We start from the raw sequence: 57,671 nt of genomic DNA, 5'->3' as shown, positions 1-57,671 counted from the left end.
AGCAGGTTCAAATCGGGATTTGTTGCTTTTGATGCTATGATTTTATCTGTTTCAGGATTTGTTCCTATAATGTGAACCAGTGATTTCATGTTTTTTAGAAAATCGTCGCTATTGTGATCCCGATTGCTCATTTTTGTATAGGTAATGGCTTTGCTGTCTGGTGTAAAATCAAAATTAAATTCGCTCCAAACCGGTGTTAAATTGTCGGTTAGAAATGTTTTTGATTTTACATCAAGAATTTTAAGATCGGAGACCTCCGCACCATTTTCTGATAGTGCAATAGCAATCATTTTTTGATCGGGGCTTACTCGAAAATTAGTAATAGTAGCATCTTTTTTGAAAGCTGCAGGATCAAAGATCAAAGTTTCAGTTCCGTTTAGTCCTGCTTTGAAATAAAGTTTTTCTATGTTTTCCTGTTTTTTATTTTTGGTGTAATAGTAATTATTTCCGTGTTGTTTAATCACAAGATACTCATCTCCTCCCAAACCCTGAATTTCTTTCATACGATTAAATAAAAGATCACGACCCGGAATTTGTTTGATCACGGAATTACTAAAATCACCTTGCTCTTTAAACCATTTTTGTACTTCAGCGCTTTTCATGTCTTCCAGCCAGCGATAAGAATCAGTAATTTTTGTTCCAAAATAATCATCGGTTACAGGACGTTCCGGTGTTGCAGGATATTTGTATTGCGCTTGCGAAATTTGTCCCGCTGTAAGAAGTAAAAGAGCGAGAAGTTTTTTTAGGTTCATTTTTTATGGTTTATTGTTAGTTGGTTAATCGGTTAATTGTTTAATTGTTGAACTGTTTAATCGTTAAATTGTTTAATCGTGTAATTGTTTTTTCTGTGTCCAAAGCCCAATGCGCAAAGCAATAGGCCTACAGCTTAAAGCCTAAAGCCTACAGCCTATTAAGAGTTAATTTGAAAATTTTTGTTTCCAGCAATTCTGTATCGTTGTCTTCGCAAAGCAAAAATTCAATTTTGTCATTTGATTTTTGATAAAGCGTTAAACCTTCAAATTTATTGGTAGAAGTGATTTTTTGTGTAAAATCGATTTTCATGGTTTTCAGATCGATTCTGCCAATAAAACTTCCGAGGATTTCGCCATCGTCGTAGGTAGATTTGGTGTCTTCGGCAGTGGAAAGAAAATAGATTTTGTCTTCGACTAAAATCGCATCGGTAAAACTGGAACGAACGCCTTTTATTTTTGGAAGCTTATAATTGGTGGCTACCAGAGCAAATTCTTCTCCCAGACTTTTGGCGTGAATAGTAAAAATGGTGTTTTTGTTGGAAATGCCATTGCCACGATTGAATAAATACCAGTTTTCGCCATCGAAAATAGCGCCTTCGAGATTGAAATCTTCCGGCTTTATAGAGCCGAAACTTTGCATGACAGCATATAGATCGACCAGATTGTTTTTCTGTAAAATGGTTTTGTTTTTAAGGTCGAACGCAATCATTTTGTTTCGGTTTTCGGTTGAACCGGAACCAAAAACATATAAAGTGTCATTGTGATGTGTAAGTGATTCGAAATCAGGCTTAAGGTTTTTAGCAATGTTTTGCGTAGGATTGTCGATTAATGCATGTTGACTCAATTGCTTATGCTGCATGCTGTATTCGTAAAGATAACCGCTGTTGTCACCAATTACATAAAGTGAATCGTTGTTCAAAAATAATCCCGATGCTGAACCAATGCCGATAATTTGAAATAATATTTCTAATGTAAATTTTTCCATGAATGTTGTTTTGAAAACTAAAGGTAGCCCTGATAGCAATGAAAATACTTTGAAAAGAAATTGCCATTTTTACTGACACGATAAAGCGACCAAAGGAAGCTCTTATTGTGGCTTGTAAAAAGCAATTTATTGAGAAAGTATTGCAATGAATAGCAGGAATATGCTTCGTAAAAATAGTATATTTACTAGTATAAAAAAACTCAACGTTGTGAAATGACGGACAAAAAAATGTTTTGTTACAGTTAATTTCAATGAGAAGTGTTGAGGAAGAAGCGTATAAAAACTAAAAAAGCAGCGATATGAAGTCAATAGATCCGAATGATTTTAAGGTAACAGAAAAAATAAGTTTAGAAAAAATTCCAACTTTATTAAAAACGAAAGCTGATGATGATGAAAAAGTAGCCAAACTCGATGAGGTGCAGGCTAAACTAAGCGATTTGCAGGACGTAATGTATGCGCATAACAAGTACAGCGTTTTGATTTGTTTTCAGGGAATGGATACTTCGGGAAAGGATAGTTTGATTCGGGAAGTTTTTAAAGAATTTAATCCGCGTGGGGTGGTGGTGCATAGTTTTAAGACTCCAAATTCGAGTGAACTGGAACACGATTATTTGTGGAGGCATTATATCGCTTTGCCGGAAAAAGGGAAGTTTGCGATTTTTAACAGAACGCATTACGAAAATGTATTGGTAACGCGAGTGCATCCGGAATATGTTTTGAATGAGAATTTACCGGACATTAACAGCGTTGAGGATATTAAACCGAAATTTTGGAAAAAGAGAATTGAGCAGATTAATAATTTCGAAAAGCATGTTGCCGAAAATGGTACGATTATCTTCAAGTTTTATCTTCATTTAAGTAAAGATGAACAGCGTGACCGTTTGCTGCGACGTTTAGAAAAAGGAAAACACAATTGGAAGTTTTCTCCGGGAGATTTGAAGGAACGTGAGCATTGGGATGAATACCAGAAATATTACCAACAGGCGATTAATAAAACATCGACTTCGCATGCGCCGTGGTATATTGTTCCCGCTGATGATAAGGAAATGTCGCGCTATATTGTGGCTAAAATTATCTGGGAAGAAATGAAAAAATATACGGATATAAAAGAACCGGAACTGGATGAGAAGATAAAAGCTAATTTTGACGTTTATAAAAAAGAATTAGAGAAAAGTTAGGGTAAAATTCTGAACTTAAGTGTTTTAAGCGGTGTTTTATTGTAAGATATTATGTCTTATTTTGGTATTGTTTTGAGTTTCTATTTTATAGGTTTGTAAGAAATTATAAGCACGTAAAAATAGAATAGTATGTATACAAGCAGATTAAAACCAGAATTAGATTTAAAAAAAAGTTTAACTCCTTCTGAATACACCAATTTATTCGGCGATCCTTTTTGGACACTGCCCGGAAACTCAAAGGCAAAGAGCATCTATTGGCAAATGGACGATAAACAAAAAGCCGAGATGCTCAAAGCCAATTACATTAAGATGATTGAAAAAGGACGGCAAAGAAATTGGAACCATGCCGCCGACAACTTACAGTGGTGGCTCGATGGTTCGGGATTTACAAAAATTATTGATTTTAAATGGCTGAGAAGTCAGAGGGAAGTTCTTGTGGCGGAAAATTTTAATATTGAACGCTTTGAGGAAAGACTAAATGATAAAAAATTAGATCAATTATTGAAGAATGAAGGGGATTATATAGATTATGAAAATGAATTACAGCGTCAATTTACTGCAGGTATATTTGGAGAACTTTATTATATGAGTGGTACAAGTGTAATAACTTCAGCTAGTAATCTTAAAATTACTAGGAGAAAAGACAGTTTTGTTTTATCTGGAACAATCATTCATACTTGGTGGGATAGATACGACTGGCATAAAGGAGCTCACGCTTACATTTTTGGTTTTGGATATGTTGGAGATTCAGACGCTTTATTAGTCGAAAAGTATTGTGGAGCAAAACCATTTGATATGAGAAGTACTTGGAAACAAAATTTTAATGTAACCTTCCAAAAAGAATCATCAGGGAATTTAAATATTAAATTAAGATAGATATGATAAAGAAAATATTTATAGTATTAGCAATTTTGATTGTATCGTTTTCTTTTTACTATTATTGGCAAAACAGATATGTTGAACTTCGACCAGTTTTAAGTAAGGAATATACACGTCCTATAATAGTTTTTCAGAATGATTATTATAGAATTGCGGAACGAAATGAGACTCCACCAAATTTTTATGAGAATATTAGATATGTATTGGGTAGAGAAAATCAAGATTATATTGAAAAAGATGGAATTATTTACATTAAATATAAATACATGAATGATTTAGAAATGATTTGGAATCATACTCTTAAAACTAATAATTTAAAGTGGTATAAAACCCAAAGAAGAATGGATAGTATTAATGGTGATGATTACAAAAAGTATAAATTTCACCAATAAAAATGAAGAAAAAGATTTATTCAGGATTAGGAGTGTTAGTTATTTTAGTTTCAGTTTATTGTTATTGGCAAAATAGGTATGTAGAACTTCGTCCTGTCATTCTTAAAGAATACGAGCAACCTATAATATTTTTTGATAATCAGTTGTATAAGTCTGCTGAACCTAATGAAGTTCCAGCTAATTATTATAAAAATATAGATTACGTTATAGATCGTTCCGTAGAAGACTATATTAAAAGAGATGGTAAGATTTATGTTAGGTATAAATTGATGAATGATTTAAATCTTATTTGGAATTATACTTTATGAAGTACCGATCCCGAGTGGTTTAAGATGAAAAGAGAAATGGATAGTTTAAATGGAGATGATTATAAAAAGGTTATATATTACAGATAGTGTTAAGAGTAGGATTTATGCAGGATTAGCGATTTTGATTATTTTATTTTCTATGTATTATTGGCAAAATAGGTATGTAGAGATTCATGCTGTAATTGTAAATGAAGCTGTAAATAGACCAATTTTTTTTGATAACGATATGTATAAAGTTTTAGAGCGCGAGGAAGCACCTGAATGTTTTTATGAAAATATAGAGTTTGTGTTAGATCACATGTCTCGAGATTATATTATAGACGATGGTAAAGTTTTTATACGTTACAAGCTTATGAAGGATTTAGATATGGTTATGAATTTTACTTATAGAACAAGTGATTCTATCTGGCTGATGGAAGAAGTAAAGGAGGAGAGGTTGAAGTTAGATCTAATTGAAAAATCTACAGGAATAAAAATGAAAAACAGATATATCCAACCTTGATAAAGAATAAAGTATAATGTAATTACGTCTTGCTATAAAACAACTAAACCCGGCAGATATGAGGATCTGCCGGGTTTATACCAAAAACAAAAGAATAAAAATGAACGTATTTTATAAATTAAAACCGTAAGCCAGACGTAATGCTACTTGATTGGTTTTGAATTTGTTGTAATCTTCGTAACGTACACTAACGTCGATATATTTGTTAGCGTATCCAATTCCTGGAGACCATAAAAAGGTAGTGTCGTTGTAACCGTTTGTTACTGCGAAACCAGCACCAACTTCACCTAAAAGATAAAATTGATCTTCCCAAATAAAAGCCTTAAAACCTGCTTTGGCCGGAATAAAACCAAGGTCTTTTGCATTTTCTTCTGATACAAATAAGTTAGTAAAACCTGTAGTTAAAGTTAATGACGTTTTTTTTGTTAAATCGTACTGTAAGCGTACATCTCCACCTAATGCCCAATCGTAATCACCATCTGTTGGTACACCTCCGTTTACACCAAATCCTAATCTAAAACCCTGATCATAATTTTTAGTTTGACTGTCTTGAGCGAAAGTTGTATTAGCGTATAGTAAAGCAAAAGTGGCTAGGCAGAACATTTTTAGATTTCTTAATTTCATCATGGCGCATATTTTAATTATTAATAATGTAAAAGTAGTTTCGAGGTCGTGAGAGTTTGTTATATAATTTTTTAAAATTGTTATATAATGTTTAGATTCATTCTAAAAAAATGAATGTTTGTTCATAAGTCTAATAGTAAAAAGCTTTGACTCTTAGTAAAAAAACTTTGCGACTCTGCGACTTTGCGAGATTAAATAATAAAACTTACTCTCAACAGAGAAATTTGCTCGCGAAGGCACAAAGTCTTTTAAGTAGCTTCTTTTTAAGTTAGAGAATCATGAGGATCTGATTATCTTTGCACACAAAAAAAATATAAGCCGTGAGTTTAAAACAATACACAAGAGAGTTTTCGTATAATTTGAGATTGGCCTATCCTATAATATTAGGAATGGTTGGACATACTTTAATAGGTATTGTCGACAATATAATGGTAGGTAAATTAGGAAGCACAGAGCTTGCTGCCGTTTCGTTAGGAAACAGTATGATTTTTATTGCTTTGTCACTAGGGATTGGTTTCTCGACGGCAATTACGCCAATCGTAGCCGAAGCCGATGCAGAGAAAGATTCGTTTAAAATACGCTCTACTTTTCATCATGGACTATTTTTATGTACCATTCTGGGCGTAATGCTCTTTTTACTAATAGTTCTGGCAATGCCTTTGATGGAACTGCTTCACCAACCTGCAGATGTTATCGTATTGGCCAAACCATATTTGGCGTGGGTAGCCTTTTCGCTGGTTCCGCTTATAATGTATCAGGGTTACAAACAATTTGCAGACGGACTTTCGATGACTAAATATTCAATGTATGCTATTATAATGGCAAATGTTGTTCATGTTGGAATCAACTACATGCTGATTTACGGTGTTTGGATTTTTCCTAAAATGGGTATTGTAGGTGCTGCATTAGGAACTGTGATTTCCAGAATCATGATGGTTTTGTTTATGCATATTATTTTATCGAGAAGAGAGCAGCTAAAAACCTATTTTCAGAATTTTAGTTTTAATCAAATTAAAAAAGAAACCGTCAAAAAAATTGTCAGCTTAGGATTGCCATCCGCTATGCAAATGCTTTTTGAGGTAGTGCTTTTTGCTACTTCGATCTGGTTGTGCGGTAACATTGGTAAAACGAGTCAGGCAGCGAATCAAATTGCGTTGAGCCTTTCGTCCATGACCTTTATGTTTGCAATGGGATTAAGCATTGTCATGATGATTCGTGTCAGCAATCAAAAAGGATTAATGGATTTTAAAAAGCTAATTATAGTAGCCCGTTCCATCTTTTTACTTTCCCTAATTCTCGAAATTGTTTTTGCAGCCGTATTTGTCGCTTTTCATAGTATCTTGCCATATATCTTCCTTAATATGGAAAACACAGCACAGTTAGTTGATAATGAAGAGGTAATCGCAATTGCATCGAAGCTAGTGTTAATTGCAGCCGTTTTTCAGATTTCTGACGGGATTCAGGTTGTGGTTTTAGGAGCGCTTCGTGGTCTGCAGGATGTAAAAGTACCAATGTATATCACCTTTGTGGCATACTGGCTGATCGGATTTCCTGTTTCGTATTACTTATCAGAATATACGACGTTGAAGGCAGAAGGAGTCTGGATCGGACTTTTGGCAGGTCTTACAGCAGCAGCGATATTTTTGTATCTTCGCTTTCATTATTTAACCAAACGATTAGTCAATAATTCACTTTCAAATAACTAAATTTGAACCCAATAAAAAATAAATTAAATGGAACTACCTAAATTTTTACTCGGAGACAATACTGATTTTCCAGATGATATTTTTATCATTCACCTTGATTATCCAAGATTTATCATCAATTTAAAAGATGATGAGGTTGAATTTATGGAAGAAGCGGAGGATCTTGATGAAGCGGAGCTTAATGCAGAAATGGAAGGTCTTATTGTTCTGGCCAATGAGTTTTATGACAGAGAAATAAACCGCTACGAAGAATAAAAAATAAATAATTATGCTAAGGCAAGAATTTTATTTTTGAATTTTAGCATAAATATTCAACAAAAGCTGAGCAGCTGCAAAAGGTGATATTTCATCATTTTGCACTGCTTTTTTGTTTTGTTCCAGTTGAGAAATGATTTCAGGCTGAGTAAAAAAGTTTAGTTTAAGTTGCTCATTAATAGTCTCCATCATCCAAAAATGATTTTGTTCTTTTCGTTTTTCCTGAAAATAACCAGATGCAGTCATAGTGTCAACGTAACTTGAAATAGTCTCCCAAATGGCTGAAATACCTTCTCCGGTAATGGCGCTGCAGGTTGTAACTTTAGGCTGCCAATTTGATTTTTTTTGAGGAAACAAATGCAAGGCTCTGTTAAATTCCAGTTTTGCCTGATTGGCTTTTTTGATATTATCACCATCGGCTTTGTTAATGACGATAGCATCTGCCATTTCCATTATACCGCGTTTAATACCTTGAAGTTCATCGCCCGCTCCTGATATTTTTAACAATAAGAAAAAATCGACCATGCTGTGAACAGCGGTTTCACTTTGTCCTACACCAACCGTTTCAATAATAATAGTGTCAAAACCTGCCGCTTCACATAAAATGATTGCTTCGCGTGTTTTGCGGGCTACACCGCCCAAGGTGTCACCGGAAGCGCTGGGTCTGATAAAAGCATTTTCATCTTTTACCAATTCTTCCATACGGGTTTTGTCGCCTAAAATACTGCCATGCGAAAGCGAACTGCTGGGATCAACTGCCAAAACCGCTACCTTTTTGCCGAGTTGTGTTAAAAACGTTCCAAAAGCTTCAATAAAAGTACTTTTTCCAACTCCGGGAACTCCTGTGATTCCAATTCTAATTGATTTATTAGCATGAGGTAAACAACCCGTAATGACTTCATTTGCTTTTTCGGCATGTTCCGGATTGGTGCTTTCAGCTAAAGTAATGGCGCGGCTTAAGGCCGTTCGGTTTCCTGCTAAAATTCCAGTGATCAATTCAGCAGAAGAGGGTTGTTGTCTTCTGTTTTTTTTAATTTGATTGATTGCAGCAACATTGGTGATTTCAGGTTGCGAAATCCCGGGTTTTTCCTGTAAACTGCCTGACTGTTTTTTTGAGCTTGACAAAATGTAATTTTATAGAATGTAAAAGTACAGAAAACAAAAACAGTTTCAAAAAAGGATTTTTCTTGAAACTGTTTTGTTGATTGAACACGAATTTCACGAATTAGCATTAATTCTAAAAACTCAAACGTTTTACTTCGTGCAAATTTGTGAAATTCATGTTATAGTTTTACCAGCAATACAATAGCAAAATGAAAACATTTTACTTCATGTAAATCTGTGAAATTAGTATTATCGTTTCACCAGTAATACAATAGCAAAATCTAAGACATTTTATTTCATGTAGATCTGTGAAATTAGTGTTACAGTTTCACCAGCAATACACCATCAAAATCAAAATATTTTACTTCGTGTAAATCTGTGAAATTCGTGTTATAGTTTCACCAGCAATAAATAGCAAAATCTAAGACATTTTATTTCATGTAGATCTGTGAAATTAGTGTTACAGTTTCACCAGCAATACACCATCAAAATATTTTACTTCGTGTAAATCTGTGAAATTCGTGTTATAGTTTCACCAGCAATAAATAGCAAAATGAAAACATTTTACTTCATGTAAATCTGTGAAATTAGTGTTATAGTTTCATCAGCAATACAATAGCAAAATCTAAAACATTTTACTTCTTGTAAATCTGTGAAATTCGTGTTTTAATAACCAGCAGTAAATCGAACTTGGTGGTGTTTTGGATTTTCAGCTTCGTCTGCAATCACAACCGCAAGATCTTCTACAGATAAAATACTTCTTTGTTCGTCGTTAAAAACTGGATTTTCTAATCCTAAACGGTATTTTCCTGTACGACCTGTTGTAGTTCCTGCATGCATTTCGAAAGCAGGACTAAAAAATGCCCAATCCAATTCTTTTTCTTCTTTAATGTAATTTAGATAATGTCTTGCTGCATTTGCCCCAGGAAATATTTCTTTTGGAAAATCAGGTGTATCTACTGCTTGTAAATCCGGTGCAACAAATAAGCTTCCGCCTCCACCAATAGTAATGAAACGTTTTACTCCTGATTTTTTTGCAGCTTCCTGAATTGCTTTTGATCCCACAAGAAAATCATCGTATATATTTGGATTCGTCCAACCTGGATTGAAAGCATTAATAATAATGTCATGGCCTTCTAAAACAGTTGCTAAAGCGTCTACATTAAAAATATCCGCTGCAACCCATGTTGCGTTTGTTGTATCTTTTGGATTTCTGGCGATAGCAGTAAGATCATGATTTCTGTTTGCTAATTCGTTTAAAATAGCTGAGCCTACAAATCCTGTTGCTCCAATAATTGCGATTTTCATAATATATAATTTAATTAGTAATAAAAAATGTTACAGTTTTGTGTAAAAAAATAGTTTTAAAATTGATTCGAAAAATCTTCTAACGAAATACCTTCTAATTGTACGCTAAGTTGTTTGTTCATATCTGCATACAAACCAGCTAGATTTTGATTGATCTTTTTACCAACCGGACATTCAGGATTCGGCTGATTTTTGGCATATCCTAAATTAATAGACTCAAAAGTCATTTCGAAAATTTCTTTTAGTGATAAGTTTACAGCGTTTACAGCCAATTTTGTACCACCATTTTTTCCTTCTTTACTTTCTACAATTTGATGTGCTTTTAAATTGGCAATTTCTTTTCGAACCAAAACAGGATTCAAATTAATACTTCCTGCAATAAATTCAGATGATAAATAATCATTTGGAAATTTAGTCAGCAAAGTAAGAATGTGAATTGTTATGGCAAATTTACCTGAAATCATACTGTAATAAAATATATTACAAATGTATGTCTTTTTTTCAAACAAAAAAGATTTTAACTAAAAATTAATCTTTCTAAAGAATTTTTAAATCCTTATTTTTGTCTCTAATGCTTCGCTATGAACAACTTCGTTATCATATTCTTCTTTTTGTTTTTAGGGCTGATTTTGCAGCATGTAAAACAATTTCCAACCGATATTTATAAGACTATTAATAAAATTGTTGTCTATGTATGCTTGCCGGCAATCACTTTGTTTTATATCCCAAAAGTAAAATGGAGTACCGAACTGCTTTTCCCAATGGGAGCAGGTTGGATAAGCTTTTTGGTGGCTTTTGCCTTCTTTCATTTTTTAGGAAGAAAGTTAGGATGGTCTAATAAACTTATTGGCTGTCTTATTCTGACTGCCGGATTGAGTAATACCTCGTTCCTTGGTTATCCTATAATTGAAGCCTTGTATGGAAAAGACGGATTAAAAACTGCCGTTTTGGTCGATCAGGCAGGTACCTTTGTTGTAGTTTCTACTTTAGGTGTTTTTGTAGCTGCATTTTATTCAAAAGGAAGTCCGGATGCTGCCAGTATTCTAAAAAAAGTATTTCTTTTTCCACCATTCCTAACTTTTGTAGTAGCGTGTCTCATGAATGTTTTTAAGTATGATTTTGACGAAACGTTACAATCTTATTTATTGCAATTAGGAAGTTTTGTCACACCATTAGCTTTATCGTCAGTGGGATTACAGCTTCGTTTTGACAAAAGAAGCCAACATTGGAAATTTTTACGACTTGGACTTTTGTTTAAACTAATTCTCATTCCTTTTATTATTTTGGTAGTGTATGTTTTTATTTTAAAACAACATTCAGAAGTTATAAAGGTTACAATCATGGAAATGGCTATGGCGCCGATGATTACAGGAGCCATATTAGCAACCACTTACGGACTAAAGCCCAGACTGAGCAGTATGATGATTGGTTTCGGAATTCCGATTTCTTTTCTAACGCTCGCCGTTTGGTATTTTATACTTAATTTTGTTATTTAATTTTCGAACAATACTATGAATTCATCTACACAAACTGCCGCAGTTGATGGTGGTGCTTTTGCTCAAAAAACAGTTTATTCGGTACTATTTTCAATTGCTTTTGCTCACCTGTTAAACGACTTGATGCAATCCGTAATTCCCTCTACATATCCAATTCTAAAACAGAATTTCAATTTAAGCTTTACTCAAATCGGATTGATTACGTTTGTTTTTCAATTAACGGCTTCGTTACTTCAGCCTTTTGTTGGTTTCTATACCGATAAAAAGCCAAAACCATATTCGCTTGTAGTGGCCATGATTTTTACTATTGTTGGTTTAGGTCTATTGTCGATTTCGACTTCGTTCTGGATGTTACTTATTTCAGTAGCATTAGTAGGAGTAGGGTCTTCTATTTTTCATCCTGAAGCATCACGTGTAGCCTTTTTAGGTTCTGGTGGAAAACGCGGATTGGCACAATCTATTTTTCAGCTTGGCGGAAATGCCGGTAGTGCCGTAGGGCCTTTATTGGTTGCTCTTGTTGTGGCGCCTTATGGACAATCGTACGTAATCTGGTTTGTGATTGCAGGAGTTCTGGGAATCATGATTTTATCCAGAATTGCAGTTTGGTATGAAAATCACATGAGTTTAAGAGCTGCTAAAAAAGCAAATTTGGATGATGAAATAGTGCCTTTGTCAAACCGAAAAATTACCATTTCTATTATCGTGTTGTTGCTTTTGATATTTTCAAAATTCTTCTACATGGCAAGTATGTCTAGTTATTTTACTTTTTACCTTATCAGTAAGTTTTCTATGTCAGTACAGGATTCACAATTGTATTTGTTTATTTTTCTGGCTTCAGTAGCGGCAGGAACATTAATTGGCGGACCATTAGGAGATCATTTTGGGAGAAAATATATCATTTGGTTTTCTATTTTAGGAGCTGCTCCGTTTACTCTTTTACTGCCTTATGCTAATTTATTCTGGACAGGAATTTTAGCCGTAATTATTGGTGTTATTATCGCATCGGCATTTTCAGCAATCTTGGTATTTGCTCAAGAATTAAAGCCTGGAAAAGTCGGAATGATTTCAGGTTTGTTTTTTGGTTTCGCCTTTGGAATGGGAGGTCTTGGATCTGCCATTTTAGGATACGTTGCCGATAAAACAAGTATCGAATATGTGTATCTGTTAAGTTCTTACCTGCCATTAATTGGAGTACTGGCTTATTTTTTACCTAACATTCAAAAGAAACATTAGGAGCTGCATCTGGACGTAAATATGTAAATCAATTTTGAACACGAATTTCACTAATTGCCACTAATTCGTTGGTGAAACTAATTTCTCAAACTATTTTAAACGGTTAAAATTTGTGCAAATTCGTGAAATTCGTGTTTGTTTTGTACATGTGCCCCCACAGTAATTTTATCCGTATTTTTTTATTTTTTTTATGAAAGGCAATGTTTTCCTTGTTCTTTTTTTGCCTAATTTTAGATGAACTAAAAACTATAAATTATGTCAACATTAAGATTAGGCGATATAGCACCGGATTTTCATGCAGAAACAACCCAGGGACCAATAAACTTTCACGAATGGCTTGGCGATTCATGGGGCGTGTTATTTTCGCATCCAGCAGATTTTACTCCAGTTTGTACAACAGAATTGGGAACAGTTGCTAATTATGTGCCTGAGTTTTCTAAAAGAAATACAAAAGTTATTGCATTAAGTGTAGATGGTTTAGAGTCGCACAAAGAATGGATCAAAGATATTAATGAAACTCAAAATACAGAAGTAAACTTTCCGATCATCGCAGACGAAGATAAAAAGATCGCTACATTATACGATATGCTTCATCCAAATGCAAGCGAAAAATTTACCGTTCGTTCTGTTTTTGTAATTGGTGCTGATAAAAAGATCAAACTAACCTTGACGTATCCTGCATCAACAGGAAGAAATTTTGACGAATTGCTTCGTGTTATTGACAGTTTGCAGTTAACAGCCAATTATAGCGTTGCAACGCCAGCCAATTGGAAAGATGGACAAGATGTAGTGATTACACCAGCAGTTCCGGATAGTGATATTCCAGCGAAATTCCCAAAAGGACACACCGCAATAAAACCATACCTGAGAATGACGCCTCAGCCAAATAAATAAAACGAAGTAAATCAAATAAGAAAGCCACAAATTATATCATTTAATTTGTGGCTTTTATTTTTAGGACAAGAAAGTCTTATGTCTTTTTCAATAATTGGTTCATTCTCTTTTTATCACCAACCACCCAAAGAATATCATTTTTTTGTAAAATCAAATGCGATTCCGGATTTAGAATTCGGTTTCCATTTCGTTCTATACCCACAACCATACCATTCGTATTAGTCCTAAACTGACCAATACTTTTCTGTATGAACTCTTCCTGAGAAACTTCAAGTTGACGCAATACAATATCTGATTCTTCAACGATCTTAGCGTCCTCTATTTCGTTTTGGTCTAAGTATTTTGTAAATTCAGCAATCTGCGCATCCGTACCAATCACACAAATTTCGTCACCCGGAAATAATCTTTCCATTTTGGTAGGGATAGGAATCGTAATTTCACCTCTTTTGATGTAGGCAATGTTAATACCAAGTTGTTCACGAATTCGTAGTTCTTCCAGTGTTTTACCCACCAGATTCGATTCTTTATGAATGTCAAAAAAGGACATGTGACCATCCCAAGGCATTAAATTAGCATAACGTCTGTCGATTTTTTTGTTTTCACGATCATTAAAATTCTTCAAAAAGTGATTTTCGATTTTATGATATTGATCGTTTAATTTTTTAGGGAATATCTGGTATGCCGCGATAGCGATAATCAAGGCTACAAATGCCACTAAAGGCGAGAAGAAAATATTCAATAAGAAACCAACAAAAAACAGTCCAAGGCTCATTCTGATCAAAATAAGCATTAATAGTGCGCCTCTGTATTTACGTTCTTCCCAAAGTGCCTCAACTTCGTCTACTTTGACACGTCGTAACGAAAGCGCCCATAAAAAAGGAGCAATAGCTACAAGAGTAAGCAATGCCGCCAAAGTGTTTCCAAATCGTGTATCGGCTACTAACGGAGCTACAAACTTAGCCGATAGCAAAATGATTGCTGTTATAATAATAGTGTGCAGTATAATTTGAGTAATCGATGATCGTAATACCATTTGCCACGTACTTACAGATTTAATAGCCTGCGCGTTAACACTATATCGATTAATGTTTTTAACCCATTTTTTAGGCATCTTTCGCTCTAAAAACTGTGAGAAAGGATCGGAGTATTTAATTAGAAATGGAGTCGTAAAAGTTGTAATAGCCGATACAGCAACGATTATTGGATATAAAAAGTCGCTAGTTACCTTTAGTGTCATTCCTAAAGTGGCAATGATAAACGAGAATTCTCCAATTTGCGCCAGACTCATTCCCGTTTGTACGGATTGCTTAAGCGGTTGTCCTGATAAAAGTGCTCCAACCGAAGAACTGAAAGCTTTTCCAAAAATCGTTAAAAGGGTAATAAGAGCAACAGGAAGCGCATACGTGATCAATGTTTCCGGATTGATTAACATTCCCACAGATACAAAGAACACCGCACCAAATAAATCTTTCACCGGTTGAATTAAGTGTTCAATCTTTTCAGCCTGAGTAGTTTCAGCAATAATAGATCCCATGATAAAAGCACCAAGAGCAGGAGAGAACCCAACATTGGCCGCAAACATAACCATCATCAAACAAAGGGCTAATGAAATAATAAGCAGCATTTCGTCCGTTAAAAGATGTTTTGCTTTTTTAAGAATGGTAGGAATAATAAAAATACCGCCCAGAAACCAAATAATTAAAAAGAAAACCAGCTTCAAAACAGATTGCAATAATTCAGTTCCCGAAACCTGATCGCTCACCGCAATGGTCGATAATAAAACCAGCATTAAAATCGCTACAATATCCTCGACAATCAAAGCACCAAATACAATTCCAACGAACTTTTTTCCTTTTACGCCCAGTTCATCAAAGGCACGAATTATAATAGTCGTAGACGAAATCGAAAGTGTGGCGCCCAAGAAAATGCTATCCATTTTACCCCAGCCCATCCATTGTCCGACACAATAACCAATACAAATCATAAAACCAATCTGAGTGATTGCCGTGACCGAAGAAGTTCCGCCGACCTTCATAAGCTTTTTAAAACTAAATTCGAGCCCCAAACTAAACAATAAAAAGATCACACCTATTTCAGCCCAGACTTCGACACTTTTCATGTCTGTAATCGAAGGAAAAAAATCAAAATGGTTTCCCGCTAAAAATCCTGCAATCAAATAGCCTAAAACCAAAGGTTGCTTCATTTTTTTAAATAATAAAACAGCAATTCCGGCGGTCATCAGGATTAATCCCAAATCGCTAATTAAAGGTTCTAAATGGTGTGTAGATTCTGCAGCGGCGCTTAAGGCGATCATATAATGTGTTATTTTTTTGTTTAGAAGCTAATCCGGCTTTTCATTCAAGCTTTTCTCAAAAAAACATATTTTTAACGCAATTACAGGAGCTTCCGTTGGTCGCTCTGTTCTTGCAAAAAAATAAAGTTTTTTATCGCAAAAGGCTTTCTATTTCAATCCGGGCTAATTCCTGGTAGGTTTATAGATAATAAAAAAAGCTATCGATAAAGATAGCTTTTTTTAAGAAAATATTTTGCATTTTATTTAAATACCTACATAATTTGCAGGTGTTATTTGCATTAATTCTGCTCTAACAGCATCAGATACTTCTAAAGTAGCAATAAAATTATGAATTGCCTTTTTATCGATAGCTTCGTTAGTTCTTGTTAAGCCTTTCAAAGCTTCGTACGGATTTGGATAAGCCTCACGACGTAAGATTGTCTGAATTGCTTCAGCCACTACAGCCCAGTTTTTTTCTAAATCTTCAGCAAATTTAGCTTCGTTCAATAGTAATTTATTCAAACCTTTCAAAGAAGCCTCAAAAGCAATAATTGTATGACCAATCGGTACACCAATATTACGTAATACAGTACTGTCTGTTAAATCACGCTGTAATCTCGAAACAGGTAATTTAGCTGCTAAATGCTCAAAAATAGCATTAGCAATTCCTAAGTTTCCTTCAGAGTTTTCAAAATCAATCGGGTTTACTTTATGTGGCATTGCAGAAGATCCAATTTCTCCGGCTTTGATTTTTTGTTTAAAATAATCCATCGAAACGTATGTCCAGATATCACGGTCTAAATCGATGATAATCGTATTGATTCTTTTTAAAGCATCGAAAAAAGCAGCAAAATGATCGTAGTGTTCAATTTGTGTTGTTGGAAAAGAGTGGTGTAACCCAAGACCATTTTCTACAAATTTGTTTCCAAATTGTTTCCAGTCGATTTGCGGATAAGCAACGTGATGTGCATTGTAATTTCCTGTCGCACCACCAAATTTAGCAGCAAACGGAATATTAAACAATAAACGCATTTGCTCTTCTAAACGTTCTACGAATACCAAAATTTCTTTACCCAAACGAGTAGGAGAAGCTGGTTGTCCGTGCGTACGTGCCAACATTGGAATGTCTTTCCATTCAACGCTTAATTCTTTTAATTTTGAAATTAAAGCAATTAAACCCGGCATATATACATTCTCAAAAGCTTCTTTTGTAGAAAGTGGAATTGCCGTATTGTTTATATCCTGAGATGTTAATCCGAAGTGAATGAATTCTTTGTATTGAGACAAGCCTAATTTTTCAAAAGCATCTTTAATAAAATACTCAACCGCTTTAACATCGTGATTGGTTACCTTCTCTGTTTCTTTGATCCAAAGTGCATCTTCAGTAGAGAAATTTTTATAAATGTTTCTCAAGCTGTCAAATAAATTGGAGTTTACCTCTGAAAGCTGAGGCAATGGTACTTCGCACAAGGCAATAAAGTATTCCACTTCTACCAGAACACGGTATTTGATTAAAGCTTCTTCAGAGAAATAAGGTGCTAATGAAAGGGTTTTGCTTCTATATCTTCCGTCAATTGGCGATATAGCATTCAATTCGTTTAAAGTAGTCATTTGTATATGTTGTTTTTTTCGAAAGGCACAAATATAAACAGAATTTAGGGATTAGAAGCCATTCAAAAGCTCAATTCGTTGTTTTTAAATCGAATTTAAACGTTCTTTTAAAATCGCAACTCCCTCAGAAGCAACTTTAGCAATCACATCTACTTTGTTTCGGATATTTGGAATCGAAATCGGTTTTGGATCTATGTAAAAAACAGGAGTTGAGGATGGTGTATACGAAATCAATCCTGCTGCCGGATACACTTGAAGTGAAGTACCAATTACTGCAAAATAATCTGCGGCTTCGGTAATCGTAATTGCATCTTCAAGAGCCGGAACCTCTTCACCAAACCAAACGATGTGCGGGCGCAACTGATTTCCGTTTTCATCAAGATCGCCAGTATGCAAATCAGTTGTCCAGTCAAGAATTAGATTTTTGCTTCGCACGCTTCGTACTTTTAGCAATTCTCCATGCAAATGCAACACATTCGTACTGCCGGCTCTTTCGTGCAAATCGTCGACATTTTGTGTAATGATATAAACATCAAAATCTTTTTCTAATTCAGCAAGAGTCTGATGTCCTAAATTCGGTTGTACCTCTTTTAGCTGTTGACGTCTTTTATTATAAAAATCCAGAACCAATTCCTGATCTTTGTGCCAGCCTTCCGGCGTAGCCACATCCATAACATTATGACCTTCCCACAAACCATCACTGTCGCGAAATGTTTTAATGCCACTTTCGGCACTAATACCGGCACCCGTTAATACAACTAATTTCTTTTTCATTGCTGTTCCAATGTTAGTTTCATTAATAAATCAGTTTGTTCATCGTTTCCTAATTTAAAAATGTGTTTGTCAAATTCAACAAAGCCATTCTTTTTGTAGAAACTTAGTGCTCTTAGATTTTCTTCCCAAACGCCAAGCCATATATAATTTAAACTTGATTTTTTAGCAATGTCTACGGCTTTTTCATAAAGGTGCTGTCCAATTTTGGCACCGTGAAATTGTTTCAGTACATAAATACGTTCTATTTCTAATCCTTGTGGATCTTGTAGTTCTGTTTGCGCTTCACCAAAATTTACTTTTAAGTAACCTACAACTTCATTGTTAAGTCTTGCAAAATAAAATTCAGAATTAGGATTCGATAATTCTGCCGTCAATTTTTGATTAGAAAATTTCCCGTCTAAATAATGCAGCATGTTTTCTTCCGAATTTACCTCCGCAAAAGTTTCCGTAAAGGTTTGTCTTCCCAGTCTTTTTAGTACTTCAATTTCTCGAAGGGCTATTTTTTGTATTTCAATCTTTTGCATTTTAAATCATTTAGGAACGAATTTAAGTAAAGTTTTTTAGTATTATAAAACTATAGGGTTTATTTTAGCGGAATTTAAAAGAAAGATGAAAAATGTATTTTTGTCACAAATAAAACTGAAATGATTGATTTAGATTACCTTGCTTTTCTCGAAAATATATTGACAGATAACCGTAAAGAAAAATTCTTAAAAGTACTCGGAAAGCGTACCAAGCATTTGACGGTTGTTGTAGAAGATGTTTTTCAGATGCATAATACGAGCGCTGTAATGCGCAGCTGTGAAGTTTTTGGAATTCAGGAATTAAATATTATCGAACAACGCTACGGAAAGCGAATTGATAAAGAAATTGCAATGGGCGCTCAAAAATGGGTAGACATCAATCAATATGATTCTGTTACCAATTGTATTTCGTCACTAAAAGAACAAGGATATCAAATTATAGCCACAACGCCGCATGAAAACGATTGTATGCTGGAAGATTTTGATATCACAAAACCAAGTGCTTTGTTTTTTGGAACAGAAAGAGACGGTTTGTCTGAAGAAATTCTGGAAAAGGCAGATGGATTTCTGAAAATTCCGATGGTAGGTTTTACAGAGAGTTTAAACATTTCTGTTTCTGCTGCAATCATTATCCAGGATCTGACAAACAGATTGCGTGATTCTGAAGTAAAATGGCAATTGACAGAAGAAGAAATTCTCGAAAAACGTTTGGCCTGGGCTAAGAACTCCATCAAAGATATAAAGCGAATTGAAGCTCGGTATTATGAAGAAAATCCCAAATAAAATAGAAGTAAAATAAATGCAAAAAAAAACATTCGCTTAGCGAATGTTTTTTTTTTGTTTTTCCTGCAAGGTTTTCAAAACCTTGCAGGTCTTTTAAAATATTATTTCACTAAAACCCATTCGCCAGAAGCGATTAAAGTTTCTGCTTTTTTAAATTTCATTGTTTCAGTATTACCTGTAGCAACTTCCTGAACTGTTACAGTATCATTTCTGTTAATTTTTGGCATATCTCTAACGATAGTTTCAGTAACCTGACGTTGTTGTGTTTCTCCAGCTTCACGGTTGATGTCTTCGCTGTTTACCACTTCGTCTTTACTTAACTTGAAGTTTTCTTTTTGACGAACTTCTCTTGCTTCGTGAATTTCAGGAACGTTTTGAGCAGGTAAGTCACCTTTGAATAAGAAAGAAATAACTTCTTTGTTTACGTTGTCTAACATTCCTCTAAACAAATTAAAAGCTTCTAATTTGTAAATAAGCAATGGATCTTTTTGTTCGTGAACAGCCAATTGAACAGATTGTTTCAATTCGTCCATTTTACGTAAGTGTTTCTTCCATGCTTCGTCAACAATAGAAAGCGTGATGTTTTTCTCGAAATCAGCAATTAATTGTGAACCTTCGCTATCGTATGCTTTTTTCAAGTCAGTAACAACATTCAAAGTTTTGATACCATCTGTAAATGGCACTACAATTCTTTCGAAATGATTGTTTGGCTCTTCAAAAACACCTTTAATGATTGGGAAAGCTTCTCTTGCGCTTCTTTCTGTTTTTTCTGTATAGAATGCTAAAGCTTCTTTGTATACTTTTCCTGTAATCTCGATATCAGTTAATTTTGTGAAATCTGATTCAGCAATTGGAGAAGTGATTCCGAAATAACGAATTAAATCAAATTCGAAAGCTTTAAAATCATTTGTTACTTTATTTTGACTTACGATAACTTCGCAAGTATCATAAAGCATGTTAGCGATATCAAGTTTCAAACGCTCACCAAATAAAGCGTGACGACGACGTTTGTATACTACTTCACGTTGTGAATTCATAACGTCATCATATTCTAATAAACGTTTACGAACACCAAAGTTATTTTCTTCTACTTTTTTCTGAGCACGTTCGATAGATTTAGTCATCATAGAATGCTGAATAACTTCACCTTCCTGTAATCCCATTCTGTCCATTACTTTAGCTACTCTTTCAGAACCAAATAAACGCATTAAGTTATCTTCAAGAGAAACATAAAACTGAGAACTTCCCGGATCTCCCTGACGTCCTGCACGACCACGTAACTGTCTGTCAACACGACGCGAATCATGACGCTCTGTACCCACAATTGCTAAACCTCCGGCAGCTTTTACTTCTGGAGATAATTTGATATCGGTACCACGACCAGCCATGTTTGTTGCAATAGTTACAACTCCGGCTTTACCTGCTTCTTCTACAATCTGAGCTTCCTGCTTGTGCATTTTCGCATTCAAAACGTTATGTGTAACGCCTCTCATTTTCAGCATTCGGCTTAATAATTCAGAAATCTCAACAGAAGTTGTTCCAATCAAAACTGGTCTTCCTGCTTTAGATAATTCTGTTACATCTTCGATAACAGCATTGAATTTCTCACGTGTTGTTTTGTAGATATAATCTTCTTTGTCTTGTCTTGAAATAGCACGGTTGGTTGGAATTTCAACAACGTCTAATTTATAGATTTGCCATAACTCACCAGCTTCAGTAACCGCTGTACCCGTCATACCACCTAATTTGTTGTACATTCTAAAGTAGTTCTGTAAAGTAACCGTTGCAAAAGTTTGAGTTGCAGCTTCGATTTTTACATTCTCTTTAGCTTCGATCGCCTGGTGTAAACCGTCAGAATAACGACGACCATCCATGATACGACCTGTTTGCTCATCGACAATCATAATTTTATTGTCCATGATCACGTATTCTACATCTTTTTCAAATAAAGCATATGCTTTTAAAAGTTGAGTTAAAGTATGAATACGCTCGCTTTTTACACCAAAATCCTGAAACAATCTTTCTCTTGCTTCTGCTTCAGCATCTTTGTCTAATTTTTGTTTTTCGATTGCTGCAATTTCAGTTCCAATATCCGGAAGTACGAAAAAGTCAGAATCAGTATCTCCAGAAAGGTATTGAATACCATTGTCTGTTAATTCAACCTGATTGTTTTTTTCTTCAATTACAAAATACAAAGCTTCGTCAACTTTATGCATTTCGCGATTGTTATCCTGCATGTATTGATTTTCGGTTTTTTGAAGTAATTGTTTAATTCCTTCTTCACTCAAAAATTTAATTAATGCTTTATTTTTAGGTAAACTTCTGTAAGCTCTCAACAACAAGAATCCACCTTCTTTAGTGTTTCCTTCTTTGATTAATTTTTTAGCTTCTGCTAAGAAACCATTTGCCAATTGACGTTGTTGACTTACTAAGTTTTCGATTTTTGGTTTTAACTCATTAAATTCATGACGATCTCCCTGAGGAACCGGACCAGAAATAATAAGTGGTGTTCTTGCATCATCAATTAATACAGAATCGACCTCATCGACGATAGCATAATTGTGTTTTCTTTGAACTAAATCGCTAGGCGAGTGCGCCATGTTATCTCTTAAGTAGTCAAAACCAAATTCGTTGTTGGTTCCGTAAGTGATATCAGCGTCGTATGCTTTTTTTCTTTGTTCAGTACTTGGCTGGTGATTATCGATACAATCAACAGTTAAACCGTGAAATTCGAATAAAGGTGCTTTCCATGTACTATCACGTTTTGCTAAGTAGTCATTCACGGTTACTAAGTGCACTCCGTTTCCAGTTAATGCATTTAAGTAAAGTGGAAGTGTAGCTACTAATGTTTTACCTTCTCCGGTTTGCATCTCTGCTACTTTACCTTCGTGTAAAACCATACCACCAATTAACTGTACATCATAATGAATCATGTCCCAGGTAATTTCTTTCCCTGCAGCATTCCATTTGTTTGCCCAGATTGCTTTGTCTCCTTCTAAAGTGATATATGCTTTTGAAGCTGAAAATTCGCGGTCTTTAGCAGTAGCAGACACTTCAATAAATGAATTGTCTTTAAAACGACGTGCTGTTTCTTTAACAACAGAAAAAGCTTCCGGAAGGATTTCCAATAATGTTTTTTCTGAAATTTCGTAAGCTTCTTTTTCAAGAGCATCAATAGCATCATAAAGATCTTCTCTTTTATCGATGTCTTCGATGGTTTCTACTTCTGTTTTAAGCGAAGCAATTTTAGCATCTTTATCAGCTCTGGCGTCTTTTATTTTTTGTTTAAAATATACGGTTCTAGCTCTCAATTCGTCGTGAGACAAACTCATTAAGCTGGTTTCGAATGTTTTAATTTTATTTAAGTAAGGCTGTAAAGCTTTGACATCTTTCTGTGATTTATCACCTACAAAGACTTTAATAATACTGTTTATGAAACTCATGATTTATGGTATTTCTATTTTATGTAAATGTGTATTTGAACCAAAAAAAAAGCCTCGGTGATGAGACTTTTTCCTTTGGTTTATTTTTTAATATTCATCCTCATTCCAAAGATAATCTTCGTCTGTTGGATAATCAGGCCAAATTTCTTCCATTGATTCATATATCTCTCCTTCGTCTTCAATCGATTGAAGGTTCTCTACTACTTCTAATGGAGCACCAGCTCTAATAGCGTAGTCAATAAGTTCGTCTTTGTTAGCAGGCCATGGCGCATCACTTAAATAAGATGCTAATTCTAATGTCCAATACATCTGTTATCTGTTTAGTTTGTGCAAAAATAAATTTTTTACTGAAAAAGACAAGTAAAATTTGATTTATTTTAATAAAATTTAAGAACGTCTCTGTAAATTGCAGATTTTAGATTGTTGATTTTAGATTTTTGAAATCGGAATAATCTAAAATCTTAAGTCTGAAACCTAAAATTTCACTTTCGTGGAATCCATTTTACTTCATCCGCTTGTAAGTCAGAAGACAACTTCCGTGCCAAGACAAAAAGGTAGTCAGAAAGTCGGTTTAAGTATTGAATTGCTATTTCCGGAACGTTCTCATTATGGCTTAAATGTACTGCCAGACGTTCTGCACGACGGCAGATACAACGTGCAATATGACAATGTGACACAGTTGGGTGTCCGCCCGGTAACACAAAATGAGTCATTTGTGGAAGACTTTCCTCCATTTTATCAATTTCATTTTCTAATAACTCAATATCAGAATCTATAATTCCCAGATTTTTTAAACGAAGCTCTCCGTTTTTTAATACCTCTTTTTCTGCCGGAGTGGCCAAAATTGCACCTACAGTAAATAAGCGATCCTGAATTTCTATCAATATCGTTTTATAATGTGTATTAATTTCCTGATCTCGAATAAGACCTATATAAGAGTTAAGTTCATCAACAGTACCGTAACTGTCAATCCGAATATGATCTTTAGGAACACGCGTACCTCCAAAAAGAGCGGTTGTTCCTTTATCTCCTGTTTTTGTATATACTTTCATTTTTTTTAAAGGTTCAAAGGTTCAAAGGTACTGAGGGACTAAGTTTTTTTACTTTAGTTTTCTGATTTTAAAGTGAGCACTAGAAAACTTACATAATGGAAAATAATCTAAAATCTAAAGTCTAAAATCTACAATTCCTTAGTTGTGTCACTCTCAATCACACCATCACGTAAACGAATTACACGATGAGCGTAGGCTGCGATATCTTCTTCGTGGGTTACCAGAATTACGGTATTTCCCTGAGCGTGAATATCGCCAAAAAGCTTCATGATTTCTACAGAAGTTTTACTGTCTAAGTTTCCGGTTGGCTCATCGGCTAAGATGATAGATGGTTTGTTGACCAAAGCGCGGGCAATGGCAACACGCTGACGTTGTCCTCCTGAAAGCTGGTTCGGCTGGTGATCCATTCTGTCGGCAAGGTTTACTTGTTTTAAAACCTCTACAGCACGTACATTTCGATCTGATTTGGAATGTCCGGCATATATCATAGGTAAAGCAACATTATCTAAAGCGGTTGTTCTGGGTAAAAGATTAAAGGTCTGAAAAACGAAACCTATTTCTTTGTTTCGGATTCCCGCCAATTCATCGTCTTTCATTTGGCTGACATCTTTTCCGTTTAAAACGTAATTTCCGGAAGTAGGAGTGTCTAAGCAACCCAATAAATTCATTAAAGTAGATTTTCCGGATCCCGAAGGTCCCATTAAGGCAACATATTCACCTTTGTTTATTTCTAAATCGACCCCTTTTAAGACATATACAATTTCATTACCTAAAACGAAATTTCGCTTAATGTTGGTTATTTTAATTAATGGATTTGCCATTTCGTTTTACAATTTTGGATTTAAAAGTACAAAACACTTTTCAATAATTAATCAGTAGTCAATAATTGATTTTTGTTACAGTATAAGGTGTTTAAAAAGAAATCCTATTAATTATATTTTAAATCTAACAAAATGATGTTATATGATTGCGGAATGTTTTTACATAATTATCATATTTATTAATTTTTATTAAATTATATTTATTATTTGTATTAAATTTTTAATGATTTTTTATTTTAATTCAATTTTTTAACTATATTTGTTATCTAATATTAAATAATCAGAAATATGAAAAATATACAAATTTTATCAGGTATTGCATTAATTGCTTTGGGTTTTACATCATGTAAAGATGAAAAACAAGAAAACGCTAAGAAAACAATAGATTCTTATGTAGCGTACGTAGATTCAGTAAAAAATGTGAAAGCAGACGATCTGAAAGCAGATTGGAAAGATGTTGAAGCAGAATACGACAGAAGAGCCGAAAATGCTCAAATGGCATTGGCTGACATTAAAGACAATGCAGCTGAAACTGAAAAAATAAACGAAAGTAAAATCAAATACGAAGAGTTCAAAAATGAAATGGCTGTTGTTTTAGCGCCGCCTGTAACTCCAAAACAAAAATTGCGTAATGCTCTTTTTGGTGAAGGAAAAATTGGTGACGATATGAGCTTTTCATGGGTAAATGCTCAAAATATTCATAGTGTGTACCAACAATTTGTACATACAGTAGAAAACAACAAAGACAGTTATTCTCGTGAAGACTGGGATGAAATCAAATTAATGTACGAAGCACTTGACAGCCGTAAAAATACAGTTGAAAAAGAAGGACTTACATCTGAAGACAATAGAAAAATTGCAGGTTTAAAATTAAAATTTGCTCCAATGTATACGCTTAACAGAATGGGAGCGAAATCAGAAGAAAATAAAGCTGCTAAAAAATAAGCGACACTAAACTAAATTTACAACTAAAAATGGCAATCGGTAACGATTGCCTTTTTTTTTATGTGCTGTTTTTTATTTGTAATCTAGCTTTTTCTTCATTCCTTCGAGCTCTTGGTTTTGGATCTCAATTTTTTTGTTTAACTCAATAACATACAAAGTTAATTCCTCAATTTTCTGAAGCAATTTAGCATCCATTTCTCCTAAATTAATACCATTCTTCAGGACTTCTTTTTCACTGGGGATATTTTCTAAATGACCTTTTTCGGTGATGTGCTTTTCAACTTCTATAAGTGTTGGTAATGTATACTCTTTTTTGAAAACAAAGTCAGGCCAGTTATTTAACTCGACTTTTACTTCCTGTGAACGAATAGTACCTTTTACATCTAATTTGTTTTGCGGATTTGCTGTTCCTATTCCAACATTGCCCGAATTGATATAGGAGTTTCCTATAGAGGTTAATACTACATTTGTTTCTGTATTTGAAAGGACTAATTCTTTTGCTATTATTTGATTGGCTTTAAAATCGATACCTCTGCTATTTAAATTTCCTGAATGAAATATTTTTTTCCACGGAGTCCAGTCCTGTCCTGCAGTATTTGTTGATTGACGATAATAAAACTCATTCTCTGTACCAAAACCCAATTGCGTTCTCCAATCAGAATCTCCTACTTGTCCGCTGGATATATAACTAAGACCTAAAACTGTTCCGTAATTTGTTGGTTTATTTAATGCACTTACTATGTAATGTTTGAAGCCGTCCGACATTGTATTTAAGTCTTCAACTCGACCATTTGTTCTAAATTGAGCTTGTGTTGTGGTGGAAAAAACCAGACACAATACAATAAAAAGTAATGTTTGTTTCATTTTTATATTATTTAAATATTGTTGGTTATATGCTTTTATACTCTAATAATAAAATGTTCCTTTTCCTGTTCGCGTCTAAAAAAGACGAATCCCCATTGAAAGGTATCAATAGTAACTTTTACTTTGGGATGGTTTTTTATAATTTCCCAAGTCTCTTCCATTTCTGGTGACCAATGAATATCGTCAAAAATCCAAGTGGTATCATTTGTAATAGTGGGCAATAAAAGATCAAAATAGGCTAAAGTTGCTTTTTTGGAATGATTGCCATCAAAATATATTAAATCAAAGTTTTCAGTCTCTGTTTTCAGATTCAGTTGAATGTTTTCAAGGTAACTTTCGAATTCTGTTGTTACAGCATTTACATTATCTAAATTGAATTTTTCCAATTGCAATTGACATTGATTTGCCGTTTGCGGGCAACCTTCAAGCGTAATTACTTTTGCATTGGTGTTTCCCAAAGCAAGTGCAGAAGTGGCAAGACCTAATGAAGTTCCTATTTCTAAAATAGTTGCGGGCTGAAAATAATTTGTAACTCTAAATAATAACTCCGCTCTTTTTGGAGAAATTCCTGCCGTCTTTGCTATTTTCGAAATCTGTCTGGTATTCGATTTAAAAACTCTTGACCCGGCACCAAAATCAGTTACTTCAATAAAATTTTTATTTTCTAAAAGCGATTGTCGATACTTCTTTAGAATCGAATATTCGGGTTTCGATTTTTTGTCGTAAAAACACTTCGTCAGTAAATTAAAAACAAAAGGCGAATGTACAGCGTGCTCGTTTTTTGAATTCCAAAGGAATTTTAAATAAGATTTTATTTGAAATAGCATAGCAATATTTACAAGTAGGCGCGAAGATAAGCATAAAGTCATAAAGTCGAAAGTCATGTTAGTCAAAAGTCGCAAGTCATAAAGTCAAAAGTCTGTAAAGCGTTTCTAATTTTGTCGTTAATCTTTTGACTTTCGACTTTCCAACTTTACGACTAACATGACTTTTGACTTTCGACTTTTCAACTTTAAGACTTTAAAAAAAGACTATATTTGCCGCTTAAGTAAATAGTAACACATTTTATGATGTTGAAGGAAGAAGTTGAAACTAAGAATACCATAACGTCGGAAGAAATTAATAAATGCATTACTATTTTAGCACAACTAAATGCTAACACAGATCAAATTTTTGATATCCCGAAAGAACAGCGAATTGCTTTGATCAAAGAAGCCGGAATGTTTTCGAGACCGGACAGAGATGAATTTTCCAGAAGAGTAAAAGACGGTGTGCAGGCTGCAAAACGCAAAAAAGAAAAGAAAGATAAAACGGCTCGTAAAGAAACCGGAATTCGGTATGCGAGGGAAGCAAGTGTATTTGTTGCTCCTAAATTATTAGCGTCTGCCGATCTTGCTCGTAAAGAACAATTAGAATTAGAAACACCGAGAAATTGTTATGTCTGCAAAACGGAGTTTAATAAAATGCATCATTTCTATGATACGATGTGTACCGATTGTGGTGATTTTAATTATGCCAAACGTTTTCAGACAGCAGATGTAAAAGGGCAAGTTGCTATAATTACCGGTTCCCGTCTAAAAATTGGTTACCACATCACTTTAATGCTTCTACGTGGCGGAGCAACTGTAATCGCTACAACTCGTTTCCCTGTAGATTCAGCTTTGCGTTTTGCCAAAGAAGAAGATTTTATGGAGTGGGGGCATCGCTTAAAAATTCACGGTTTAGATTTACGACATATTCCGAGTGTTGAGATTTTTTGCAATTTTATTGAACAAAAATACGAGCGTCTTGACATTCTAATCAATAATGCGGCACAAACTGTACGACGTCCAGCCGGATTTTATTCTCATTTAATGCAGAATGAAGAATTGCCAATTAGCGCGTTACCCAAACAGGCACAAGATTTATTATTAGATCATTTAAATTGTCTGGATGAATTGAAAATGCTGACAAGCGGCGCTTCATCCAATGAAAATATGCCAGTAACCTGGCACGGACCTGAACCGGGAATTGGTTTACGTGCTTCGGCTCAATTGTCTCAGATTCCGTATTCTTTTGATAATGCTTTGGTTGCCAATGAAGTTTTTCCGGAAGGTGAACTCGATGCCGATTTGCAACAAGTCGATTTACGTAAAACAAACAGTTGGCGTTTGCGTTTAGGTCAAATTGAAACTACCGAAATGATCGAAGTGCAGTTGGTGAATTCTGTTGCGCCTTTTGTTTTGTGCAACCGACTTTCTGAAGTCATGAAAAAAGACAATACCGGACAAAAACATATCATCAATGTTTCAGCGATGGAAGGAAAGTTTCATCGTTTCTTCAAAGAAGACCGTCACCCGCATACCAATATGGCAAAGGCAGCGCTGAACATGCTAACGCATACATCATCCGGAACTTTAGCCAAACACGGTATTTTTATGAATGCCGTTGATACAGGCTGGGTAACCGACGAAGATCCTGCTGAATTGGCCAAAAAGAAACAAGAGCTGGAAGATTTTCAGCCACCATTGGATATTGTCGATGGCGCGGCACGTGTGATGGATCCTTTATTCGACGGAATAAATACAGGAAAACACTGGTGCGGAAAATTCCTGAAAGATTATAATCCAATTCCCTGGTAGGAATACTTTATGGATTTTATAGCTTTCGGCTTTAAGACTAAAAGCAAAAACCACAACAAAAATAAATTCTGTTGTGGTTTTTTGCTTTTATAATATTGATTTATTAATTGTTTACTTTAAGTAATTTAACATCAAAAACAAGTACTGAACCTCCAGGAATTCCGTTTGTATCAGAACTTCCGTAACCTAAGTGGGATGGAATTAATAAAGATCCTTTACCACCTTCTTTAAAATACGGAATACCTTCTGTCCATCCTTTGATTACTTGGTCTAATCCAAAAGAAATACCGTCGGCTTTACTTTGGTCAAATATTTTTCCGTTGGTGTAATATCCTGTATATGCTACAGTAACATTTGATGTTGCAGTTGGTTGTGCTCCTGTTCCCGGTTCGTTGATGATGTAATACAAACCAGTTTCCGTTCTTACAGCCTCTAATTTGTTTTTAGCAATGTAGTCTGTAATTTCTTTTTCGTTTTCAACCGTGTAATCCGTTTTTTTGTCTTTATCGCTGTTGCAACAGATAAAAAGCGTCAAAGCCAGTAATGAAGTTAAAATGTATTTCATAAAGTTTAAATTTTAAAGTCTCAAATATAAGTAAAATTAGGTTTTTCGTGTCGTAAAGGACTTATCCTTCAATCTTTGCACTTAGTTCAAACCAGCGTTCTTCTTTTTGGTCTATTTTAGTAATGATGTTTTGCAGTTCGTTTGCTTTCTTTTCAATATCAGCATCCGCCACTTTTCCATCAGAAAACAATTGTTCGATTTTAGTTTTGTCGATTTCTAAATCTTTGATTTCTCTTTCCAGTTTTTGATATTCTTTTTGCTCGTTGAACGTTAGATTTCCAGTCGGATTGTTTTGTTTCCAGTCTTTCTTTTCAGCCTTGTTTTCTTCTTTTTGAGCAACATCGGCACTGTCTTCGTATGCTCTGAAATCAGAATAGTTTCCTGGGAAGTTTTCGATTTCTCCGTTTCCTCTAAAAATAAATAAGTGATCTACAATCTTATCCATAAAATAACGGTCGTGCGATACCACAAGTAAACAGCCTGGATAGTCCAAAAGGAAGCTTTCCAAAACATTTAAAGTTACGATATCTAAATCGTTCGTAGGCTCATCCAGAATCAGGAAGTTCGGATTCTGAATCAAAACCGTACATAAATACAAACGTTTTAATTCACCACCACTTAATTTTTCTACGAAATCGTATTGTTTTTTCGCATCAAAAAGAAAACGCTCCAGCAATTGCGATGCCGAAATCATTCTGCCTTTTGCCAGCGGAATAAATTCACCGTATTCTTTGATGATGTCGATAACACGCTGATTTGGTTTCGGATTGATTCCGCTTTGTGTGTAATAGCCAACTTTAATCGTGTCTCCTTTTACCACACGTCCGCTGTCTAATGGAATCGTTCCGGTTAAAAGATTTAAGAAGGTCGATTTTCCCGTTCCGTTTTTACCAATAATTCCGATACGTTCTCCACGCTGAAAATCGAAACTAAAGTTGTCCATAATAACATGATCCTTGAATTTTTTAGAAATTTTGTGAAGCTCAATAATCTTGCTTCCCATACGTTCCATATTAATTTCAAGTTCTACTTTATTTTCACGACGACGGCTTTGTGCTTTTTCTTTAATTACATAAAAATCATCCTGACGGGATTTTGATTTAGTCGTTCTTGCTTTTGGCTGACGGCGCATCCATTCTAATTCTTTGGTAAAAAGATTTTTTGCTTTGTCTACACTTGCATTTTCAGAGGTAATACGCTCTTCTTTTTTCTCAAGGTAATACGAATAGTTTCCTTTGTATTGGTATAATTTTCCGTTGTCCAATTCGATGATTTCGTTGCAAACACGCTCCAAAAAGAAACGGTCGTGCGTTACCATAAACAACGTAATGTTTTCTTTAGCAAAATAACTTTCCAGCCATTCGATCATTTCAAGATCCAAGTGGTTGGTAGGCTCATCTAAGATTAATAAATCAGGACGATTGATTAGAATGATCGCCAGTGAAAGACGTTTTTTTTGTCCACCCGAAAGGTTTTTTACTTTAAGTTTAAAATCTTCCAGTTTTAGTTTAAACAGAATTTGCTTGTATTGTGTCTCAAAATCCCAGGCATTGTGCTGATCCATTCCGTCAAACGCTTTTTGATACGCTTCTTCGTCATTTGGGTTTTCAAGTGCTTTTTCGTAGGCAGCAATAATTCTAAGCGTTTCATTGTCTGAAGCAAAAATACTTTCTTCGATCGTTAACTCTTCTTGCAGGTTATTGTCCTGAGAAAGAAACGCCATGCGTATTCCTTTTCTTAACACAACCTGACCTGTATCTGGCTCTTCTAAACCATTGATAATGCTCATTATGGTTGTCTTTCCAGAACCATTTTTGGCAATGAAAGCAATTTTTTGGTCTTTGTTGATTCCGAAAGAAATGTTGTCAAATAAGGTTCTTTCGCCAAACGACTTCGAGATATTTTCTACTGATAAGTAATTCATGTTCTAAAAACGCCTAAAGCAAGGCTTTTATGATTGTTAAAATTAAAAGGTCTCTAATTAGATCTCTAATTTTTAATAGGAGTTTAATTTCGACGTGCAAAGATACTTTTTTGAACCAAACAAAAAAATAGCTTAACAGTAGTGTTCAATTTAAAAAACACATAGGTTTTAAAGCTCAATTTTTGAATCCATATAAAAGATTTTCAAAGAATTAAAATGTTTAAAATAGTGTGGTTTATAAGAGCTTTTTTTTACTTATTTTCATTGAACTCTAAGAATTCTATACATTCATAAATAAAATTTGAAATTTGTTATATTAGCCGGGGTAAAAACGATTTTATGAAAAATCTGCTGAAATTGATATTCTTATTTATTGTGCAAATTAGTTTTGCGCAAAATTTTTCTGTAATAAAGGCGGAGAATTTTTCTGGAGTAATTATTTCTAAAGAATATTTTTCTGGTAAAAGTGATATGAAATGTTTTACACCTACTGAAAAAGAAATTTACGATCTTGAAAAAATAATTACTGAAATTCAAAATAAGAAAGAAATCCGCGCTAATAGATATATTACATCAAATATTGATTTTAGCAAATATATTAGACAATATTCAGGCTTATATATTAGGGAAGAAAAAGTTATTTTTATACAATTTGTTTTGAAAGAAATCATAGAAAACAGAAAACTTAAATGGACTAGTGAATATTTGAGTTCAATAGATATTGATAAGTGTATATCTATGAACTACTTTATTAAAGAGCAAAAATTTTATGAACTTAGCGTTTGTGGAGACTACTAAAAAAAACTAACGCTATTAGAACCAATCCCCACTGCACATAGTGTTTCTCGAACCCCATTAGCTTGCTGACAAATTTCTTCAATTTTGCGCCATTGTTAAAGATCTAAAGACAATTAAAATATCTATAAGTTTCTGGTTTTTAAAACAAACTTTAAAAAAAAATAATTTTAAGATTTGTATAAAACAAAGTATTCACCAAATCTTAAACAAAAAGTCAGAAGAATTTTGACGCATTTAGTGTTTTTAAGTAATTTCATAGTTGAAGTATTTCTGTAAATCAATCATAAATTTATCGAATGAATCACCTTTTCTCCATATACTTCTATTTACATAAACGGTTTCCTTTTTTTCATCTAGATATACTTTTATTTCGTCAGATGAAAATAGTTTTTTTAATCCATTATCCCAATTTTCAATTTTATCACCAATTTGATAACCTATGTCTTTTATAAATTTTGAGTTTTTTTTGAAATATTCTTCCGTAATTTCATCAGTATCATTGAGACGAGTGAAAACACATAATGCATAATTTTCTTTTTCTTTAACAGCAGTACGACCTTGTAGAATTGATAATCTTACATTCTCTTTTCCTTCAATTACATTTTTTATTTCGATGGAGAATTTATTTGATTTTAATAATATCTCAAAATCTTTTCCTACATCTGGATTTGAAAGTTCAATTTCCATTTCCAATCCTTCAAATATTTTTTTAAAAGCATTTTCAGCTGTGTTTCCAATCTGCTTCCATCTAAGTCTTTGATCTCTCAAAGAAATCATTTCTTGTGCTTTCTTAAGAAGTTCATTTGTTCCTAATTCATTAGCAACTCTTTCAAGTTCTCTCATTTCAGATGCTGACAAACTTATCTTGGCTAATTCGGCAATATCTTCCATTGATTTTCCATACTCTTTCAATGTTTTAATTTGCTTGCTAAATCCCTCTCCTAAAGAAATAACATATAACATATCCCTTTTTGAAGCAAATGTTTTAAGATAACTTGATGCATCTGAATGTTTATCAAACCAAGTATTTATAATGTTAAAAGTATTATGAAGAGCTCCATCTATTGCTACTTTTGTCGCTATTCTTTCATCTTCAAAAAGTTTATCGATATGCTTAGTAATAAGTTCAATATTTGTCGTTCTAAGATCAGATACTTGTATTTCATTTTTTATTAGATAATCTCCTGAATTGAAAATGCATTTTTCTTTTGCAATAATTTTAAGTTCTTCATCAAAATAGTCTGGGTTATCTTCTTTATATAAATATTCGCTATATGCTTTAAATATACCGTCGTTTTGAGTCGGAATTATATTATATCGAGTTAAAAAAGCCTTTATATCCTCTCTTGAATCATTTATATAGTTTAAAAACCTATTTAACCAATCATATGTTAAAATGATGTTTCCATTAAAGTAAACATCAGCAAATTGATTAATTTTTATCTCTTTTTGAATTAAATAACAAATGTATTTTACAGTCCATAATTCTGCGGGTTGAAAGTAATTATCATAATCAATAGAAATATATTTTTTTTCACCAAAATGCGTTGGTAAAAGTTCCTTTAGCATGTCGAGCCAAACTTCGCGTTTTGTGGCTCTATCTGTTTTAAATAAAGTATTAATATGTAGAATTGCTGATATTTGTTCTTCTGTTGCTTTTTCTGGATCAATTTTACTGATAACTTCATTATTTAATTTTTTATAAAAATCTTCTAAATCAAATAATCCAATTCCAGGAATATCATTTCCTAAGCTCCGATTTAAAAATTCTAGATCTAAATTTCTACCCAACCTTTCAGAAACCGATTTTATTTCATTATCTATGTGTGGATAAATTTTAACCTTATCTCTAACTTGGAATTCATTTTTTTCATTTAGATAAATACAAAATGTTTCCCCTAATGTAGAATTAATAGATTGTAAATATTGATAGAGAATTTTTAAACTTTTAAACGGTATCTCATTTTTGTTGTTAACAATTTCAGGTAAGCTGCTTAGTAGCTGTTCTAATGAAATAGAGATGTTTTCAGGCCAATTTTCAATTTCTTGATTTATAACCCGATCTAAAAAGGAAAAACAATCGCTACTAGGAATTTTATCTGGTAATAAACCAATTACAACATTATAAAATGAATCGTTAGGAGTTTGATTAGTTGTTGGAAATTTAGTTTCGCCTATCTTTGATAATTTTCCTGCTACAGTATTTATAATCTCTTTATTTACTATAAAGTCTCTTATTGGCTTTTGTATCATTTTAATATACCAATCTTTTCCAGTATATTTTTTTGTTTCTATTGGTAGCCCTGATAATGCAAGATGATATAAATCTTGAACTTTATGTTGAATTAATATTTCTAAAAATTTGAGGTATTCAACTCTAAAATCTAATAAACAACTCCTATTTGAATCAGCGATAGAGTCTGGTTTGTCTTCTTCATCTTTTATAGTAATTATACCATCTCTTGGTTCAGTTGGTTTAAATTCACTATGTTGTATAAATACTGGTAAATTGAAAAACTCAGTTCCTATAAGAGGAAATTCTTTATATAAGACAGCTTGATTTTCTATCCTTAATAAGGAATAAATTTCATTACTTTTTTTGACAGGAATACCAAAAATTAAATCTCCCACCTCTTTATATAATATACCTTTATCATTTTCTCCCACGGTCAGGTAGTTTAATCCATTAATTTTACTGGGATTCGATTCTATAGTATATAACTTCGTTGCTCCATCTTTGATTATAGTTACTGAGTTGATTTTTTTTCTTTCCTTATCACCTTTATTAATTAATAATGTAAATAAAATATTTTTCTCTAACTCAAATAGTCCAAGTTCTGCATAAACTTTAGAAGATTCATTTAAATTATAAATAAATGAGTGACTATATTTATTTATTGTTTCTGCGGGACATTTAGACAATATGTTAATGGTTTCAAATGATTTAGCGATTGATTTTTTCATTTCGTTTAAAGCTGAAACTTCATCAAGTAAGGCTGATGTTCTATTTATTTCTATTTTAAAATGCCTTTCTCCACTAGCATTTTTATGAATTCCAGAAATAGTAACCTCTTTATTAAGAATATGAGTGGTAACAAAACCAGTTCCATATTTGCCAGTGGTTCCATCATCACATCCTAAAGATTTTGTAGAATTCTTGAGAAGCAATGCTACTAGATGTTTGGTCTCAAATGGTGTACCGTTATGACTTATTTCAATCCTATCGTCTTCAAGTTTAAATATAATATCAACTCCGTCAGATGTTGCTACGTCTTTTGCATTTTGTAACAATTCCCAAACCCATCTAGTTTTTTGATTTTCATCAAAACTTTTTAACTTATTTATGTTGTGAATTATATCGCGAGCCTCACTATCCACCCTTAAATTTTGTCTTTCTAATTCTGCTTCCGTCATATTTTTTTTAGTTTTTTGCTTTTAAATCACTAAGCAATACAAATTCTATTAATTTCGTATTCATTACTATATTCAATTTCAAAATATTAATTCTGCTTTTGTGAGATCATTTATATTTAAAAGAAGTCAAGAAGTTTTATATCGGTTTTTGTAATATTATCCAATAACATCATATTTTGTATTATCATAAACAAAAGAACCGACTTGTAAAATATTCTTATTTTTACAATATTGTTCATGTTTGTCAATTACTTGTCCGTTCGATATCAAGCAATTTGATTTCATATTTTTAAAATCATTAAACTGTATATCCGTCAATAAGGCTTTGTCAGTTTTTAAGTCAATAATCATTGTTGCAAACTCTCTTATTGTCGTTATACTAAATTTAGTATCTCGATTTTTTTTGAATTTTGCATCCATAATTAATTCCACATCATTTTCATCTGGGTTATTACCGCTATTAATTCCTTGAAAAGAAATATCTGGTGCGCAAGTTGTTTTTGGTGAACTACTTAATTTAATGTTTGTTCCGAAACATATCTGATAAGAATTTAAAGTTTTGTTTTTAGGTTCAATTGTAAAATATGCCCAGCCATTTTTTTGAGCAGGACTTTCTGGGAATATATATTCTCCTTTACTTGTTGGAATTAATTCTATATTATAATTTTTTTGCAGATCTTTAATTATCTTCATACAGCAAAAAAACTCATAAATATTATCTCCTTTAGGTTTTGATTTAATATTTTCAAAGTGCCCGAAAGCTTGACCAGTTGTTTCCCATTTTGTTAATTTTTCAGTGGCAACTTTTAATTTTTTTATATCTTCTAGATTCATATTTATTTAAGGTTTATTGGTAACCGAGAATTTCTGAATAAGGCTATGAATTTTTGATTTTCAAAAATGGTATTTATTTTAGTATCTCTATTAGATTTGTTTAATAATGGTAAAAATTCGAGGTACTCCTCAATTAATTTTATTTGTGGTTTTAACATTTTTATTTCTGTACTTTTTTCTATATCATTAGTAAAACCTAACTTCTCTAAAGCATTATTTTCGAAAACACTATTAAATAATTCACTGGAGTTTTTAAGATAAATTATGGGTTCAATAATACTTTCTCTTACATAGTCGTACAAATAATTTAATGCCTTATCAACATCTGTTTTATTAATTAATAATGTTGGTTCTTCAATTGCTAAAAATTGGAGAAATGATTTTTGATGATCTGGATGTAGGGCATTTAAAATGGTTCCCAATATTGTTCGATTAGTATAAATTTTATCCTTTATAATTGCATCAAATTCGACATCTTCAATTCTACTATATATTCTGTTGAAATGTCTTTGAGGTGCTTTAAAATTATTTACTCTGAGTAAACTATAACTATAATCTTCTATCAATTTATGTTGTTTAAATGAAGTTTTTAATTCCAATGAAATAGTTACTTTATTGTAATTGTCATCTATCAGATCTTGTTCAATATCTGTTATTTCAAAGTATTTTGTAAATACCCATTTGTAATTGTTTTTTTCTAAAATAATTATATATTCTCCAACTTCACCAGAAAATTTTCTTTTTTGAGTAAATATGATTTTTTGATTTTTTTGATCATCCAATTTACGACCAAGATTATTAGAATTTAAGATCCAATTCATAAGTTTACAAATTTAAAGTTCCATAAGACTACTTTTTGAAATATAAGAGTTTGTTTAATTTCAGTTTGTTAATTTTAGACCATCATTATGTGCAAACTTTCGAAACTAGGTAAAGAGAATAAATAAACTGTTTTAGAAAATCTAATTTTTATAATTATCTCCCGAAACTTGTTTATTAATACTATAAAAACAGCTTCATTTAATTCCGTTGTATATAGTTTTCCCAAACATACATAAGCACTTTTACATTTCCTTACGGTTTACCATATTAGGCTACTAAAACAACAATATTAGGCTATTAATCCAAAGGGAAATACCGTAATAACACCTGTTTTACTCTATCGAATAAAAAAAGAGGTGCTTATGCACCTCTTTTTCATGTTAAATTTCAATAATAAAAGTCCCGAAGTCCGAAAACCAAACAACCATCAATAAACCTTCTCAACCTGACTCTCCAACAACAATTGACTAGCGTCCAGCATTTTGATCACATGAATATAAGGCGTAAGCAAGTCAGAATCAAATTCTACAATAGTGGGGCGTAAGGACAGATGTATGATTTCACATAAGAAAAACTCGAAGTCGGCTAAGGAATGTTCTGCGAAAGCATTTTGAAACACGATAAAAGGATTTTCGTATTCTTCGGCAGTTAAGGATGCCAGCGAGAGAATAGACCTTCTTTCGGCGGAAATTTCGGTAACCTTCCATTTTTTGCTTTTATGTTGCAGAGCCGAACAAGCTCTAAGAAAAGAACGAAGAGCGGTGTAACAGAAAAATACATCTCCCGGACATTCTTTTTGGTATACTTCATCTTTACTTCTGTAAAAAACTATTTCGCTTAAGGTTTGTTTGTAAAAAGGGAGACTTTCACAACCTAAAAAGTAATCAATAACTTCAAAAGGATTTTCTAATTCCTGGTGTGCCCAAAAAGTAGTTTCAAAAGATATTTTATTTTTTTTCATGCGGAAACGATTATAATATTGGTTTGCGATATTCATTCTAATCAAATGCTTCAAATATTTTTAGTTGAAGAATCACAAAAACATATTTTCTGGATGTATTTGAAGTGCAAATATATAAAATTATTAAAAACATGGTCGAATTCGACCATAAATTTTTTCTTTAAAAGAATCACATTAGTGGAAAAAATATATAATGGACAGTAAAGAGATTAATTTGCAACTACGAGAAAAAGTTGGAGAGAAAATAAAACTTCTGAGAAAGGAGGAATCGTATGAAAAGATTGCTTCACGATGTAATTTAGATGCAAGTAAAATCAGCAAAATTGAAAAAGGACGTATAGATTTTAGAATCAATACAATATTTGAAATTGCAAAAGGTCTTAGAGTTCATCCAATGGAATTGTTGGATATAAAATTTAGCTTCGACGAGTATTATAAAGAAATTGATCCCGCATATAAAAGTAATTCTTAAGTTTTAAATGAATTACTAATGCGAATCAAGCATGAAAAGAGAAGTTACAAATAGAAAAAATACCTTTAAAATAATGGTATATCATGCCATGAATTTTATCAAAAGCTAAGAAGATTAAAGTGACTGAAAAAGAAAAATTAGGAGAAGTATTAAGAAAACTCCGAGAAAAAGTAGACAGCTCAGATTACGATAACGAGCATATTTCTCAACAAGAACTTGCGGATAAAAATATTGCTATTACAAAACATTTAATTGGTACAATCGAAAGAGGAACTGCTAATCCTACACTGGAAAAATTAGTCTTTCTTGCAAAAGCACTAAATCTTAAAACGGCTACTATTTTAAATGTGGAAATAAACGTTGATAAATTTATTAAAGAGAATACAAAATAGAAATTAAGCTGTACCAAGTCTTCCAATTTCACATCATGAAGGAGATTAGAAAAAAATATTTTATAGCATTTGGACAAAATTTACAAAGAGTAATGGAAAAGAATAACAAAGATGTTATGACTGTTGCTTCTGTTGGAAAGATTGAACTTAAGCAGGTATACAGAGTACTTAATGGCGAGCACGGAGCATCATTAGGTACTATAATTTCAATAGCAAAGGGTTTAGATATTGAACCTAAAGAATTATTTGATTTTAAGTTTGACTTAGAAAAGGAGTGATAAAACTTTGCGTCTTGGCGCCTTTGCGTGAATTATAAAAATGATGTAAAATCACGCAAAGGCGCGAAGGCGCAAAGATGCTAAGCTAAATGTATTCGTTTAATTAAATCCACATATATGAGTGATTCTTAAATAAAAAAAAATCCATTGCCTTTACAATCAGCAAAAGCAATGAATTTTCCATTAAAAAATACTCCTTAAAATTAGTTTCCTAAACCAACACGCAAACCTAACTGAAAGTAAACACTGGTTTTTTTATCATTAATTTGATCGAAAGTAAAAATTGATTTCTCATTTCTCACGTAGTAATCACGCGTTACATTCGCAAGTCCGATACCAAATAAAGCTTCGTATAAGAAATTGTTGCTGGTGAAAATTTGTTTTCCAAGCTGAATGGCGATTCCTTCCTTGTTTTTAGTGTCAAAAACTTCTCTGCCGTTAAGACCCGGAAGTTCGTCGTAGCTTCTCTTAGTGTTTTTCGTAAAAGCCTGCAGACCTACAAACCACCCATCAAGAGCGTTGGTTCTGCGCGAAGGATAATATTTTACACCAATTCTAAAGGCATTATCTGTTTCCGGTTTTTTGTCCAGATCTTCATTTTTTAACTGGTCAAAATAGTCATCATTAGAGAAATAAGCGTAGGTGATAGCCGCAGAAGCTTCGATACTTATTTTTTTTGTAATTCGGTATTCAGCAATAATAGGAAACTCCTGTGATATTAAGGAAGTTAAATCTGTCTTTATTGCCCATCGATAAGAATTATCCGATTGATCTTTGTCTGACTGATCTGCGTTGTAAACTTTGATGTTGGACCTTTCAACTTCTTGGCTTGTAGGAGATTGCGCTGTTGCTGCGTGGTTAACTAGCAGGAGAGCAAAAAATAGTGTTAACTTTTTCATTTTGGATTTGGATTTTGTGGGCGAAAATAAGTTATTTTTGGCCGAAAAAATACCACAAAATGAAATATTTAAATTTAGTTTTCTTCTTATTTTGTATCAATTCATTTTCGCAAAGTATCAGTGTAAACTGGTCCGACAAAATGAAAAACAATGGAGATGAAGTGATTGTTGGGGGAAAATACGGAAATTATTACACCCGTAACGTTACAAAAGATAATAATGTAACTTTTAAAACTTTTGACAGTAAAGCAGTTTTCAAAAAAGAAACAGAAGCCGATTTTAAACTAGGCAAAAAAGTAGAGTACACCTATGTTAAAAACATGATGATAGGAAAGAACATCATCAACTTTTTAGGTGAAGAAAAAAGAAAAACAAAGACTTTTTCTGTTTACGCTTCTATCACAAACAAAGATTTTGTTCCGCAGGGTGAAACCTTAGTTTTGAGCGAAGTAAATGAAAAAAGTATGGTGAACTACGGAATCGGAATGTCTCCGGATTCTACTAAAGTTTACGTTTGGTCACAAATTAAAGCCGAAAAGAAAAAGAACCCAAATTCAATTCAATACAAAATCTTTGACGCAGGTTTAAAAAATCTTTTAACAGAAAAAACGGTTGAGTTACCACACGATTCAAAAGATTCGTTTGTGTACGATTGTCTTATTGATGATTTCGAAAACTTTTATGTAGCATCTGAGATTATGAAGTCAGACGATGAGCAACAACGTGAAGAATCTGAAACGTACACGAATATCACGATTTATCCAAAAAAAGGTGAAATGAAGAAAATTCCTTACACCTTTAAAAATAAGATGATCGATTCGTTCATGTTTCAGCTAACCAAGAGTAATACCTTAGTTTTTACAGGTTTTCTGTCTCCAATCATCAAAGGATTTTTGAAGAGCAAGAAAAGAGAATTGGTTTCGGATGAATTAGCAGTTGTAAAAACAGATTGTAAAACTTTTGCAGAAAAGCAAAACAAGATAATTAACGCCAGCACCTTATATCCGGATAAAGTAAGTAAGGTTTCAGAGTATGTTCCGTTTAAAGTTAGAAACTTTTATGAGCAAAAAGACGGAAGTTTGTCTATTGTTGCGGAGCAATACAAATCAGTTTATCATTCAGGTTACAAAGGAAACGGCTACTATGTGTATTACTATTGTGATATCGCCGTAATAAATCTGGATAACAAATTAGATGTTAAGGCGATGGTAAAAATGCCAAAGTTCCAAAAAGATGTAAAAAATCCATCGATATTATCTACGACTTATAAAGACAAAACGTATGTGATTTATGAGGATGAAACTAAAAACGAAACTGCCGTTACAGACAAAGATGTTAAGAAAAGCACCACGAGTATTTTTTCTAAAGACAATAACAACTCTTTATTCTTAGTAACGGTTAGCGCTAAAGGCGAAATGAAAAAAGAAATAATTTATTCTTATGATAAAAGCCCTATTAGACCAAATTTTTACAAATGCAAAACAGTAAAAGATGGTGAAATCATGTTGCATGCAGATGATTATCTAGGGATCTTAAAAATTAAATAATTTAGATTTTTTTAAATATAAAGTAAGGAGTTGGATTTTAATCTGACTCCTTATTTTTTTGGAGTAAACTCAAATCTATCCAATGCAGTTTTTGCGGAACATTCAGAATAGGTTTTCGAACCAGGGATTCGTTGCTGAGGTAATAATGAATTCCGTCTGTAGTTGTAATGCCTTCAATTTGATGAAAAGGAAGTTGCAGATCGATTCTTCGTTTGTTTCCGGAAAAAAAGTCATTGTCTTTGAAGTCATACAGCAAATACAAAAAAGGTTTTCCTATTTTGGTATAACCACAAAGTACAAGGCGTTTTTGCGATGCCAAGTACGAAGCGCCTGTTACAAGACCTTTTGTGTTGAGTGTGTCTTTTAGCTGAGCGATATGATTTCCGGCTGTATTGGGTAAAACATAAACGCTCGTTTTAGAAGTTTTCCATTCTTTGGTAAAAAGGTAAATACTGTCATTTACAACAACAAAAGCTTCACAGTCAAAATTCGTCTTATTTGGTTTTTGAGGAGTAAAATCTTTCTGATCTGCGTAGCTAAAAGATATCGTTTCGATAGGCGGATTTCCTGCCAGAAACTTTTGTTTGTCGATTTTTAGAATCTGCAAATTTTTTCTGTTGCCTGAATAGTTATTACCAAAATCACCAATATAAATATGCGAACTGTCCTGAGCGATTTCTTCCCAGTCGTGATTGGTGGCATTTTCTAAAACAATTTTTTTCTGAATTTTACCTACTGAATCCAAACCGTAAATCGTTTTATCGTGATCGTCGTTATGTGTCCAGATAAGATTTTCAAACGAAATCAGTCCCGAAGTTTCCTTAATCGAATCGCTTAATTGCGTAGAATGCTGTGGTTTTAGTTTCGTATACTCGTAATGGCAGCTTCCGTCATTTTGAGTGGCGTTTGGGTTAAAGTTTTTCGAAAGAGGATCAGTGCAGCCCGAAATTTGAGCGTAAGAGCAGGAAAGCGTTATGAAAAATAAAAAAAGAAATTTGATCATTATAGTGTTTTAAAGACGGATAAGTTAAATGTAGAATTTTTTACAGAAATAGATTCCAAAATACTATTAAAAAATACAATTTAAATGTTATTTTGCACCCACAATGTTTAAATTGATTTTGAAAAAGCAATTTAGCTGAGTTCCCCAAATATGAAGATTTTACAACAATTATCGCATTATCGCCTTTCCCGTTATTTCAAGCTTTTGTTTGTTTGTCTGGATGTGGTTTTGCTGAATATAGCCGTTTTTCTTTCTGCGTATGCGAGATTCGGAAGTCTGGACGGACTTTTACTAAAAGAAGAAAAAACAGTATCGCTTTTAGCCAATTTAGTTTGGATAGCTTTGTTGCTCTATCGTAATTCATACAGAATGATCCGAATTGAACGTATCGAATCGATTCTGAAAAGAACCATAAAAAAGCTAATCATTCACGGAGCACTTGTTGCGATTTTTGTGGTGTATCTAAAGTATGCTGATATTTCAAGATTGCGTTTGCTGTATTTTTATTTCATTTTCTTCATGTTGCTGGTGATTTCTCGCTACATCTTGATGAAAGTGCTGAAAAACATTCGTGCAAAAGGATACAATTTTAAAAAGTTCATAATCGTTGGCGCCAATAAAACAGGTGAGCGAATGCGTGAAATTTTAGCCAAAGATTTAACCTATGGCTACCGATTTTTAGGTTTTTTTGATGAAAGTGCCGAAGCGTCTAATTTTGTTTCCGTTCCCGTTCTCGGCGGATTCGATGCAATTGAAGAATTTATCATAGCAGAAAAAGTCGATGAAATGTATGTCGCATTACACATCGACAATTTAGAAGTAATTAATAAATTGGTCAAAATCTGTGAACACAATATGGTACGAATTAAATTTATTCCCGATTTTCAGCTGTATACCAAATCAAGTAAGGTCGAAGTTACTTTTTATGAAAATACGCCGGTACTCATGTTTCGTCGTGAGCCGTTAGAATTTAGTTCCAACAGAATTATAAAAAAAACTTTTGATATTTGTTTCTCAAGTTTAGTGATCTTATTGATTTTTCCGTGGTTGTTTCCCATTATTATGCTGATCATTAAGTTAGAATCCAAAGGACCTGTGTTTTTCAAACAAGAACGTTCAGGTCGTGATAATAGAACGTTTATGTGTTTGAAATTCAGAAGTATGCATATTAATGATCTCGCGCATAACAAACAAACCGAAAAAGGAGATACGCGAATTACAAAATTTGGAGCCTTTATCCGCAGAACAAGTATAGACGAATTACCGCAGTTTTTCAATGTTTTTTGGGGCGATATGTCTGTTGTAGGACCAAGACCGCACATGGTCAATTTGGCAAAAGAATACAGCGAGCTGATCAATAATTATCTCGTACGTCAATATGCGAAACCGGGAATTACAGGCTGGGCGCAGGTCAATGGTTATCGAGGTGAAACAAAGGAGCTAATCGATATGGAAAACAGAGTAGATTACGATATCTGGTACATCGAAAATTGGAGTTTACTTCTTGATATTAAAATTATTTTTAGAACCGTTATCAATATTTTCAAAGGAGAAGAAAACGCGTATTAAGAACCTGGAATCTGGGCACTAATATTATAGAGATTAGAATTGAACACCAATTTCACCAATTTTCACTAATCTATTGAGGTGAATTTTGGTTTGTGTTATATTATAGAGATTAGAATTGAACACAAATTTCACCAATTTTCACTAATCTATTGAGCTAAATTTTGGTTTGTGTTATTAATAAAAAAAAAAATAATTCGTGCAAATTTGTGAAATTCGTGTTGATTTTAAAACTGTGTGCACACGGTAATACTAATAACAATCTTTTTTTAAAACTTGAAAAACTGATTGTTCGCAATAATTTCTTTTAATGCTCCAATGCTGTCTACTTTTATTTTTTGATTCAGTCTTTCGATGTGTATTTTATGATGTACATCAGTTCCTGAAAAATCATACATGCCTTGTTTCAGTAATTTTTCAGCAATACCCGCAATCGTATTACCGTAATGTCCCGTAACAGCTAGTAAATTCAGCTGAAACAAACAGCCTGCTTTTTTTAGTTTAGTATATTCGTCAAAATTTTTATGACAGAATAAATAGCGCTCAGGATGTGCCAGCACCGGAATATAACCCGCAACCTGCAATTCAAAAAGAACACGGTACAATTCTACAGGAGCATTCATAAATGACATTTCGACCAAAACATAATTGTCTTTTAGAGTCAATAGTTTTTCTGACTTAAAAAGATTTTCGAAATGATCATCAATTAAATATTCTGCAGCGGCCTTAAACGGCAATGTGATATTGTTAGTAGTCAGAAGCGTTTGCGTTTCTTTTTGGTTGGCGATAATAACATTAGAAGTATTTTTCCAAATATGTTCACTTACGTGTGGAGTAGTAATAAATTGAGAAAAACCAATTTCCTTAAAAGCTTTAGTCAGCTTTATAGTATCGGCTATATTTTTAGCACCATCATCTAATCCCGGTAATATATGCGAATGAATATCAACATAATTTTCAGTGAGCAGGTCTACTAAGAAAGGTTTAGATGTAAAGAATGATAACATAGTGCAAAAGTAGTCAATTGAAAGCCTTCAAAGTTGATATGCCTTGTTTATTTAAATTCAAACAGATAATAATAAATATAATTAGTTTATAGATAACTCGGCATTTTAGAATTATATTATATTTGACTTTATTAAAAATCGAGTTTTTTATGAAAATCAAGGAGAATCTGTACAATAAAAGAATCATTTCGATAGACGCTTTGCGCGGTATTACCATTTTTGTAATGATTTTTGTCAATGAGTTGGCAAGCGTAGCAAATGTTCCGCAATGGATGAAACACATGCCTGCCGATGCCGATGCTATGACTTTTGTCGATGTCGTTTTCCCTTCCTTTATGTTTATTGTCGGAATGTCGATTCCATTTGCCTTTAATGCCCGATTACTAAAAGGAGATTCACCTAAAATAATCTGGTTGCATACCTTCAAAAGAGCCATTGCTTTAATCATCATTGGTGTTTTTATGGTCAATGCAGAATACGGTTATGATGCTTCAAAAATGATTATTACACCAGCTTTCTGGGGACTTTTGGCGTATGCAATGCCCATTCCTATTTGGAACAAATACCCAAAAGACTTTTCGGTTTGGTTGAAAAATATCCTCCAATATGGCGGAATCTTAGTTCTTGTGGCGCTTTATTTTATTTATGTTCAGGATACAGGCGAAATAGGAATGACGCCAAAGTGGTGGGGAATTCTCGGTTTAATTGGTTGGGCATACCTGATTACCGTAGTTTTTTATTGGCTGGTTTCAGGCAAATTATGGGCAATGATAACCTTTTTGGTTGTTTGTGTAGTGGCAAATGCCATCAACCTAACCGAAGGAATTGCTTTGTCACAAGTAGCATGGTTCAATTTTATAGCAGGACATTTGGCGCATGCCGCAGTTGTAACCGCAGGAATAATTATCTCCTTATTATTTTTTGATCGTAAAATACCAATGAAAATCAATTGGCCGGTGCTACTGTTTATCGTTTTGTTTAGCGTTACCGGATTGTTGCTAAGACCGTATTACGGAATTTCAAAAATTAAAGGAACACCATCATGGACGATGTTTTCAGCAGCGATCTGTACCGTCTTGTTTTATTTTCTGTATTGGCTCATGGAAATAAAAAAGCAAACCAAATGGAGCGACTTTTTTATGCCAGCCGCTGCAAATCCTTTGCTGATTTACATTTTACCCGGCATCATTTATTATTTCAATCTGGCTTTGAATATTCAAATCATTCCCGCTTATTTTCGAGAAGGACTTCCTGGTATTATTTGGTGTTTGCTATTCTCAACCATTATGTTATTTATGATGAAAATATTCAACCGATTCAAAATTCAATTGCATCTTTAATAAAAGTAAAAATTAGTATGCATTCCGATGAGGTTTAGCTGAAAAGTTCTAACTTTCGATCCAAACAAACCCTTTATTTTTTCATGCAATTATCAATTGTTATTCTTAATTACAATGTGCGTTACTTTCTGGAACAATGCGTTTTAAGCGTTCAGGAAGCGATCGTGTCACTTGATGCAGAAATTATCGTCGTAGATAATAATTCATCAGATGACAGCTGTTTGATGATGCAAAGTAAATTTCCGAATGTCAGACTAATTCAAAACAAAGAGAATTTTGGTTTTCCAAAAGGAAATAATATAGGAGTTGAACACGCAAAAGGAAAATATGTTTGTATTCTAAATCCTGATACCGTTGTTGCCGAAGATACCTTTGCAAAAGTTTTGGCTTTCGCCGAAGGACAACAGGAACTCGGAATTATAGGCTGCAAATTGATTGATGGTACCGGAGAATTTTTGCCCGAAAGTAAACGTGGCATTCCCACGCCTTGGGTCGCCTTTACTAAAATTTTCGGATTGTATAAAATCTTTCCCAAGTGGCATGTATTCAATCAATATTATGCACAACATGTAGGCGAGAATCAAACAGGAGAAGTCGCTATTTTAGTGGGTGCTTTTATGGTGCTGGAGCGTGACCTGTATTTGGAACTCCAGGGTTTTGATGAAAATTGTTTTATGTATGCCGATGATATCGATTTGTCGTATCGTGCGTTGCAACAGCAAAAAAAGAATTACTACTTTCATGACACCACCGTTTTACATTATAAAGGAGAAAGTACCGTTAAAGACGAAAAGTATATGAAGCGTTTTCAGGAAGCGATGCGTTTTTTTTATCATAAACATTTTAGAAAATCGTTCTTTTTTGAGTTGTTTATTCAAATCGGAATCATTTTTTTCTCTTTTGTAAAGATGTTTCAGGGAAAACCAAAAGCAAAACAGTTACCAGAAAGTTACATTTTTTATTCCTCAAATGACTTTTTACGACAAAAATTGGGCTCAATTTTGAAAAATAAAGTGTTGTTTTTAGATTTCAAAAAAGAAAAAATGGTAAATTCGTCCCATCAATTTAAGGGCAAAAGTGTGGAGATTGTTTTGGATAATCAGTATGTTTCATTCAAAAAATGTATCAAAATCATAGAAACTCTTAAAGATAAACGCATTACTTTTAAGATTTTCCCCAAAAATACAAATTTTATTATTGGAAGCGATTCCAGAAATGACAGGGGGCAAATTATAAAAATTGAGTAAAAAATTATATTTAATGTAATTTATATTTAAAATATTCAGTAATTTCGCAATCTGAAAATTAAAATCACCCTTGAGGTTAACAATATGGCAAGATTTGAATTAAAGCTTCCTAAAATGGGAGAAAGTGTCGCTGAAGCAACTATTACCAACTGGTTGAAAGAAGTGGGAGACAAAATTGAAGCTGATGAAGCTGTACTGGAAATCGCAACTGATAAAGTCGATAGCGAAGTACCAAGTGAAGTGTCAGGAATTTTAGTTGAACAGTTGTTTGGCAAAGATGATTTAGTTCAGGTTGGTCAAACCATAGCCATTATCGAAACAGAAGGTGGTGATGTGCCGGTTGTAGCAACGCCAGAAGCAGCAGCAACTCCTGTTGAAGCTGTAGAAATTGAAAAAACAATTGAAGTAGCCAAAGAAACAGTAGCGGCTCCTCAGGATTTTTCAGGTTCAGATAAATTCTTTTCTCCTTTAGTAAAAAATATTGCAAAAGAAGAAGGTGTTTCAGTTACTGAATTAGAAAACCTTTCCGGTTCAGGAAAAGAAGGCCGTGTAACAAAAGAAGATATTCTAAAATACGTTGAAGATCGCAAATCAGGTACTATCACAGCGCCAAAAGCGGTTGCAGAAACGCCAAAGGTTGTTGAAGAAGCGCCAAAAGCAGCTGAAGTAGCTCCACAGGTAGTAGAAACAGCGCCAAAAGCAGTAGAACAGCCAGTAGCTCAAAAAAGTCAGCAAGCAGTTCCGGTTTCTGTAAACGGAGGTGACGAGATTATCGAAATGGACAGAATGCGTAAACTGATTTCAGGATACATGACAGCATCTGTACAAACATCTGCTCACGTACAATCTTTTATCGAGGTCGATGTAACCAACATTGTAAAATGGAGAGATAAAGTTAAAGCAGCTTTCGAAAAGAGAGAAGGCGAGAAGTTGACTTTTACACCAATTATGATGGAAGCGGTTGCAAAAGCATTAAAAGATTTTCCGGGAATGAATATTTCTGTAAATGGAGATTACATCATCAAAAAGAAAAATATAAATTTAGGAATGGCTGCGGCACTTCCAAACGGAAATTTAATTGTTCCTGTAATTAAAAATGCTGATCAGTTAAATCTTGTTGGCATGGCAAAAGCGGTAAACGATTTAGGAAACCGTGCAAAAGCAGGAAAACTAAAACCAGACGATACACAAGGCGGAACGTACACGGTAACAAACGTTGGAACTTTTGGCAGTGTGTTTGGAACGCCAATTATCAATCAGCCACAAGTAGGAATTCTTGCTTTGGGCGCGATTAGAAAAGTGCCTGCAGTAATCGAAACTCCGGAAGGTGATTTTATTGGAATCCGTCAAAAAATGTTCTTGTCACACTCTTACGATCACAGAGTAGTAGATGGCGCATTAGGAGGAAGTTTTGTGAAACGCGTAGCAGAATATTTAGAAGCTTTTGATATAGACAGAGATTTCTAAAAAGAATTAAAATTAAAATAAAACCCGGAAGCTTTTTTTAAAGTATTCCGGGTTTTTGCTTTTAAGTGCCAACATTCCGCTTCTTTTTGAGAATTTAATGTGAAAATAGCTTTTAGTTAATTTATCCCTAAATAAGTTATGTTTTTTTGCCCAAAAAAAATGAATAAAATGAGATAAATTCGTCTTTAAAAATTACATTTGTAATCTTATAAAATTAAAAATGGAACTGAAACTCAACAAACCAATCTGCTTTTTTGATCTTGAAACCACTGGTATAGACATTGGAAAAGACAGAATCGTAGAAATTTCAATATTTAAAGTTTTTCCAAACGGAAATAAAGAAAGTAAAACCTGGTTGGTGAATCCAACGATTCCAATTCCTCCACAAACGACCGCAGTTCATGGTATTACCGATGAAAAAGTAGCAAACGAACCTACTTTTGCAACGTTGGCGCCACAAATTCATAATATGATTAAGGATAGCGATTTAGGCGGATTCAATTCTGACCGTTTCGATATTCCTTTATTGGCAGAAGAATTACTTCGTGCAGGTGTAGACTTCGACATGAAAAATAAAGTTTCAGTCGATGTACAGACCATTTTTCATAAAATGGAAGAGCGTACTTTAAGTGCTGCTTTGAAATTCTATTGCGGAAAAAGTCTTGAAAACGCACACTCTGCAGAAGCGGATACAATGGCAACTTACGAAATCCTGAAAGCGCAATTAGACCGCTATCCGGAATTAGAAAATGACATGAAATCATTGTCTGAATTTACAACGCGTAAAAGAATCGCTGATTTTGCCGGAATGATTGCTTTTGATGCTGATAACGAAGAAGTATTTACCTTCGGAAAACACAAAGGTGTAAAAGTCGATAAAGTGCTGGAAACAGAGCCGGGTTATTTTAGCTGGATTCAAAATGCCGATTTTCCGTTGTACACCAAAAAGGTTTTAACCGCGATCAAATTAAGAAAGTTAAATACGAAATAGACTTTTGTAATGTTTGAAATATATTAAGATTAAAAAAAATATGATTAAAAAACTATCTTTTACTGTTTTATTGATTTTTAATTTTGCTTTTTCTCAGGGAAATTATAATGATAGTATAAAAAAAGTTATTGAAAAAGACTTTGCTAAAATTGGGATTGCAGAATTTAAAAATTTAGTTCCTTTTCATACTTTCAAAGGAATGGGGTATTTAAATTCAAAAGATAATAAAGTGGTGGTGAAGCCAACATATTCAAACTTGGATTTTTCTAAACCAAATCTGAAAGGCAGATATAAACAAATATTTTTTGAAATTGACAGCAAGACCAAGGATGTGAAAATATTTGATGATAATTTTAGGATTATGGGAATGGGATCTGATTCATCCGAAAGCAACAAAAAAGATAGTAGTATCAGTCAAGGTTTTTCGGTTGATATTGATAATAATAAAATTTATTCTTATTCCAGTAGTTACTCTTCAGAACCATATTTGTTTTTATATAAAAAAAATTATTATGCAATTGTAGAGAAAGATGGTAAGTATGCAGTTGTTAGACGTAACGGAGAAACTTTGGAGAACTTAGGTTTTGAATATACAGCATTAAAAAAATATGATATAGGAAATAATATTGTGTGGTTTAAGTATAAGACTAAAGATAATCAAGAAGGTTTTGTGAATATAAATGGAGAGAAAAGGGTTGTAAATAATCTAATCAAAGATAGTAACAATAGAATTCAAGGTTTTTTTGATTTTATTGATACAAAATCATCTATTACAACAAAGTATTATGGTTATTCAATTGAATATAATGATAAGTTGTATGGCGTATTTGATTTGATCAACATGGATTGGTTAATTAAGCCTCAAAAAAAGTTTAAAATTATAGATATTAATTATTCTGTCGAAGAGCCTTTAAGTGAAAAGTATGATTTAAATGACAGGAAAAAACTAAAATTTTATTTTTTAATTGGTGATGGAGATAAAGCCAAGGATTACTATATAGATTCGGAATTCACAAAATATATTCCTAAAAATAAATAATATAATGTCTGGTTTCTTATTCATAGCTGATTTCTAGATAATAAAGAAATTAGGCGATTTTTTTAGAAAGCAGTAATTTAATTAATGAAATAGAAATGAAGATCATTTGTATCGGTAGAAATTATACCAATCATATTGAAGAATTAAAAAATGAGCGTCCTACAGAGCCGGTAGTTTTTATGAAGCCGGATTCTGCTGTTTTGTTAAAACAGCATCCGTTTGTAATTCCGGAATTTTCTGAAGACGTACATCACGAAATAGAGATAATTGTAAAAATCAATAAGGTAGGGAAATACATAGAGCCTAAATTTGCTCATAAATATTATGACGAAATTAGTGTGGGTATCGATTTTACTGCCCGCGATTTGCAGGAAAAACTAAAAACAAAAGGGCTGCCTTGGGAAAAAGCAAAAGCATTTGACGGTTCAGCCGTGATTGGTGATTTTGTTCCTAAAACAGATTATGTTTCTGTCGAAAATCTTAATTTTGAATTAAAAAACAATTCTGAAACAGTTCAAAAAGGAAACACTAGTTTTATGCTTTGGCAAATAGACGAACTTGTAGCGTATGTATCGCAATATTTTACCTTAAAAATTGGCGATATTATTTTTACGGGTACGCCGGCAGGAGTTGCAGCTGTAAAGCCAAATGATGTTTTAGAAGGCTTTTTAGAAGATAAAAAATTATTTAGAATACAAGTAAAATAATGGCTTTAAAATATAACCTTTCGAAAGTGTATGCACTTTCAGATAATGATCCTGAGTTTGTAACGGAAATTCTGAAACTGTTTGTAACCGAAGTTCCAGAAGATTTAAAGCAAATAAAAGAAGGAATCAAAAAGAAAGATCATAAGTATGCTTACTCTTACGCGCATAAAATAAAGCCTACGTTAGATTTGTTGGGTTTAAATGTTGCTTTTGAGGAAATCCTTCAGGTAGAAGCCTGGACAAAAGCAGAAGGCAAGAAAAAAGAAATTGTTGAAACCTTCAAGAGCATCAAAATACAAGTAAAAGACGCCATCAAAGAAATCAGAAAAGACTTTGATGTATAGTAATTTGGGCGTGCCCCTGTTTTTGACCTTTTTAATGTAGGTCAAAAACAGGGTCGGGTCATCCACTATATCTTTTGTTCCATAAAATTCAGAGTAAAATAAGGCGTTTCATTTTGTCACAAAAGGATGCCGTTTCTACCCCTCACGCAAACTCATTGCGGCAAGCATCTGGCTTGCTAATGTCGTACCAAGCGACAAATAAAAATATACTAATATGAAAGCAACCATCATAACAATAGGAGATGAAATTTTAATTGGTCAAATCGTAGATACAAATTCTGCTTTTATGGCCAAAGCATTAGATCGAATTGGAGTCGAGGTACACGAAATGATTTCGATCAGCGATGATAAAAAGCATATCCTGAATACTTTTGCCCAATTGCAAAACAAAGTAGATATCGTTCTTATTACAGGAGGATTAGGGCCAACAAAAGACGATATCACCAAAAAGACATTCTGCGAATATTTTGATGATGAGTTAGTGGTCGATCAGAATGTTCTGGCTCACGTAACAGAAATAATAGAAGGATTCTACAAACGTCCTATTTCGCAATTAAACAAAGATCAGGCACTCGTTCCGTCCAAATGTACCGTATTACATAATAAGATGGGTACAGCGCCTGGAATGTGGATGAAAAAGGAGAATACAGTGTTTGTATCGCTTCCCGGAGTTCCGTATGAGATGAAATATCTGGTAGAAGAAGAAATAGTTCCTAAAATTGTACGCGAATACAAACGTCCATATATCATTCATAAAACGATATTAACCTATGGTCAGGGCGAAAGCTTGGTCGCAGAGCGTATTGAAGCGTGGGAGAATAATTTGCCTGAATTTATCAAGCTGGCGTATTTGCCTAATCCGGGAAGAGTACGTTTGCGAATGACAGCAAGAGGAACAAATAAAGAAATACTGGAAGCTGCAATCGAAGAAAATGTAAGAACATTGGATTTGATTATTCACGATATTATTGTAGGATATGAAGAAAATGAAACCATAGAATCTGTGGTTGGAAAAATGCTGGCCAAACAAAATAAAACGATTTCGACTGCAGAAAGTTTTACAGGCGGAAAAATTGCTGCAACTATGACAGCTGTTTCGGGATCATCTAAGTACTTCAAGGGCAGTGTAGTTTCGTATGCAACCGAGGTTAAGGTCAATGTTCTCGGTATTTCGCAGGATTTAGTGGATCAATTTTCGGTAGTTAGCGCAGAGGTTGCATCGGCTATGGCTTTGAAGGTGAAAGAGATACTTAAAACAGACTATGCAATTGCAACAACTGGAACCGCCGGACCAACAAAAGGAGACTCCGATGCTGAAATTGGTACTGTTTTTATCGCTTTGGCCACTCCAAATGATATATTTGTCGAAGAATTTAATTTTGGCCAACCACGTGAAAAAGTGATAGATAGAGCGGTGAATAAGAGTTTTGAAATATTACAGAAAGAAATTTTAAAAAATGTGTTGTAATTTTTTGTTTCAATCGTTTATTTTTCTTTTCTTTGCACCCTGATTTTGAATAACGATAAAAGATAAGTATAATGTCAAGAGTTTGTGACCTTACAGGTAAAAGAGCGATGGTAGGAAATAACGTTTCTCACGCTATGAACAAAACTAAGAGAAAGTTTTCTGTAAACTTAGTTAAAAAGCGTTTTTATCTTCCAGAAGAAGATAGATGGATTACTCTTAGAGTAGCAGCATCTACGATAAAAACAATTAATAAAAATGGAATCACTGCTGTTTTGAAAAAAGCACAGTCAGAAGGATTTATCAAATAATCTTTTCCTAAATAAATATATAGCAAGATGGCAAAGAAAGGTAATAGAATCCAAGTAATTTTAGAATGTACTGAACACAAGACTTCTGGTGTTGCAGGTACTTCAAGATACATAACAACTAAGAACAAAAAAAATACTCCAGACAGATTAGAGATTAAAAAATTTAATCCAATCTTGAAACGTGTAACTGTTCATAAAGAAATTAAATAATTAAGTCATGGCAAAGAAAACCGTAGCATCGTTACAGACGTCTTCTAAAAGATTGTCTAAAGCCATTAAAATGGTAAAATCTCCTAAAACTGGTGCATATACATTCGTAGAATCTATTATGGCTCCTGAAGAAGTTGATACTTTCTTGAAAAAGAAATAATAACAATTACAGCATATAGAAAAGCTACTTTCCTTCGGAAGTAGCTTTTTTATTTTTATATTTGTCTAAAATTTTATTGAAGGATAAGAATTAGCTTTTTTTTAAGTAATTGTTCCCGTTATTCACAATATCTTTACTTGATTAAATCAAGAAGATCGGATGGTGTTGTGTTAAGGTTCGATTTAGTTATTTTCTTCTTTAAAAAACAGGATTATTAGATTGCTAAACGATCTATGATCTAAAAACTAATACCCTATTTAAAATGAGTTTTTTTAAAAAATTATTTTCTACTGATAAAAAAGAGACTTTAGACAAAGGTCTTGAAAAATCAAAAACTACTTTTTTCTCTAAGTTAAGTAAAGCCGTTGCCGGAAAATCTAAAGTCGATGATGATGTATTAGATGATCTGGAAGAAATTCTTGTAGCATCTGATGTTGGTGTAAATACAACATTAAAAGTGATTTCGAGAATTGAGAAGCGCGTTGCAGAAGATAAATATTTAGGAACAGAAGAATTAAATCAGATTCTTCGTGAAGAAATTGGTGCTTTGTTATCTGAAACAAACAGAGGCGAAGCAACAGAATTTGAAATTCCGAAAGATAAAAAACCATACGTTTTAATGGTAGTTGGAGTTAATGGAGTTGGTAAAACAACAACCATTGGAAAACTAGCGTACCAGTTCAAAAAAGCCGGTTATAAAGTAGTTTTAGGTGCAGCAGATACTTTTCGTGCAGCAGCTATCGATCAGTTACAAGTTTGGGCTGACAGGGTTGGAGTTCCAATTGTGAGACAAAATATGGGAAGCGATCCAGCTTCAGTAGCTTTTGATACTTTGCAGTCAGCAGTAGCGCAAGATGCTGATGTTGTTATTATTGATACAGCAGGACGTTTACACAATAAAATAAACTTGATGAACGAACTTACCAAAGTAAAACGTGTGATGCAAAAAGTAGTTACGGATGCTCCTCATGATGTGCTTTTGGTTTTAGATGGTTCTACAGGTCAAAATGCTTTTGAACAAGCAAAACAATTTACAGCTGCTACAGAGGTAACTTCGCTTGCGGTAACCAAATTAGACGGAACTGCAAAAGGTGGTGTTGTGATTGGTATTTCTGACCAGTTTCAGATTCCTGTAAAATACATTGGTGTAGGTGAGGGGATTGAAGATTTACAGGTCTTTAATAAATATGAATTTGTAGATAGTTTTTTTAAATAATATTTTAGATTATCAAATGAGTTTTTCTTCTTTAAAAAATATTACGCCCCTTACTTTTTATTTTGGAAGCGTTGTTTGTTTTGTTTTAGCAAATGTAATTAGAGATCAGACTTTGTCTTTTTACTATGTTTTATTGGTTTTAGGAATTGCATTCTTTTTTATGGGAATCCTGAAAAGATTGAAAACAAAGCGATAAATTACCCGAAATACAAAAAAAAACTTTTATAAGATTTTATCAAAATAGCATTTGAAGCCTTTTTCGGGGTGATGATGATTTGATTGAAATCTTATTTTTGTTTTTGTCAATTTTGACTTCTTTTGAATTTATAAGTTTAACTTTGTAAGTCACAAAACGATTTTAGGATAGTGAAGTTCTAGCCCTGATGGAAGCGGCATCCTTTTTCTTGCTTCTTTAGCAAGGAAAAGATACAGCGGACAGCAGGATTAAGATCCTGACTCCTAAACTTAGCATAAATAATTATTGAATTTTAATATAGTATACGATGAAAAACACTTTTATGATTTTGGTTTTGTCCCTTTTGTTTGTGGGATGCAAGCAGGAAATAAAGCCAACAGATATTGCTAAACTAAATGGCTATTGGGAAATCGAAAAAGTAGTTTTTGAGAAAGGGGAAGAAAAAGATTATGGCATGAACGAAAGCTTTGATTTTTTTGAAATGAAAGGGAATAAGGGAACGAGAACTAAAGTGATGCCACAACTTAACGGAACTTTTCAGACGAGTAATGCATTCGAATCTGTTGTCGTAAGGTCTACCGAGAAAGGAACTTTTCTGGATTATACCACAGAATATGCAAAATGGACAGAGGAGCTGATTTCCATATCGGATAAAGAATTTGTCGTGAAGAATGACCAGAATAAAGAATATTATTATAAAAAAACAGGACCGGTAAACTTATTAAACGATGGCAAAGAGACTAAATAATCAAAGCACAATTGGGGCTGTTTTACAGGAGATTCTTTCGGCTAATAAATTGCAACCCGGAATGGATCAAGTTGATGTTAAGGAAGCCTGGAGACAGTTGATGGGGAATGGTGTTAATACGTATACTAAAAACGTTGTTCTAAAAGGAAGCACGCTATATGTTGAATTAGGTTCAGCGGTATTAAGAGAAGAATTGAGTCACGGTAAATCTAAAATCATCAAAATGATAAATGAAGAATTAAGACGTGATGTGGTTAAGGAAGTGGTTTTGCGCTAGACTTGCTTAGATTTTTAGATTTCTTAGACTGGCTTAGATCTTTAGAATTTTAGATTGTTAGATCTTTAGATTCTTGGATTTTTAGAATTTTAAAACTGAAATAGTGACTAGTCCTAAATAATCG

58 protein-coding genes (1 of these 58 running past the window's edge) are annotated in these 57,671 nt (G+C 33.4%); 33 read left to right on the top strand and 25 right to left on the bottom strand.

All coding sequences use genetic code 11. The annotated features are described in order from the left end of the window. Together B0A66_RS20200 and B0A66_RS20195 are read right to left on the bottom strand one after the other, a co-directional pair. Positions 1–752, bottom strand: the beginning of a protein-coding gene (locus B0A66_RS20200; protein ID WP_089051664.1) for a prolyl oligopeptidase family serine peptidase. Its footprint begins 1,405 nt before the window's first position; 752 of the gene's 2,157 nt are visible here — the first part of the coding sequence; its start codon is at positions 750–752; its stop codon lies off the left edge, out of view. A gap of 148 nt (positions 753–900) precedes the next feature. Then, complete coding sequence (locus B0A66_RS20195; RefSeq protein ID WP_089051663.1) at positions 901–1,737, bottom strand: DUF6929 family protein; 837 nt, start codon at positions 1,735–1,737, stop codon at positions 901–903. Between the two features lie 299 nt (positions 1,738–2,036). On the opposite strand from B0A66_RS20195, the gene B0A66_RS20190 reads away from it, so the two are divergent. From B0A66_RS20190 to B0A66_RS20170, 5 genes are all read left to right on the top strand, one after another. After that, positions 2,037–2,915 carry a PPK2 family polyphosphate kinase gene (locus B0A66_RS20190; protein WP_089051662.1) on the top strand — a complete coding sequence of 293 codons (879 nt, stop codon included), beginning with the start codon at positions 2,037–2,039 and terminating at the stop codon, positions 2,913–2,915. 129 nt (positions 2,916–3,044) lie between these two features. Next, positions 3,045–3,791 carry a hypothetical protein gene (locus B0A66_RS20185; RefSeq protein ID WP_089051661.1) on the top strand — a complete coding sequence of 249 codons (747 nt, stop codon included), beginning with the start codon at positions 3,045–3,047 and terminating at the stop codon, positions 3,789–3,791. Between the two features lie 2 nt (positions 3,792–3,793). Further along, positions 3,794–4,186, top strand: coding sequence for a hypothetical protein (locus B0A66_RS20180; RefSeq protein WP_089051660.1), 393 nt, complete (start codon positions 3,794–3,796; stop codon positions 4,184–4,186). 2 nt (positions 4,187–4,188) lie between these two features. Then, positions 4,189–4,494, top strand: a complete 306-nt coding sequence (locus tag B0A66_RS20175; RefSeq protein ID WP_089051659.1) for a hypothetical protein — start codon at positions 4,189–4,191, stop codon at positions 4,492–4,494. A 49-nt stretch (positions 4,495–4,543) separates the two neighbouring features. After that, positions 4,544–4,996 (top strand): hypothetical protein, encoded by a 453-nt coding sequence (locus B0A66_RS20170; protein WP_089051658.1) that lies wholly within the window; start codon positions 4,544–4,546, stop codon positions 4,994–4,996. 111 nt (positions 4,997–5,107) lie between these two features. Here the strand turns inward: B0A66_RS20170 and B0A66_RS20165 are convergent, their stop codons facing one another. Beyond that, positions 5,108–5,623 (bottom strand): hypothetical protein, encoded by a 516-nt coding sequence (locus B0A66_RS20165; RefSeq protein WP_089051657.1) that lies wholly within the window; start codon positions 5,621–5,623, stop codon positions 5,108–5,110. Positions 5,624–5,940: 317 nt separating this feature from the next. Between B0A66_RS20165 and B0A66_RS20160 the strand changes: the two genes are divergently transcribed. After that, positions 5,941–7,326 carry an MATE family efflux transporter gene (locus B0A66_RS20160; protein WP_089051656.1) on the top strand — a complete coding sequence of 462 codons (1,386 nt, stop codon included), beginning with the start codon at positions 5,941–5,943 and terminating at the stop codon, positions 7,324–7,326. Between the two features lie 27 nt (positions 7,327–7,353). Next, the gene (locus tag B0A66_RS20155) at positions 7,354–7,581 is read left to right on the top strand and encodes a hypothetical protein (RefSeq protein WP_017495128.1); all 228 of its coding nucleotides are present in this window, start codon (positions 7,354–7,356) and stop codon (positions 7,579–7,581) included. Between the two features lie 30 nt (positions 7,582–7,611). Here the strand turns inward: B0A66_RS20155 and meaB are convergent, their stop codons facing one another. From meaB to B0A66_RS20140, 3 genes are all read right to left on the bottom strand, one after another. Next, positions 7,612–8,706 (bottom strand): methylmalonyl Co-A mutase-associated GTPase MeaB, encoded by a 1,095-nt coding sequence (gene meaB, locus B0A66_RS20150; RefSeq protein WP_089051655.1) that lies wholly within the window; start codon positions 8,704–8,706, stop codon positions 7,612–7,614. 645 nt (positions 8,707–9,351) lie between these two features. Then, complete coding sequence (locus B0A66_RS20145; RefSeq protein ID WP_089051654.1) at positions 9,352–9,993, bottom strand: NAD(P)-dependent oxidoreductase; 642 nt, start codon at positions 9,991–9,993, stop codon at positions 9,352–9,354. A gap of 56 nt (positions 9,994–10,049) precedes the next feature. Next, positions 10,050–10,457, bottom strand: a complete 408-nt coding sequence (locus tag B0A66_RS20140) for an RrF2 family transcriptional regulator (protein WP_089051653.1) — start codon at positions 10,455–10,457, stop codon at positions 10,050–10,052. Positions 10,458–10,574: 117 nt separating this feature from the next. Between B0A66_RS20140 and B0A66_RS20135 the strand changes: the two genes are divergently transcribed. The 3 genes from B0A66_RS20135 (at position 10,575) to B0A66_RS20125 (ending at position 13,616) form a co-directional block, all read left to right on the top strand. Further along, positions 10,575–11,489 carry an AEC family transporter gene (locus tag B0A66_RS20135; RefSeq protein WP_089051652.1) on the top strand — a complete coding sequence of 305 codons (915 nt, stop codon included), beginning with the start codon at positions 10,575–10,577 and terminating at the stop codon, positions 11,487–11,489. A 15-nt stretch (positions 11,490–11,504) separates the two neighbouring features. Beyond that, entirely contained in the window at positions 11,505–12,722 is a 1,218-nt protein-coding gene (locus B0A66_RS20130) for an MFS transporter (RefSeq protein WP_089051651.1), read from the top strand. 255 nt (positions 12,723–12,977) lie between these two features. Further along, positions 12,978–13,616, top strand: a complete 639-nt coding sequence (locus tag B0A66_RS20125) for a peroxiredoxin (RefSeq protein WP_089051650.1) — start codon at positions 12,978–12,980, stop codon at positions 13,614–13,616. Positions 13,617–13,692: 76 nt separating this feature from the next. Here B0A66_RS20125 and B0A66_RS20120 read toward each other — a convergent pair whose 3' ends face one another. The 4 genes from B0A66_RS20120 to B0A66_RS20105 form a co-directional block, all read right to left on the bottom strand. After that, entirely contained in the window at positions 13,693–15,930 is a 2,238-nt protein-coding gene (locus B0A66_RS20120) for a cation:proton antiporter domain-containing protein (RefSeq protein WP_089051649.1), read from the bottom strand. Between the two features lie 243 nt (positions 15,931–16,173). Then, a complete protein-coding gene (gene purB / locus B0A66_RS20115; protein ID WP_089051648.1) occupies positions 16,174–17,520 on the bottom strand; it encodes an adenylosuccinate lyase in 1,347 nt (448 codons plus the stop codon). An 84-nt stretch (positions 17,521–17,604) separates the two neighbouring features. After that, entirely contained in the window at positions 17,605–18,294 is a 690-nt protein-coding gene (locus B0A66_RS20110; RefSeq protein WP_089051647.1) for an SIR2 family NAD-dependent protein deacylase, read from the bottom strand. Then, the gene (locus B0A66_RS20105) at positions 18,291–18,818 is read right to left on the bottom strand and encodes a GNAT family N-acetyltransferase (RefSeq protein ID WP_089051646.1); all 528 of its coding nucleotides are present in this window, start codon (positions 18,816–18,818) and stop codon (positions 18,291–18,293) included. Before B0A66_RS20105 ends, B0A66_RS20110 begins: the two co-directional genes overlap by 4 nt. Before the next feature lie 120 nt (positions 18,819–18,938). Here B0A66_RS20105 and B0A66_RS20100 point away from each other — a divergent pair, with 120 nt between their 5' ends. Further along, positions 18,939–19,601, top strand: a complete 663-nt coding sequence (locus B0A66_RS20100) for a TrmH family RNA methyltransferase (protein ID WP_089051645.1) — start codon at positions 18,939–18,941, stop codon at positions 19,599–19,601. A 101-nt stretch (positions 19,602–19,702) separates the two neighbouring features. On the opposite strand, the gene secA is transcribed toward B0A66_RS20100, so the two are convergent. The 4 genes from secA to B0A66_RS20080 all read right to left on the bottom strand — a co-directional run bounded on the left by secA (position 19,703) and on the right by B0A66_RS20080 (position 24,917). Next, the gene (gene secA / locus B0A66_RS20095; protein WP_089051644.1) at positions 19,703–23,044 is read right to left on the bottom strand and encodes a preprotein translocase subunit SecA; all 3,342 of its coding nucleotides are present in this window, start codon (positions 23,042–23,044) and stop codon (positions 19,703–19,705) included. Positions 23,045–23,131: 87 nt separating this feature from the next. Then, on the bottom strand, positions 23,132–23,353 hold the full coding sequence (locus B0A66_RS20090; protein WP_007138072.1) for a DUF2795 domain-containing protein: 222 nt from the start codon (positions 23,351–23,353) through the stop codon (positions 23,132–23,134). 173 nt (positions 23,354–23,526) lie between these two features. Further along, positions 23,527–24,096 (bottom strand): cob(I)yrinic acid a,c-diamide adenosyltransferase, encoded by a 570-nt coding sequence (locus B0A66_RS20085; RefSeq protein ID WP_089051643.1) that lies wholly within the window; start codon positions 24,094–24,096, stop codon positions 23,527–23,529. Between the two features lie 128 nt (positions 24,097–24,224). Beyond that, entirely contained in the window at positions 24,225–24,917 is a 693-nt protein-coding gene (locus tag B0A66_RS20080; protein ID WP_089051642.1) for an ABC transporter ATP-binding protein, read from the bottom strand. A 288-nt stretch (positions 24,918–25,205) separates the two neighbouring features. Here B0A66_RS20080 and B0A66_RS20075 point away from each other — a divergent pair, with 288 nt between their 5' ends. Further along, positions 25,206–25,862 (top strand): DUF6565 domain-containing protein, encoded by a 657-nt coding sequence (locus tag B0A66_RS20075; protein WP_089051641.1) that lies wholly within the window; start codon positions 25,206–25,208, stop codon positions 25,860–25,862. A 72-nt stretch (positions 25,863–25,934) separates the two neighbouring features. Here B0A66_RS20075 and B0A66_RS23170 read toward each other — a convergent pair whose 3' ends face one another. Next, positions 25,935–26,726, bottom strand: coding sequence for a hypothetical protein (locus B0A66_RS23170; RefSeq protein WP_244283555.1), 792 nt, complete (start codon positions 26,724–26,726; stop codon positions 25,935–25,937). Between the two features lie 35 nt (positions 26,727–26,761). After that, positions 26,762–27,553: an O-methyltransferase gene (locus B0A66_RS20065; RefSeq protein WP_089051701.1), complete on the bottom strand. Its 792-nt coding sequence runs from the start codon at positions 27,551–27,553 to the stop codon at positions 26,762–26,764. A 243-nt stretch (positions 27,554–27,796) separates the two neighbouring features. Between B0A66_RS20065 and B0A66_RS20060 the strand changes: the two genes are divergently transcribed. Beyond that, positions 27,797–29,347, top strand: a complete 1,551-nt coding sequence (locus B0A66_RS20060) for an SDR family NAD(P)-dependent oxidoreductase (RefSeq protein WP_089051640.1) — start codon at positions 27,797–27,799, stop codon at positions 29,345–29,347. 103 nt (positions 29,348–29,450) lie between these two features. On the opposite strand, the gene B0A66_RS20055 is transcribed toward B0A66_RS20060, so the two are convergent. Beyond that, on the bottom strand, positions 29,451–29,912 hold the full coding sequence (locus tag B0A66_RS20055; protein ID WP_089051639.1) for an FKBP-type peptidyl-prolyl cis-trans isomerase: 462 nt from the start codon (positions 29,910–29,912) through the stop codon (positions 29,451–29,453). Between the two features lie 61 nt (positions 29,913–29,973). Further along, positions 29,974–31,836 (bottom strand): ABC-F family ATP-binding cassette domain-containing protein, encoded by a 1,863-nt coding sequence (locus tag B0A66_RS20050; RefSeq protein WP_089051638.1) that lies wholly within the window; start codon positions 31,834–31,836, stop codon positions 29,974–29,976. Positions 31,837–32,175: 339 nt separating this feature from the next. On the opposite strand from B0A66_RS20050, the gene B0A66_RS20045 reads away from it, so the two are divergent. Continuing rightward, positions 32,176–32,634: a hypothetical protein gene (locus B0A66_RS20045; protein ID WP_089051637.1), complete on the top strand. Its 459-nt coding sequence runs from the start codon at positions 32,176–32,178 to the stop codon at positions 32,632–32,634. Between the two features lie 243 nt (positions 32,635–32,877). Here the strand turns inward: B0A66_RS20045 and B0A66_RS20040 are convergent, their stop codons facing one another. The 4 genes from B0A66_RS20040 to B0A66_RS20025 all read right to left on the bottom strand — a co-directional run bounded on the left by B0A66_RS20040 (position 32,878) and on the right by B0A66_RS20025 (position 38,665). Beyond that, a complete protein-coding gene (locus tag B0A66_RS20040; protein WP_089051636.1) occupies positions 32,878–36,048 on the bottom strand; it encodes a sacsin N-terminal ATP-binding-like domain-containing protein in 3,171 nt (1,056 codons plus the stop codon). A gap of 156 nt (positions 36,049–36,204) precedes the next feature. Then, complete coding sequence (locus B0A66_RS20035) at positions 36,205–36,882, bottom strand: hypothetical protein (protein WP_089051635.1); 678 nt, start codon at positions 36,880–36,882, stop codon at positions 36,205–36,207. Between the two features lie 2 nt (positions 36,883–36,884). Further along, positions 36,885–37,703, bottom strand: coding sequence for a hypothetical protein (locus B0A66_RS20030; RefSeq protein ID WP_089051634.1), 819 nt, complete (start codon positions 37,701–37,703; stop codon positions 36,885–36,887). Between the two features lie 428 nt (positions 37,704–38,131). Then, on the bottom strand, positions 38,132–38,665 hold the full coding sequence (locus B0A66_RS20025; protein ID WP_123868272.1) for a hypothetical protein: 534 nt from the start codon (positions 38,663–38,665) through the stop codon (positions 38,132–38,134). Positions 38,666–38,858: 193 nt separating this feature from the next. Here B0A66_RS20025 and B0A66_RS20020 point away from each other — a divergent pair, with 193 nt between their 5' ends. The 3 genes from B0A66_RS20020 to B0A66_RS20010 all read left to right on the top strand — a co-directional run bounded on the left by B0A66_RS20020 (position 38,859) and on the right by B0A66_RS20010 (position 39,807). After that, entirely contained in the window at positions 38,859–39,137 is a 279-nt protein-coding gene (locus tag B0A66_RS20020; RefSeq protein WP_089051632.1) for a helix-turn-helix domain-containing protein, read from the top strand. Positions 39,138–39,256: 119 nt separating this feature from the next. Next, positions 39,257–39,529 (top strand): helix-turn-helix domain-containing protein, encoded by a 273-nt coding sequence (locus B0A66_RS20015; protein WP_089051631.1) that lies wholly within the window; start codon positions 39,257–39,259, stop codon positions 39,527–39,529. 35 nt (positions 39,530–39,564) lie between these two features. Next, the gene (locus B0A66_RS20010) at positions 39,565–39,807 is read left to right on the top strand and encodes a helix-turn-helix domain-containing protein (protein ID WP_089051630.1); all 243 of its coding nucleotides are present in this window, start codon (positions 39,565–39,567) and stop codon (positions 39,805–39,807) included. Between the two features lie 203 nt (positions 39,808–40,010). Here the strand turns inward: B0A66_RS20010 and B0A66_RS20005 are convergent, their stop codons facing one another. After that, entirely contained in the window at positions 40,011–40,706 is a 696-nt protein-coding gene (locus B0A66_RS20005) for a DUF3575 domain-containing protein (protein WP_089051629.1), read from the bottom strand. A 59-nt stretch (positions 40,707–40,765) separates the two neighbouring features. Here B0A66_RS20005 and B0A66_RS20000 point away from each other — a divergent pair, with 59 nt between their 5' ends. Beyond that, positions 40,766–42,253 carry a hypothetical protein gene (locus tag B0A66_RS20000; protein ID WP_123868271.1) on the top strand — a complete coding sequence of 496 codons (1,488 nt, stop codon included), beginning with the start codon at positions 40,766–40,768 and terminating at the stop codon, positions 42,251–42,253. Positions 42,254–42,290: 37 nt separating this feature from the next. Here B0A66_RS20000 and B0A66_RS19995 read toward each other — a convergent pair whose 3' ends face one another. Continuing rightward, positions 42,291–43,256, bottom strand: a complete 966-nt coding sequence (locus tag B0A66_RS19995) for a hypothetical protein (RefSeq protein WP_089051627.1) — start codon at positions 43,254–43,256, stop codon at positions 42,291–42,293. A gap of 150 nt (positions 43,257–43,406) precedes the next feature. Here B0A66_RS19995 and B0A66_RS19990 point away from each other — a divergent pair, with 150 nt between their 5' ends. After that, the gene (locus B0A66_RS19990) at positions 43,407–44,825 is read left to right on the top strand and encodes an undecaprenyl-phosphate glucose phosphotransferase (RefSeq protein WP_089051626.1); all 1,419 of its coding nucleotides are present in this window, start codon (positions 43,407–43,409) and stop codon (positions 44,823–44,825) included. Between the two features lie 266 nt (positions 44,826–45,091). Here B0A66_RS19990 and B0A66_RS19985 read toward each other — a convergent pair whose 3' ends face one another. Beyond that, positions 45,092–45,829: a tyrosine-protein phosphatase gene (locus B0A66_RS19985; protein ID WP_089051625.1), complete on the bottom strand. Its 738-nt coding sequence runs from the start codon at positions 45,827–45,829 to the stop codon at positions 45,092–45,094. Positions 45,830–45,978: 149 nt separating this feature from the next. Here B0A66_RS19985 and B0A66_RS19980 point away from each other — a divergent pair, with 149 nt between their 5' ends. From B0A66_RS19980 to B0A66_RS19910, 14 genes are all read left to right on the top strand, one after another. Next, the gene (locus B0A66_RS19980; RefSeq protein ID WP_089051624.1) at positions 45,979–47,169 is read left to right on the top strand and encodes a DUF5009 domain-containing protein; all 1,191 of its coding nucleotides are present in this window, start codon (positions 45,979–45,981) and stop codon (positions 47,167–47,169) included. An 83-nt stretch (positions 47,170–47,252) separates the two neighbouring features. Next, positions 47,253–48,416 (top strand): glycosyltransferase family 2 protein, encoded by a 1,164-nt coding sequence (locus B0A66_RS19975; RefSeq protein ID WP_089051623.1) that lies wholly within the window; start codon positions 47,253–47,255, stop codon positions 48,414–48,416. Positions 48,417–48,500: 84 nt separating this feature from the next. Continuing rightward, positions 48,501–49,883: a dihydrolipoamide acetyltransferase family protein gene (locus B0A66_RS19970; RefSeq protein ID WP_089051622.1), complete on the top strand. Its 1,383-nt coding sequence runs from the start codon at positions 48,501–48,503 to the stop codon at positions 49,881–49,883. A gap of 220 nt (positions 49,884–50,103) precedes the next feature. Then, entirely contained in the window at positions 50,104–50,874 is a 771-nt protein-coding gene (locus B0A66_RS19965) for a 3'-5' exonuclease (protein ID WP_089051621.1), read from the top strand. Positions 50,875–50,914: 40 nt separating this feature from the next. After that, positions 50,915–51,913, top strand: a complete 999-nt coding sequence (locus tag B0A66_RS19960) for a hypothetical protein (protein WP_089051620.1) — start codon at positions 50,915–50,917, stop codon at positions 51,911–51,913. 95 nt (positions 51,914–52,008) lie between these two features. Further along, positions 52,009–52,620, top strand: coding sequence for a fumarylacetoacetate hydrolase family protein (locus B0A66_RS19955; RefSeq protein ID WP_089051619.1), 612 nt, complete (start codon positions 52,009–52,011; stop codon positions 52,618–52,620). Further along, positions 52,620–52,964, top strand: a complete 345-nt coding sequence (locus tag B0A66_RS19950) for an Hpt domain-containing protein (RefSeq protein ID WP_089051618.1) — start codon at positions 52,620–52,622, stop codon at positions 52,962–52,964. Before B0A66_RS19955 ends, B0A66_RS19950 begins: the two co-directional genes overlap by 1 nt. Positions 52,965–53,178: 214 nt before the next feature. Continuing rightward, positions 53,179–54,432: a CinA family nicotinamide mononucleotide deamidase-related protein gene (locus B0A66_RS19945; protein ID WP_089051617.1), complete on the top strand. Its 1,254-nt coding sequence runs from the start codon at positions 53,179–53,181 to the stop codon at positions 54,430–54,432. A gap of 71 nt (positions 54,433–54,503) precedes the next feature. Then, the gene (gene rpmB, locus B0A66_RS19940) at positions 54,504–54,740 is read left to right on the top strand and encodes a 50S ribosomal protein L28 (protein ID WP_008468080.1); all 237 of its coding nucleotides are present in this window, start codon (positions 54,504–54,506) and stop codon (positions 54,738–54,740) included. Between the two features lie 27 nt (positions 54,741–54,767). Continuing rightward, a complete protein-coding gene (rpmG, locus tag B0A66_RS19935) occupies positions 54,768–54,950 on the top strand; it encodes a 50S ribosomal protein L33 (RefSeq protein WP_017495179.1) in 183 nt (60 codons plus the stop codon). 7 nt (positions 54,951–54,957) lie between these two features. After that, positions 54,958–55,110, top strand: coding sequence for a DUF4295 domain-containing protein (locus B0A66_RS19930; RefSeq protein WP_007805819.1), 153 nt, complete (start codon positions 54,958–54,960; stop codon positions 55,108–55,110). A 262-nt stretch (positions 55,111–55,372) separates the two neighbouring features. After that, positions 55,373–56,326 (top strand): signal recognition particle-docking protein FtsY, encoded by a 954-nt coding sequence (gene ftsY / locus B0A66_RS19925; protein ID WP_089051616.1) that lies wholly within the window; start codon positions 55,373–55,375, stop codon positions 56,324–56,326. A 503-nt stretch (positions 56,327–56,829) separates the two neighbouring features. After that, the gene (locus tag B0A66_RS19915; protein ID WP_089051614.1) at positions 56,830–57,270 is read left to right on the top strand and encodes a hypothetical protein; all 441 of its coding nucleotides are present in this window, start codon (positions 56,830–56,832) and stop codon (positions 57,268–57,270) included. Continuing rightward, positions 57,251–57,547, top strand: a complete 297-nt coding sequence (locus tag B0A66_RS19910; protein WP_089051613.1) for a DUF721 domain-containing protein — start codon at positions 57,251–57,253, stop codon at positions 57,545–57,547. The genes B0A66_RS19915 and B0A66_RS19910 overlap by 20 nt, the downstream gene beginning before the upstream one ends. Positions 57,548–57,671 lie beyond the last annotated feature (124 nt).

This window comes from Flavobacterium hercynium, assembly GCF_002217285.1.
Taxonomy (GTDB): Bacteria; Bacteroidota; Bacteroidia; order Flavobacteriales; family Flavobacteriaceae; genus Flavobacterium; species Flavobacterium hercynium.
The sequence above is the reverse complement of the archived record's forward strand: the minus strand, read 5'-3'. Positions and strand labels throughout refer to the sequence as shown.

Excerpts from the sequence above, each read along its gene's own strand:
- B0A66_RS20165 (WP_089051657.1), bottom strand. The coding sequence starts at position 5,623 with ATGATGAAATTAAGAAATCTAAAAATGTTCTGCCTAGCCACTTTTGCT.
- B0A66_RS20005 (WP_089051629.1), bottom strand. The coding sequence starts at position 40,706 with ATGAAAAAGTTAACACTATTTTTTGCTCTCCTGCTAGTTAACCACGCA.
- B0A66_RS19930 (WP_007805819.1), top strand. The coding sequence starts at position 54,958 with ATGGCAAAGAAAACCGTAGCATCGTTACAGACGTCTTCTAAAAGATTG.
- B0A66_RS20020 (WP_089051632.1), top strand. The coding sequence starts at position 38,859 with ATGGACAGTAAAGAGATTAATTTGCAACTACGAGAAAAAGTTGGAGAG.
- B0A66_RS20030 (WP_089051634.1), bottom strand. The coding sequence starts at position 37,703 with ATGAATTGGATCTTAAATTCTAATAATCTTGGTCGTAAATTGGATGAT.
- B0A66_RS20060 (WP_089051640.1), top strand. The coding sequence starts at position 27,797 with ATGTTGAAGGAAGAAGTTGAAACTAAGAATACCATAACGTCGGAAGAA.
- B0A66_RS20185 (WP_089051661.1), top strand. The coding sequence starts at position 3,045 with ATGTATACAAGCAGATTAAAACCAGAATTAGATTTAAAAAAAAGTTTA.
- B0A66_RS19995 (WP_089051627.1), bottom strand. The coding sequence starts at position 43,256 with ATGATCAAATTTCTTTTTTTATTTTTCATAACGCTTTCCTGCTCTTAC.
- B0A66_RS20190 (WP_089051662.1), top strand. The coding sequence starts at position 2,037 with ATGAAGTCAATAGATCCGAATGATTTTAAGGTAACAGAAAAAATAAGT.
- B0A66_RS20120 (WP_089051649.1), bottom strand. The coding sequence starts at position 15,930 with ATGATCGCCTTAAGCGCCGCTGCAGAATCTACACACCATTTAGAACCT.
- B0A66_RS20055 (WP_089051639.1), bottom strand. The coding sequence starts at position 29,912 with ATGAAATACATTTTAACTTCATTACTGGCTTTGACGCTTTTTATCTGT.
- B0A66_RS19965 (WP_089051621.1), top strand. The coding sequence starts at position 50,104 with ATGGAACTGAAACTCAACAAACCAATCTGCTTTTTTGATCTTGAAACC.
- B0A66_RS20110 (WP_089051647.1), bottom strand. The coding sequence starts at position 18,294 with ATGAAAAAGAAATTAGTTGTATTAACGGGTGCCGGTATTAGTGCCGAA.
- B0A66_RS20130 (WP_089051651.1), top strand. The coding sequence starts at position 11,505 with ATGAATTCATCTACACAAACTGCCGCAGTTGATGGTGGTGCTTTTGCT.
- B0A66_RS20135 (WP_089051652.1), top strand. The coding sequence starts at position 10,575 with ATGAACAACTTCGTTATCATATTCTTCTTTTTGTTTTTAGGGCTGATT.
- rpmG (WP_017495179.1), top strand. The coding sequence starts at position 54,768 with ATGGCAAAGAAAGGTAATAGAATCCAAGTAATTTTAGAATGTACTGAA.
- B0A66_RS20080 (WP_089051642.1), bottom strand. The coding sequence starts at position 24,917 with ATGGCAAATCCATTAATTAAAATAACCAACATTAAGCGAAATTTCGTT.
- B0A66_RS19990 (WP_089051626.1), top strand. The coding sequence starts at position 43,407 with ATGAAGATTTTACAACAATTATCGCATTATCGCCTTTCCCGTTATTTC.
- B0A66_RS20170 (WP_089051658.1), top strand. The coding sequence starts at position 4,544 with ATGGAGATGATTATAAAAAGGTTATATATTACAGATAGTGTTAAGAGT.
- B0A66_RS20035 (WP_089051635.1), bottom strand. The coding sequence starts at position 36,882 with ATGAATCTAGAAGATATAAAAAAATTAAAAGTTGCCACTGAAAAATTA.
- B0A66_RS20000 (WP_123868271.1), top strand. The coding sequence starts at position 40,766 with ATGAAATATTTAAATTTAGTTTTCTTCTTATTTTGTATCAATTCATTT.
- B0A66_RS20040 (WP_089051636.1), bottom strand. The coding sequence starts at position 36,048 with ATGACGGAAGCAGAATTAGAAAGACAAAATTTAAGGGTGGATAGTGAG.
- B0A66_RS20025 (WP_123868272.1), bottom strand. The coding sequence starts at position 38,665 with ATGAAAAAAAATAAAATATCTTTTGAAACTACTTTTTGGGCACACCAG.
- B0A66_RS19955 (WP_089051619.1), top strand. The coding sequence starts at position 52,009 with ATGAAGATCATTTGTATCGGTAGAAATTATACCAATCATATTGAAGAA.
- B0A66_RS19910 (WP_089051613.1), top strand. The coding sequence starts at position 57,251 with ATGGCAAAGAGACTAAATAATCAAAGCACAATTGGGGCTGTTTTACAG.
- B0A66_RS20125 (WP_089051650.1), top strand. The coding sequence starts at position 12,978 with ATGTCAACATTAAGATTAGGCGATATAGCACCGGATTTTCATGCAGAA.
- purB (WP_089051648.1), bottom strand. The coding sequence starts at position 17,520 with ATGACTACTTTAAACGAATTGAATGCTATATCGCCAATTGACGGAAGA.
- B0A66_RS20045 (WP_089051637.1), top strand. The coding sequence starts at position 32,176 with ATGAAAAATCTGCTGAAATTGATATTCTTATTTATTGTGCAAATTAGT.
- B0A66_RS20155 (WP_017495128.1), top strand. The coding sequence starts at position 7,354 with ATGGAACTACCTAAATTTTTACTCGGAGACAATACTGATTTTCCAGAT.
- B0A66_RS20075 (WP_089051641.1), top strand. The coding sequence starts at position 25,206 with ATGAAAAATATACAAATTTTATCAGGTATTGCATTAATTGCTTTGGGT.
- B0A66_RS19960 (WP_089051620.1), top strand. The coding sequence starts at position 50,915 with ATGATTAAAAAACTATCTTTTACTGTTTTATTGATTTTTAATTTTGCT.
- B0A66_RS20195 (WP_089051663.1), bottom strand. The coding sequence starts at position 1,737 with ATGGAAAAATTTACATTAGAAATATTATTTCAAATTATCGGCATTGGT.
- B0A66_RS19950 (WP_089051618.1), top strand. The coding sequence starts at position 52,620 with ATGGCTTTAAAATATAACCTTTCGAAAGTGTATGCACTTTCAGATAAT.
- B0A66_RS20145 (WP_089051654.1), bottom strand. The coding sequence starts at position 9,993 with ATGAAAATCGCAATTATTGGAGCAACAGGATTTGTAGGCTCAGCTATT.
- B0A66_RS19985 (WP_089051625.1), bottom strand. The coding sequence starts at position 45,829 with ATGTTATCATTCTTTACATCTAAACCTTTCTTAGTAGACCTGCTCACT.
- rpmB (WP_008468080.1), top strand. The coding sequence starts at position 54,504 with ATGTCAAGAGTTTGTGACCTTACAGGTAAAAGAGCGATGGTAGGAAAT.
- B0A66_RS20100 (WP_089051645.1), top strand. The coding sequence starts at position 18,939 with ATGATTGATTTAGATTACCTTGCTTTTCTCGAAAATATATTGACAGAT.
- B0A66_RS19980 (WP_089051624.1), top strand. The coding sequence starts at position 45,979 with ATGAAAATCAAGGAGAATCTGTACAATAAAAGAATCATTTCGATAGAC.
- ftsY (WP_089051616.1), top strand. The coding sequence starts at position 55,373 with ATGAGTTTTTTTAAAAAATTATTTTCTACTGATAAAAAAGAGACTTTA.
- B0A66_RS20175 (WP_089051659.1), top strand. The coding sequence starts at position 4,189 with ATGAAGAAAAAGATTTATTCAGGATTAGGAGTGTTAGTTATTTTAGTT.
- B0A66_RS20010 (WP_089051630.1), top strand. The coding sequence starts at position 39,565 with ATGAAGGAGATTAGAAAAAAATATTTTATAGCATTTGGACAAAATTTA.
- B0A66_RS20065 (WP_089051701.1), bottom strand. The coding sequence starts at position 27,553 with ATGCTATTTCAAATAAAATCTTATTTAAAATTCCTTTGGAATTCAAAA.
- B0A66_RS20140 (WP_089051653.1), bottom strand. The coding sequence starts at position 10,457 with ATGATTTCAGGTAAATTTGCCATAACAATTCACATTCTTACTTTGCTG.
- secA (WP_089051644.1), bottom strand. The coding sequence starts at position 23,044 with ATGAGTTTCATAAACAGTATTATTAAAGTCTTTGTAGGTGATAAATCA.
- B0A66_RS20085 (WP_089051643.1), bottom strand. The coding sequence starts at position 24,096 with ATGAAAGTATATACAAAAACAGGAGATAAAGGAACAACCGCTCTTTTT.
- B0A66_RS19970 (WP_089051622.1), top strand. The coding sequence starts at position 48,501 with ATGGCAAGATTTGAATTAAAGCTTCCTAAAATGGGAGAAAGTGTCGCT.
- B0A66_RS19945 (WP_089051617.1), top strand. The coding sequence starts at position 53,179 with ATGAAAGCAACCATCATAACAATAGGAGATGAAATTTTAATTGGTCAA.
- B0A66_RS23170 (WP_244283555.1), bottom strand. The coding sequence starts at position 26,726 with ATGAAACAAACATTACTTTTTATTGTATTGTGTCTGGTTTTTTCCACC.
- B0A66_RS20090 (WP_007138072.1), bottom strand. The coding sequence starts at position 23,353 with ATGTATTGGACATTAGAATTAGCATCTTATTTAAGTGATGCGCCATGG.
- B0A66_RS19975 (WP_089051623.1), top strand. The coding sequence starts at position 47,253 with ATGCAATTATCAATTGTTATTCTTAATTACAATGTGCGTTACTTTCTG.
- B0A66_RS19915 (WP_089051614.1), top strand. The coding sequence starts at position 56,830 with ATGAAAAACACTTTTATGATTTTGGTTTTGTCCCTTTTGTTTGTGGGA.
- B0A66_RS20180 (WP_089051660.1), top strand. The coding sequence starts at position 3,794 with ATGATAAAGAAAATATTTATAGTATTAGCAATTTTGATTGTATCGTTT.
- B0A66_RS20050 (WP_089051638.1), bottom strand. The coding sequence starts at position 31,836 with ATGAATTACTTATCAGTAGAAAATATCTCGAAGTCGTTTGGCGAAAGA.
- B0A66_RS20105 (WP_089051646.1), bottom strand. The coding sequence starts at position 18,818 with ATGCAAAAGATTGAAATACAAAAAATAGCCCTTCGAGAAATTGAAGTA.